Source organism: Brevibacterium spongiae (genome assembly GCF_026168515.1).
In the GTDB taxonomy this organism is placed as follows: Bacteria; Actinomycetota; Actinomycetes; order Actinomycetales; family Brevibacteriaceae; genus Brevibacterium; species Brevibacterium spongiae.
This window is the reverse complement of sequence record NZ_CP093443.1, coordinates 2,468,297-2,525,967: the sequence shown is the minus strand read 5'-3', so window position 1 is coordinate 2,525,967 and position 57,671 is coordinate 2,468,297. Positions and strand designations below refer to the sequence as shown.

The 57,671-nt window shown below is 62.5% G+C and carries 41 protein-coding genes and 3 rRNA genes (2 of these 44 running past the window's edge); 36 read left to right on the top strand and 8 right to left on the bottom strand.

Going from position 1 to position 57,671, the window contains the following annotated elements; all coding sequences use genetic code 11:
* Positions 1 to 285 carry the end of an Eco57I restriction-modification methylase domain-containing protein gene (locus tag L1F31_RS11360; RefSeq protein WP_265417405.1) on the top strand. Its footprint begins 2,691 nt before the window's first position, so only the last 285 of its 2,976 coding nucleotides appear in the window; its start codon lies beyond the left edge, outside the window; the stop codon is at positions 283 to 285.
* A gap of 86 nt (positions 286 to 371) precedes the next feature.
* Here L1F31_RS11360 and L1F31_RS11355 read toward each other — a convergent pair whose 3' ends face one another.
* A complete protein-coding gene (locus tag L1F31_RS11355; RefSeq protein ID WP_265417404.1) occupies positions 372 to 575 on the bottom strand; it encodes a hypothetical protein in 204 nt (67 codons plus the stop codon).
* Between L1F31_RS11355 and L1F31_RS11350 the strand changes: the two genes are divergently transcribed.
* From L1F31_RS11350 to L1F31_RS11335, 4 genes are all read left to right on the top strand, one after another.
* Positions 546 to 6,980, top strand: coding sequence for a DEAD/DEAH box helicase (locus tag L1F31_RS11350; RefSeq protein WP_346732461.1), 6,435 nt, complete (start codon positions 546 to 548; stop codon positions 6,978 to 6,980). The genes L1F31_RS11355 and L1F31_RS11350 overlap by 30 nt on opposite strands.
* Positions 6,977 to 9,505 carry a UvrD-helicase domain-containing protein gene (locus L1F31_RS11345; RefSeq protein ID WP_265417402.1) on the top strand — a complete coding sequence of 843 codons (2,529 nt, stop codon included), beginning with the start codon at positions 6,977 to 6,979 and terminating at the stop codon, positions 9,503 to 9,505. The genes L1F31_RS11350 and L1F31_RS11345 overlap by 4 nt, the downstream gene beginning before the upstream one ends.
* Positions 9,506 to 9,574: 69 nt before the next feature.
* Complete coding sequence (locus L1F31_RS11340) at positions 9,575 to 11,320, top strand: ATP-dependent nuclease (RefSeq protein WP_265417401.1); 1,746 nt, start codon at positions 9,575 to 9,577, stop codon at positions 11,318 to 11,320.
* Positions 11,321 to 11,829: 509 nt separating this feature from the next.
* Positions 11,830 to 13,140 (top strand): ISL3 family transposase, encoded by a 1,311-nt coding sequence (locus tag L1F31_RS11335; protein WP_265417400.1) that lies wholly within the window; start codon positions 11,830 to 11,832, stop codon positions 13,138 to 13,140.
* A 996-nt stretch (positions 13,141 to 14,136) separates the two neighbouring features.
* Here L1F31_RS11335 and L1F31_RS11330 read toward each other — a convergent pair.
* A complete protein-coding gene (locus tag L1F31_RS11330) occupies positions 14,137 to 15,111 on the bottom strand; it encodes a quinone oxidoreductase family protein (RefSeq protein WP_265417399.1) in 975 nt (324 codons plus the stop codon).
* A gap of 44 nt (positions 15,112 to 15,155) precedes the next feature.
* Here L1F31_RS11330 and argC point away from each other — a divergent pair, with 44 nt between their 5' ends.
* The 8 genes from argC to L1F31_RS11290 all read left to right on the top strand — a co-directional run bounded on the left by argC (position 15,156) and on the right by L1F31_RS11290 (position 23,210).
* A complete protein-coding gene (gene argC, locus L1F31_RS11325; protein WP_265417398.1) occupies positions 15,156 to 16,265 on the top strand; it encodes an N-acetyl-gamma-glutamyl-phosphate reductase in 1,110 nt (369 codons plus the stop codon).
* Complete coding sequence (gene argJ, locus L1F31_RS11320; protein ID WP_265417397.1) at positions 16,262 to 17,440, top strand: bifunctional glutamate N-acetyltransferase/amino-acid acetyltransferase ArgJ; 1,179 nt, start codon at positions 16,262 to 16,264, stop codon at positions 17,438 to 17,440. The genes argC and argJ overlap by 4 nt, the downstream gene beginning before the upstream one ends.
* A gap of 14 nt (positions 17,441 to 17,454) precedes the next feature.
* Positions 17,455 to 18,462 carry an acetylglutamate kinase gene (gene argB / locus L1F31_RS11315; RefSeq protein ID WP_265417396.1) on the top strand — a complete coding sequence of 336 codons (1,008 nt, stop codon included), beginning with the start codon at positions 17,455 to 17,457 and terminating at the stop codon, positions 18,460 to 18,462.
* Positions 18,455 to 19,714 (top strand): acetylornithine transaminase, encoded by a 1,260-nt coding sequence (locus L1F31_RS11310; protein WP_265417395.1) that lies wholly within the window; start codon positions 18,455 to 18,457, stop codon positions 19,712 to 19,714. Before argB ends, L1F31_RS11310 begins: the two co-directional genes overlap by 8 nt.
* 82 nt (positions 19,715 to 19,796) lie before the next feature.
* Positions 19,797 to 20,717: an ornithine carbamoyltransferase gene (argF, locus tag L1F31_RS11305; RefSeq protein WP_265417394.1), complete on the top strand. Its 921-nt coding sequence runs from the start codon at positions 19,797 to 19,799 to the stop codon at positions 20,715 to 20,717.
* A complete protein-coding gene (locus L1F31_RS11300; RefSeq protein WP_265417393.1) occupies positions 20,714 to 21,262 on the top strand; it encodes an arginine repressor in 549 nt (182 codons plus the stop codon). Before argF ends, L1F31_RS11300 begins: the two co-directional genes overlap by 4 nt.
* A gap of 147 nt (positions 21,263 to 21,409) precedes the next feature.
* The gene (gene argH, locus L1F31_RS11295) at positions 21,410 to 22,831 is read left to right on the top strand and encodes an argininosuccinate lyase (protein WP_265417392.1); all 1,422 of its coding nucleotides are present in this window, start codon (positions 21,410 to 21,412) and stop codon (positions 22,829 to 22,831) included.
* 145 nt (positions 22,832 to 22,976) lie between these two features.
* Positions 22,977 to 23,210: a hypothetical protein gene (locus L1F31_RS11290; RefSeq protein ID WP_265417391.1), complete on the top strand. Its 234-nt coding sequence runs from the start codon at positions 22,977 to 22,979 to the stop codon at positions 23,208 to 23,210.
* A 169-nt stretch (positions 23,211 to 23,379) separates the two neighbouring features.
* Here L1F31_RS11290 and L1F31_RS11285 read toward each other — a convergent pair whose 3' ends face one another.
* The gene (locus tag L1F31_RS11285) at positions 23,380 to 23,784 is read right to left on the bottom strand and encodes a hypothetical protein (RefSeq protein ID WP_265417390.1); all 405 of its coding nucleotides are present in this window, start codon (positions 23,782 to 23,784) and stop codon (positions 23,380 to 23,382) included.
* 345 nt (positions 23,785 to 24,129) lie between these two features.
* On the opposite strand from L1F31_RS11285, the gene L1F31_RS11280 reads away from it, so the two are divergent.
* The 3 genes from L1F31_RS11280 to L1F31_RS11270 all read left to right on the top strand — a co-directional run bounded on the left by L1F31_RS11280 (position 24,130) and on the right by L1F31_RS11270 (position 26,416).
* Entirely contained in the window at positions 24,130 to 24,297 is a 168-nt protein-coding gene (locus tag L1F31_RS11280; protein WP_265417389.1) for a hypothetical protein, read from the top strand.
* Positions 24,298 to 24,432: 135 nt separating this feature from the next.
* Positions 24,433 to 25,719: a tyrosine--tRNA ligase gene (gene tyrS, locus L1F31_RS11275; protein ID WP_265417388.1), complete on the top strand. Its 1,287-nt coding sequence runs from the start codon at positions 24,433 to 24,435 to the stop codon at positions 25,717 to 25,719.
* Positions 25,720 to 26,014: 295 nt separating this feature from the next.
* Entirely contained in the window at positions 26,015 to 26,416 is a 402-nt protein-coding gene (locus tag L1F31_RS11270; protein ID WP_265417387.1) for a YccF domain-containing protein, read from the top strand.
* A 25-nt stretch (positions 26,417 to 26,441) separates the two neighbouring features.
* Here the strand turns inward: L1F31_RS11270 and L1F31_RS11265 are convergent, their stop codons facing one another.
* Positions 26,442 to 27,284: a formate/nitrite transporter family protein gene (locus L1F31_RS11265; protein ID WP_265417386.1), complete on the bottom strand. Its 843-nt coding sequence runs from the start codon at positions 27,282 to 27,284 to the stop codon at positions 26,442 to 26,444.
* 613 nt (positions 27,285 to 27,897) lie between these two features.
* Here L1F31_RS11265 and L1F31_RS11260 point away from each other — a divergent pair.
* From L1F31_RS11260 to L1F31_RS11245, 4 genes are all read left to right on the top strand, one after another.
* Positions 27,898 to 29,425: ribosomal RNA gene (locus tag L1F31_RS11260) — 16S ribosomal RNA — on the top strand.
* A 432-nt stretch (positions 29,426 to 29,857) separates the two neighbouring features.
* Positions 29,858 to 32,975, top strand: a 23S ribosomal RNA gene (locus tag L1F31_RS11255).
* 201 nt (positions 32,976 to 33,176) lie between these two features.
* Positions 33,177 to 33,295: ribosomal RNA gene (gene rrf, locus L1F31_RS11250) — 5S ribosomal RNA — on the top strand.
* Together the 16S, 23S and 5S rRNA genes form the textbook arrangement of a ribosomal RNA operon.
* 112 nt (positions 33,296 to 33,407) lie before the next feature.
* A complete protein-coding gene (locus L1F31_RS11245; protein WP_265417385.1) occupies positions 33,408 to 33,791 on the top strand; it encodes a hypothetical protein in 384 nt (127 codons plus the stop codon).
* A 314-nt stretch (positions 33,792 to 34,105) separates the two neighbouring features.
* Here the strand turns inward: L1F31_RS11245 and L1F31_RS11240 are convergent, their stop codons facing one another.
* Positions 34,106 to 35,068, bottom strand: a complete 963-nt coding sequence (locus L1F31_RS11240; protein WP_265417384.1) for a hypothetical protein — start codon at positions 35,066 to 35,068, stop codon at positions 34,106 to 34,108.
* A 101-nt stretch (positions 35,069 to 35,169) separates the two neighbouring features.
* On the opposite strand from L1F31_RS11240, the gene L1F31_RS11235 reads away from it, so the two are divergent.
* Positions 35,170 to 36,960 (top strand): BCCT family transporter, encoded by a 1,791-nt coding sequence (locus tag L1F31_RS11235; protein ID WP_265417383.1) that lies wholly within the window; start codon positions 35,170 to 35,172, stop codon positions 36,958 to 36,960.
* A 162-nt stretch (positions 36,961 to 37,122) separates the two neighbouring features.
* Here the strand turns inward: L1F31_RS11235 and L1F31_RS11230 are convergent, their stop codons facing one another.
* From L1F31_RS11230 to L1F31_RS11220, 3 genes are all read right to left on the bottom strand, one after another.
* On the bottom strand, positions 37,123 to 38,685 hold the full coding sequence (locus L1F31_RS11230) for a GMC family oxidoreductase (RefSeq protein WP_265417382.1): 1,563 nt from the start codon (positions 38,683 to 38,685) through the stop codon (positions 37,123 to 37,125).
* Between the two features lie 47 nt (positions 38,686 to 38,732).
* The gene (locus L1F31_RS11225; RefSeq protein ID WP_265417381.1) at positions 38,733 to 40,211 is read right to left on the bottom strand and encodes an aldehyde dehydrogenase family protein; all 1,479 of its coding nucleotides are present in this window, start codon (positions 40,209 to 40,211) and stop codon (positions 38,733 to 38,735) included.
* A gap of 735 nt (positions 40,212 to 40,946) precedes the next feature.
* Positions 40,947 to 41,936: a hypothetical protein gene (locus L1F31_RS11220; protein ID WP_265417380.1), complete on the bottom strand. Its 990-nt coding sequence runs from the start codon at positions 41,934 to 41,936 to the stop codon at positions 40,947 to 40,949.
* On the opposite strand from L1F31_RS11220, the gene L1F31_RS11215 reads away from it, so the two are divergent.
* The 15 genes from L1F31_RS11215 to xerD all read left to right on the top strand — a co-directional run.
* Positions 41,868 to 42,788, top strand: a complete 921-nt coding sequence (locus L1F31_RS11215) for a hypothetical protein (RefSeq protein WP_265417379.1) — start codon at positions 41,868 to 41,870, stop codon at positions 42,786 to 42,788. The two genes, L1F31_RS11220 and L1F31_RS11215, sit on opposite strands and share 69 nt — an antisense overlap.
* Entirely contained in the window at positions 42,785 to 43,828 is a 1,044-nt protein-coding gene (locus tag L1F31_RS11210; protein ID WP_265417378.1) for an HAD-IIA family hydrolase, read from the top strand. The genes L1F31_RS11215 and L1F31_RS11210 overlap by 4 nt, the downstream gene beginning before the upstream one ends.
* The gene (locus L1F31_RS11205; RefSeq protein WP_265417377.1) at positions 43,825 to 44,046 is read left to right on the top strand and encodes a hypothetical protein; all 222 of its coding nucleotides are present in this window, start codon (positions 43,825 to 43,827) and stop codon (positions 44,044 to 44,046) included. Before L1F31_RS11210 ends, L1F31_RS11205 begins: the two co-directional genes overlap by 4 nt.
* Positions 44,043 to 44,912, top strand: a complete 870-nt coding sequence (locus L1F31_RS11200; RefSeq protein WP_265417376.1) for a TlyA family RNA methyltransferase — start codon at positions 44,043 to 44,045, stop codon at positions 44,910 to 44,912. The genes L1F31_RS11205 and L1F31_RS11200 overlap by 4 nt, the downstream gene beginning before the upstream one ends.
* Positions 44,909 to 45,865: an NAD kinase gene (locus L1F31_RS11195; protein WP_265417375.1), complete on the top strand. Its 957-nt coding sequence runs from the start codon at positions 44,909 to 44,911 to the stop codon at positions 45,863 to 45,865. The genes L1F31_RS11200 and L1F31_RS11195 overlap by 4 nt, the downstream gene beginning before the upstream one ends.
* Positions 45,866 to 47,569, top strand: a complete 1,704-nt coding sequence (gene recN, locus L1F31_RS11190) for a DNA repair protein RecN (protein WP_265417374.1) — start codon at positions 45,866 to 45,868, stop codon at positions 47,567 to 47,569.
* A gap of 15 nt (positions 47,570 to 47,584) precedes the next feature.
* Positions 47,585 to 48,820 (top strand): putative cytokinetic ring protein SteA, encoded by a 1,236-nt coding sequence (gene steA, locus L1F31_RS11185; protein WP_265417373.1) that lies wholly within the window; start codon positions 47,585 to 47,587, stop codon positions 48,818 to 48,820.
* Entirely contained in the window at positions 48,817 to 49,809 is a 993-nt protein-coding gene (locus tag L1F31_RS11180; protein ID WP_265417372.1) for a copper transporter, read from the top strand. Before steA ends, L1F31_RS11180 begins: the two co-directional genes overlap by 4 nt.
* Positions 49,806 to 50,675, top strand: a complete 870-nt coding sequence (locus L1F31_RS11175; RefSeq protein ID WP_265417371.1) for a hypothetical protein — start codon at positions 49,806 to 49,808, stop codon at positions 50,673 to 50,675. Before L1F31_RS11180 ends, L1F31_RS11175 begins: the two co-directional genes overlap by 4 nt.
* The gene (gene murJ / locus L1F31_RS11170) at positions 50,672 to 52,435 is read left to right on the top strand and encodes a murein biosynthesis integral membrane protein MurJ (protein ID WP_265417370.1); all 1,764 of its coding nucleotides are present in this window, start codon (positions 50,672 to 50,674) and stop codon (positions 52,433 to 52,435) included. Before L1F31_RS11175 ends, murJ begins: the two co-directional genes overlap by 4 nt.
* Complete coding sequence (locus L1F31_RS11165; protein ID WP_265417369.1) at positions 52,432 to 53,604, top strand: glycosyltransferase family 4 protein; 1,173 nt, start codon at positions 52,432 to 52,434, stop codon at positions 53,602 to 53,604. Before murJ ends, L1F31_RS11165 begins: the two co-directional genes overlap by 4 nt.
* A 33-nt stretch (positions 53,605 to 53,637) precedes the next feature.
* The gene (locus L1F31_RS11160) at positions 53,638 to 54,774 is read left to right on the top strand and encodes a glycosyltransferase (protein WP_265417368.1); all 1,137 of its coding nucleotides are present in this window, start codon (positions 53,638 to 53,640) and stop codon (positions 54,772 to 54,774) included.
* Between the two features lie 8 nt (positions 54,775 to 54,782).
* Positions 54,783 to 56,462: a CTP synthase gene (gene pyrG / locus L1F31_RS11155; RefSeq protein WP_429860925.1), complete on the top strand. Its 1,680-nt coding sequence runs from the start codon at positions 54,783 to 54,785 to the stop codon at positions 56,460 to 56,462.
* A gap of 92 nt (positions 56,463 to 56,554) precedes the next feature.
* Positions 56,555 to 57,322, top strand: coding sequence for an NUDIX domain-containing protein (locus L1F31_RS11150; protein WP_265417366.1), 768 nt, complete (start codon positions 56,555 to 56,557; stop codon positions 57,320 to 57,322).
* A 6-nt stretch (positions 57,323 to 57,328) separates the two neighbouring features.
* On the top strand, positions 57,329 to 57,671 hold the 5' portion of the coding sequence (gene xerD, locus L1F31_RS11145) for a site-specific tyrosine recombinase XerD (protein WP_265417365.1). It continues 608 nt past the right edge of the window; only the first 343 of its 951 coding nucleotides appear in the window; it begins with the start codon at positions 57,329 to 57,331; its stop codon lies off the right edge, out of view.

The window sequence follows — 57,671 nt, the reverse complement described above, 5'->3', positions numbered from 1 at the left end:
CAATTCCCCGTCCTCTATAAGTACGACACGCAACGGGACCACTACGACCAGAACGGCCGTTTGGTTCCCGCTGAAGTGGTCAAGACGTGGCAGAAACTCGGTAATGCGGCAACCGATGATGAGCTCTCCGCTACCAATGCGCAAGGGTTCACTTATACCTATGCGCCGCCGTTTGCGACGTTCGATCGTGAAGCAGATATGCGCACCGCATACGCCGAGTTCGAAGAGCGCCTCGCCGAACGGGAGAAGCTCTCTTCTCAAGAGACTGGAGGTTCTGAGTCGTGAGTCAGCTACTGCCGACAGCACAAGCTCGGCGAGCCCGCGAATCGCTCACCGAATACCTGCGGACCACCTTTGCGCTTGCAGATACTTCAGTGCAGACGGCGCTTGATCAGTTCCTCAGCGACCCGAACGACGGAATCTTCAAAGGCCCCTTCATTCGGACTCGCACGCCTTTCAAACCACAACCAGGTGGTGGCAGCGCGCTCGAGATCACACCAGGCAAATTCGAACCATACGGACATCAGGCGCGAGCGTTCGAACGCTTGACCAGCCGCCACCTCGGCGAAGGTCAACGTCCTCAACCGACCTTGGTGACAACGGGGACTGGCTCGGGAAAGACCGAATCATTCCTCTACCCGATCCTTGACCATGTCGTTCGCCACCGGAGACAGGGCGGATCCGGGGTCAGCGGACTCATCCTCTACCCGATGAATGCCCTCGCCACAGACCAAGCTCAACGCCTGGCGCGAATGATCACCGAGGATCCGCAACTCGGCGGAATCAGAGCAGCCATCTATACAGGTGACGACGGAGATACGAAGCGCTCGCGCGTCAGCTCGGAAGGTCTCATCAACGACCGTGAGGCGATTCAGTCGAATCCTCCCGACATTCTGCTGACCAACTACAAGATGCTCGACCAGATGCTTCTGAGAGTCGCCGACCAGAAGATCTGGTCAGAAAGCGCGCTCAGCCTGCGGTACCTCGTCCTCGACGAATTCCACACCTACGACGGCGCTCAAGGCACTGATGTCGCCATGCTTCTGCGACGACTCGGGTTGAAGCTGAAATCTCAATGGCCAGATACCCATCCTGCGATTACCGATGACGATCGGGCACGGCCGCTTGGGCTGATGACCCCCGTCGCGACGAGCGCGACCCTCGGTGACAGAAACGACCCCACAAGCATTCTCACCTTTGCCCACACGGTGTTCGGCGAAGAGTTCACCGAGGACGCTGTCGTCACCGAGTCCCGGTACTCAGTTGAGGAATGGGCAGCGCTCCCCGGAGCCACGCTCGACGGTGCACGCGCGAAACTCGAGCCGATCGACAACATTCGTACGATCGACCACACCGCAGCGCTGCAATGGATCGAAGGTGAAGCTCAGACAAGCGACCGGACGGCTGCACTGAGGTCACTGGCAACGATCTTCAGCCTTGACGAACATTCGGATGACGGTGGTTCGCCCGATCCTGCAGTGGGTTGGGAAAGCATTGGTGCGTGCCTTGGCGACGATACGGCACAAATACTTACCCTCCTCAAAGCACATCCGTGGGTAAAGTCGGTCTTCGCAGCGACAACCTCGGCGAAGGCACTGGACGATCTCGCCGAGGAGGCCCTCGGCAGCCGCAGCACTGTCGCGCAGAGCTACCTCAGCCACATCGTTGCCGGGCTCAGCCTCATCCGCGCAGAACAACGACTCCTCGCTCCGACGGTCGACGTTCACCTCTGGGTTCGTGCCCTGACGAGAATCGATCGAATCGCAGGTGGGGAGACCGAATTCTCCTGGTCGGACGATGGTCATCTCATTACAGCCGAAACCAGCGCTTGGGACGACAACTCAGCGAGAGAAAGTTTCCCCGCCATCTACTGCAGGAACTGTGGTCGTAATGGGTGGGGCATCATTAAATCCGCAGTGGGTGACCAACTCGCGGCCCCAGATGCAGACAAAGATATTCGACGTGAGTCGGTTGCCGGGAAATCTCGGTTCCGAGCACTCATCAGCGCCGGTGGAGAGGCCGACCGTTTCGAACTCTCCGGCGGAGACCCGGACGAGCTGCATGAAAACCTCGCCGCGTTCAACGCCCGCGACCGCGACTTCATCACTCCGAAGCGCGTCTACGGCACTCCGACAATTCCCGATGACCTGGCAGAAGCTCTGCGTGCCGGCGACATTCTCCCCGTTCTCGTCTTTCAGGGTCCCGACGCCGAAGAGAAGTCAAAGGGCGAATACTGCCCGGCCTGCGGTGATCGAGACTCCATCCGATTCCTCGGTTCTGCAGTGGCAACTCTGCTGTCCGTCAGTCTGTCGACACTCTTCGGCGACCAGAATCTCGACGATCACGAAAAGAAGTCGCTGGTCTTCACTGACTCCGTCCAGGACGCGGCTCACAGGGCAGGATTCGTCGAGTCTCGCTCTCACGTGCTCACGCTGAGGAATGTCATCGCCGAGGCGGTCGGAGATGTCAGCACCCTGGAAGCTGTCGCTGGGCAGATCATCTCCCAAGCCGGCGAGGACTCAGGCAGGCGATACCGAGCACTGCCGCCGGAATTCTCTACAGATCGATTCACAGACGTCCGAACCTGGTGGGAACAGCCTCAGAAGACGAACCGCAAAGCCGCGGAGAAAGTCATGAAGAGGTTGTCCTTTGACGCCGCCCTCGAGTTCGGCCTCCAGTCGAGATACGGCCGGACGTTGTCGACCACGGGTACCGTCTACGCCGAGGTCGTTCTGCCCGAAGTCGACGAGATCGGCGCAATCGCGACGGAGGTGCTCGAAGAAGCGGGGGCCCAATCCGGACTGCTCGACATCGACGTCAACGAGGGGGCCGCCTCGACGGATAAGCGCGTGGCATGGGTCCGGGCGGTCGTCGAACGTCTCAGAACTCAGGGTGCTATCCACCACTCCTGGCTGGACGCCTATGTTGCCAGCGGTGGAGAACGAATCTGGATCTGGGGCAAGCGCAAACGCGACCAGGGGATGCCCGCGTTCCCCACCGGCCGGAGCGCCCCGGCCTTCGCGGTCACCGGTTTGTCTCGTAAGTCGATCAGGGGGCGCAGCGGCCCCCTCTTCGACATGGTCGAATCCAACCAAGGCTGGTACGCCCGATACGCTGCCCGGACGTTCGGCATCACAGCGAACCATGGGGCCGGGCTGACCAAACTCCTCTTACAGCGCCTGGCTGCGGCCGGAATCCTGCGTGCCGTACCGGTCAAGGAATCCGAAGCGGTCGCCTATGGGCTCGAACCGTTGCGAATCCGACTCGAGCGAGCTTTCGACGGCGCAGAAGAGCAGTCGAAGAACCTCGAGTGCACTGTCTGCGGTACCACGTTCCCCGCTGCGACACGGACGCTTGACGACCTCAACGGGGCACAGTGCTTGCTCGTTGGCTGTGCCGGCACCCTGAAAGTGGGAACTGTCGCCCGGAACTTCTATCGCGACCTCTACACGAGTGCTCAGATGACACGAATCGTCGCGCGTGAACACTCGAGCGTGCTTGGCACAGAGGAACGCAAAGCCTATGAAGACGGGTTCAAACGCGGTTCCGATGATCCATCTGCCCCGAATGTCCTCGTGGCAACACCGACGCTCGAGATGGGCATCGACATCGGCGATCTCTCAACGGTCATGCTCGGCTCACTGCCGGAAACTGTCGCATCATATGTTCAGCGAGTCGGACGAGCCGGCCGACTGACCGGCAATGCACTCAACCTCGCGGTCGTCGGCAGCACCAGCACAGAACTGCGCACAATCCACGACCCATTGTCGCTCATCAACGGATCAGTCCAACCGCCGGCAACGTACCTCGACGCCGTCGAGATCATCAAACGGCAATATCTCGCCTTCCTCATGGACCGTTTGGCGCAGGCCCCCGGGGCGGTTCCCACGAGAGGCGTCGGCGATGTCTTCGGCGCCGAACTCGGTCAGTCCGAATTCCTCAACGCCGTGATCGACCTCAATGACGCTTCGCATGAAGAGCTGCTCGCCGAATTCTTCACCGGCTTCGGTGACCTCATCGACCAGGCGAAGACAGAGCTCACCGAGTGGGCAACGGTCGGTGACGACGGAACCTCAGGTCTGAAAACTGCGGTGTGGAAAGCACATCAGGCCTATCGCTACGAAGTCGAGACTCTGCAACACCAGTTGGCGGAAATCAACTTGTCGCTCAACGAACTTCAGGCGGCTGCAGCTCACGAGGCCACGGCTACGGAAGACGATAAGGATGCTTATCGACAGGCCGTGTCTGCGCACAAGGCCACCGACGGCCGATTGAAGAACGAACGTCGCCGGTATTGGATTGAGGCTCTCGAGACCTATCAGCTGCTGCCGAACTACACGCTCCTCGACGACACGACTCAGCTCGATGTGTCTCTGCGGTGGCGCAATGAGGAGACACAGTCTTATGAGAATGAGCGCATCGAGTTCGAGCGTGGAGCAAAACAGGCATTGCGAGACTTTGCTCCGGGTTCGACGTTCTACGGACGGTCGTTGGCCACACAGATTGACGCCGTTGAGCTCGGCCCCAACCAGCGCGAGACCTACGAACTGAGATTCTGCGCAGCGTGCGGCTACTCTCACGACCGGCGCACGGGTACGATACCGCCTGCGCAGTGCCCGCGGTGTGGAGACGCGTCGATCGCTGACGTCGGCCAGCGGCTCAAGGCGGTACAGCTGCGCAAGGTCAGCGCCATGGTCAACCGGGACGAGGCGAGGATCAGCGACGCCGATGACGAACGCCGACATAAGTCCTTCACCATCGCACCGACTGCGGATATTGACCCGGCTTCGGTCAGCTCCCGCTGGTTCGTCGACGGATTCGGATTCGGAGTCAGCTACCTCGACTCAGTGACGGTGACAACGACCAATTTCGGACCGCGGGGACAAGGCCAAGAAATCCTTGCCAGCGGTGAGACGATCGTCAACTCCGGATTCGTCGTTTGCGACCACTGCGGTAAGCTCGACAGCTCCACCAACGGCAATCAGCCTACTGACCATCGCCCGTGGTGCCCCAAGCGCAACGACCATGAGGAATCGAACCTCAGCCTCGTTCTCACCCACCAGCTGACAACGCAAGGTGCGCTTATGCGCCTACCGGAGAGCCTCCTCGTCGGCGAGCACAACGGACTGACGACGTTGCAAGCGGCGATTCGGCTGGGACTGGCGAAGCACCTCGGCGGGGATCCGGATCATATCGATATTATTCCTGCCAAGGAACCGTTGGAAGCCGGCGGCGTCGTGGACGCTCTCCTGCTCCACGACATCGTGCCCGGCGGTACCGGATACCTCGCTGACCTCCGTGATCCCGAGACCATGTGGAAGGTCCTTTACGAAGCGTGGAGGCATCTGAGCGAATGCGAATGCAAAGACGCGAACCAATGGGCGTGCGCGAAGTGCCTGCTGCCCTATGTGCCGCGATCAAGCGCATCGACTGTCAGCCGGGCCATTGCTGCACAGAAGCTCGCCGAGCTGCTGCAGGCGGGCCGAAACGACGTCACGCTTTCGGGGGAAGCCGCCAGCGATGCCTCCCACCGATGGACAGTGACAGAGGAGGCTCCCCAGGCGCAGGACCCTGAGTCGTATCTCGAGCGGCGGTTCCGGCAGGTGTTCCGCGCGCGTTTGGAACGAGCGAACATCAACGTTCAGGACAAGCCAGCCCCAACCGGCACCGTGCTCTCGATTCACCGGTCGGGGTCTCGCGTCGGCTGGAGTCTGACGCCGCAGGTGCCAATGGGGAATACGAAGCCGGACTTCCTCCTCACTTGCGATGTCACGAACATCCCGGATATTGCCATCTACACCGATGGCAGAGCGTTCCACGCCTCGAGTGCGGTCAACCGTCTAGCCGATGATGCACAGAAGCGTTCTGGTCTGCGCGGCCAAGGGCTTTTCGTCATCGCAATCACCAACGCGGATGTTGAATCTGCGTCGGCGGATAAGCATGGTGCGGATCCGGGATCGGCCGTTTGCCTGCCTGAATGGTATTCACGGCAAGTTGTTTCCACCGTTCTCAATCGTCCAGAATTCGGGTGGACGAATCAGGCTGAGGAGGCGCTTGGGAACCCGATCGATGTTCTCATCGGTCTGATTCAGGCAGTCACCAGCTCTGAACCCGACCTCCCGAAGTCGATGCTTGCTGCCGGCGATGGTGCGCCGCTGTTCTTTGCTATGCAGACACATAGTCGAAGAGTGGTCATGGTTCCTGCCGTCGGTGAACTGGCCGAAGCAGCAGTTTCCGACATCACCGGCCAGAGTTCGTTGATCGACCATCCAGAGGGAGTGTCGCCTGAAGGCTATCGGCGCGGGTTCTTGGTGCGACGAAGCGCAGTGACTGTGCTGATTGCGCCCGTTGGATCATCGCTGACTCGTTTCGACACTGCCGTCATCCTCGACGACCGGCCTGAGGCGATGGCGGACTCCGGGCAGTTCGCATCGTCGTGGCGGGAATGGCTGCATATCTCCAACGTCATGCCTATTCGATCGCCTGGAACATTCGTCCAATCGGCGACAGTGATGTCTGTACTTGCCGACATCGGTCAGGTCTCCGAGGCACCTGTCAACAGTGGTGAGGTTCAGGGGGGAACTGCTGGCCGCGTCGATGTTGTGCCGGTTTTGGACGGTGGAATTCCGGTTTCATCTGAATGGACGGAAATCCTCTCTGAACCGGATCTGTCGCCTCAAGAAGCGGAGTTCGCGAACGACTTGGTCGCCTCGGGGCTGGAAAGCGTGCCTGAGTGGGGATTCGAGACCGACGAAGGAATCTCGCTCGACTTTGCATGGCCACAAGAGAAGATCGCGGTACTAGTTGAACCTGACGATGAAGACTCAGTCGAACTCGAACGAAACGGGTGGACGCTCGCGTCAGCCGATGTCGATAGTGTGAGAACAGCGCTGGGGGAGTGGAAACCCGATGAGTCCACCACCTCCAGCGAGGGCGACAACGATGCTGGCTACGGTGACGGGAAAGGCACTCACGAATGAACATCACCATGCACAAGAACATGTCCAAGCTGGAGAAATCCATCAAGGGCAAGGCACTGGAATTCCTCGTTAAGCTCGGCGCTGACGACACATCGCCAGGTCTTCATATCGAGCCGATCCACAACTCCGCCGATCGCCGTTTCCGAACGGGACGGGTCGATAAGTTCTGGCGAGCGGTCCTCTTCAAACTCACCGGCAAGACCGGAACCAACTGGGTCATCTACGGCGTATATCCGCATGACGATGCCATCAAACTCGCTGCGAGCCTCAAACTCGATGTCAACCCGACGAACGGGGTCACTGAGATCACTCTGGTCGACAAGGTTGATCCCGACGAGCTTGAGGCCCGACTTGCCGAACCTGCAGACGGGACGGAGTCCGAGACACAGGCCGTTGCTGAATCTGATGTTGTTGTACCGGATACGGCAGACCCGTCTATGTCCCGTCCTCGAATTCCAGAGGCGGACGGTGCTGCACAAGCCAGCCAAAGTGGCGCCAGTTCAAACGTTGAAGAGCCGCAGATTCCAGCCACATTTCAACGTGTACCAGCGGATCCGGTATTCGCCGATAAGCCCCTGGCCGAGACGCTCGGAACCATTCCAGATGCGCGGCTCATCTCCGAACTGGGAATGTGGAAGTCAGTTGTTTCCGCAGCCAGGTCTTGCCAGACGGTCGATGAGCTTCTTGATCGCCTCAACCGTATGGAAATACCCGATTGGCAGTCCGACGCATTGCTCGATCTGGCGTCCGGAACGAGCTATGACGATGTAACCGAGAAGCTCTTCGGCCAGGCTGACAACGGCACCGACGAGTCTGCCGATAGTTCCTCGACTGAGTCGCCTTCGGACGTAGAGGGCCTGACGAGGAAGCCTGCGGGCGAAGGTCTCGAAGGGCGAAACGAAGATGATGCCCTCATCGCAGGCCTGCGGACCTCGGCGGCGCAACTCAGTTTTGCCGAAATCGAGGACGAAGACGAGCTCAAACGGGTTGCCGAGAGCGGTGACTTCGAAGCATGGAGAGTCTTTCTCCATCCCGAGCAAAGGCGTTGGGCACAGCGAAGCTACAACGGGCCGTTCCGACTGTCAGGTGGCGCTGGCACAGGGAAGACAGTTGTCCTCGTGCATCGCGCAGCTCGACTGGCCAAAACTCCGGCGCCCGATGACGGGATCCCGCCTCGTGTCGTGTTGACGACTTTCACGAGAAACCTTGCGAGTGAGCTCGAATCCCAGGTCTCGACTCTCGACAGTTCAGCTCCGCGCGCGGGGAAACTGGGAAACTCCGGTCTTTATGTCAGCGGAGTCGATCAGCTTGCGTATGAAGTGCTCAGCTCTGCGACCAGCGAAGAGCTGGCTCAGGCGACCGCCCACCTCCTCGGCCGGACTCACATTGCTATCAACAACCGGAGCAATGATTCGGACTGGGACCGGGCACTCGAGACAGCTTCTGCCGATCTGCCAGAACGAGCGCGTAGCCGAGTCTTCCTCGAAGACGAGTATGAGCAGATCGTCCTCCCAAACCGGCTGACTTCAAAGAGCGATTATCAGCGGATCAAACGACCTGCTCGCGGTGTTCGACTTTCTCGTCAGCAGCGAGCACCAGTCTGGGAAGTCTTTGAAGCGTACAGGGTGAGAACTGCAACCAATGACTCTCTGAGTTATGTGGAGGTCAATCATCTCGCCGCGCTCATCCTGGAGTCTCGGGCGAAAGCTGTAGATCGGCCAACCGAATCCGAAGCTGATCGGCGGGCTGCCTATCCAGTTGACCACCTTTTGGTGGATGAAGGACAGGACCTCAACTCGGGTCACTGGATGTTTCTGCGTGCGCTTGTGCGGCCCAGTCGGAACGATATGTTCATAGGTGAGGATTCGCATCAGCGCATCTATGGAAACAAGGTGGTGTTGTCGAGATTCGGCATCAACATCGTCGGACGTTCGCGTCGACTGACCCTCAACTATCGCACCACAGAGCAGAATCTGGCATTCGGATTGAACATCCTTGCGGGTGGTTCCTTCTCTGACTTGGAAGATGCGGCAGAGTCGGTAGCAGGTTATCGTTCGCTTCGTACCGGTATAGCGCCCGAGGTCAAAGGCTTTGACACTCTCGATGCGGAGCTCGAATACGTTTCCTCGAAGCTCAAAGACTGGCTTGCTGATTGCAAAAACAATCCCACGCTCAAGCCCGAGCAGATCGCTGTGCTCGTTCGAAGTGACCCCGGGAAAGCAGCTCGCAGACTGGGTGACTACGGAGTCAGCGTGCAGTCGGTCGGAAAAGGACTCATTAAAGAGGGAACACCAGTCGTCATGACCATGCACCGGGCGAAGGGCACGGAGTTCCGCAACGTCGTCATCATGCATGCAGGAAGTGAAGACATACCATCGCCTCTTAACGCCCGGTTCCAGCCGGACGAATATTCCGCAGACTTCAATTTACGGGAGAGATCATTGTTGTACGTTGCCGTTACTCGTGCGAGAGATTGTCTTGTCCTGACCTATCCAAACAGGCCGAGTGAATATCTGATATTTTAAATTGCTGATGTTTCTATAATTGCACAGCCGCAAATCGATGAAATCACAAAGTCAGGAATTTAGTGCGAGATGAACAAGCCAACGAGTGATAGAAGTCTGGAATTGGTAGTGGACGATTCGCAAACCGAAGACAAGTACCGTGAACGACCGGTTATTGAAACCATAAGGGTTAAGAATTTTAAAAGAATTGAAGATACGCGAATCGAGTTGGCTCCGATTACGTATCTGGTCGGAGGAAACAATTCCGGCAAGAGTAGTCTACTGCAGGCTATACATACAGCTGTAAGTTGCGCACAGGATTCTGTAGAACAAAATACGAAGGTCGTAGCCGAATCAGAACTAAGGTATTCGCCCATAGGAAACTTTGAACTACTTGGACACAATGATAACTACAGGAATTCGGGTGAAAAGAGCAGAGGTTCAGTAACGTTAGAGGGTATCACGGCCGAGGGGGACCTTGCCGAGTATAATATTTCACTCTATAAAGCACGAAATCATGGGAACGTCGGCGTGGAAAGAAGCGGCAGGTATCAAGGTTTTGGCCGTATAATCTGTGACACGAGTACCGATACTCTGTTCAGCATTTATGTCCCCGGAATCTCTGGAATACCACACAGAGAGGAAATGACTGGCTATGCATCAGTCTTTCGTAAAGCGGCAGGCGGGGAGGCGAATATTGTATTCCGGAACATTATTCGTCTAATACATGAGCGGGGCCTGATTGAAGATTTACAGCGGATGCTTGAGCCGATGCTCGGGGGAGAAGTCGAGTTTGAAGTCGATTTTGATCCTGAAAAAGACCGTCACATTGATGTCCAGCTTGCGATCATTGGAAAGAATGATTACTATCTACCGATAGACCTGTGGGGCACTGGAGTGCTGCAGATCGTGCAGATTTGTGCCTACGTCGTTCTATTTAACCCCTACATGCTATTGGTCGATGAGCCTGACAACCACTTGCATCCTTCTTTGCAAAAGGTGCTGGCTGTTGCTTTCGAGAATATAGCGGATGAGTACGGGTGCAATATTATAGTTTCGACTCATAGTAGTCACCTTCTTACTGCGGCATCCAGTCAAGCCAGAATCGTGTGGATGAACGACGGAAAAGTTGAATCGGATGCCGAGCGGGATCTCGCGACTATGCTCATGGATCTGGGTGCCCTGGACAAGATCGACACTGGCACCAAAACTATTATTTGTACTGAAGACGCAATTCCAACAATTCTGAAAAAGGCGGTCGAGGTGATCGATCGTGATGGTTCAGTTGCGGTCATATCTTTATCGGGGCTAAACAACCTGTCCACAGCGGAGGCTGTGAAAGAGATGTCGCTTCTAATGGGCAGCGACACCAAAGTTGTTGTTCACCGGGACCGAGATTTCTTGTCTGAAGAAGAGCTGAATAAGTGGGCGACACTGTACACCGACCGTGGGATATCCCTGTTCTCTCCGCCTTTGTGTGATACTGAAGCATACGTATGCATTCCGGAACATATATCCAAGTCGCTGGGTATCGAGATTGAATCTGCTCAAGAGCTGAGGGATACGATTATCGAGAATCGGCGTGATTCGTTCCGATCGAAGTTCGTCAATAAACGACAGTATGCTAATGGAGAAATTTGGAAAGATGGTGGTGCTCCAAAGACAGACGATCTGTGGCCTGTGGGCACCACGCCTAAGGATGAGCATGTCTATGGGAAGGATCTCCTTAAACTCATCAAAAGTACGCTGAGGAAACGCCGGGGCCTGGATGCCAACAAGCTTGAGTTGACTCCTTGTGACATGCTTGCCTCACTGTTGCGTGATGTTATTGCGTGATAAAGAGTCCCTTCCCGATTTTATCGCGGAGTTTGATCCAACCAGTTTCGTCTTACTCTTTCGTGGCGCATTACCTTCGTTTTGGATTGGCCTGACGAGAACTATTTAGAGCTGATGCGACTTCTTTAGCGAAGGCTCGAACGTCTTCGTCCCGCTGTTGCTTCGTGAGGTGTTCTCTGTGTTGAGTCCATGCTTCGCGAGCAAGAGCGTACCCGATTGCAGCGAGTGCTGAGGAGATTAGGAAGAGGATAAGTATCCCTTCAAGTTCCGGCCTCATTTTTCCATCTGGGTCGAGCGCGATCGGTGCCCCGATCGCTGCAGCGGCAGCAGCGATAGCGATCTGCCATTTCATTAATTCCATGAAGGCGTCAAAGTCGGATTCTTTAGTGGCTCTTCGTAATTGAGGGTGTACACCGGTGATTTCAGGACACGGCGTGGCGTAGCCCGGATAGACATCGAGGTCTTCCGATGATGGAAGTTCTCACACAGTCCATCCGAAAGACCTCGACGTGGCCAAGCCTACTTTCTCGACCCCTGACCTCACGACATTCTGCCGACTCGACTCCCTCGACCTGACCTGTATCGGCCAACACATCACCAGGCACAAAACCATCCTGGAATGTCAGCCCAACACTGCCGATGACTGGTGCCGTCGGTGTGGTGGCCACGGGTTCGTTCGCGATACCGTCGTCCGCCGTCTGGCACACGAACCCTTCGGCCACCGACCGACCACGCTTCATATTCGCCTCCGCCGGTACAAATGCGTCGAGTGCGGCCACGTATGGCGTCAAGACACCACTGCTGCGGCACCACCACGAGCGAAGGTCTCGCGAACCGGCCTTGACTGGGCGCTGCGTGCCCTCGTCATCGACCACGACACCGTGTCCGTGATCGCTGCGAAACTCGCCGTGTCCTGGCATACCGCGAACTCTGCAATCCTCTCTGAAGGCCACAGGCTGTTGATCAACGACCCGAACCGTTTCGACGGGGTCAGCGTCATCGGTGTCGACGAGCATGTATGGCGGCACACGCGTCGTGGTGACAAGTACGTCACCGTCATCATCGACCTCACCCCCATCAGTGCAGGAACGGGACCGGCACGCCTGCTCGATATGGTGCCCGGCCGGTCGAAGCAGGTGTTCAAGGAGTGGTTGAAAGCCCGACCCAAGGTTTGGCGTGATGGCATCGACGTCGTCGCGATGGACGGGTTCTCCGGCTTCAAAACAGCCTCGGTCGAGGAACTGCCAGAAGCCATCGAAGTCATGGACCCCTTCCACGTCGTCAAGCTCGCCGGTGATGCACTCGACGAGGTACGCCGCCGTGTTCAACAGGAGACAACTGGCCACCGTGGCCGAGCGAAAGACCCCTTGTATCGGGCGAGGAGGACTCTGCACACCGGGGCTGATCTGCTCACGACCAAGCAGCAGGAGAGGATCGTGGGCCTCTTCGCTGACCCGAACTTCACCGCGGTTGAAGTGACCTGGGCCGTCTACCAAGACATTGTGACCGCCTACCGAACCGCCGACGGCAACGAGGGTAAGAAACTCTTGCAGAGGGTCATCGATGCCCTGACAACGAACCTGCCTTCTGAGCTAATTGAACTCAAACGGTTGGGACGGACTCTGAAGCGTCGCGCTGATGATGTGCTGGCGTTCTTCACTCGACCGGGAACGTCGAACGGGCCGACGGAAGCGATCAACGGCAGGCTCGAGCATCTGCGGGGGTCTGCTCTGGGGTTCCGAAACCTCACCCACTACATCGCCAGGTGTCTGCTCGAGTCCGGTGGCTTCAGACCGGTTCTACACTCTCAATTACGATGAGCCTCTTTAGTAGTTACCACTACTCGTGATATTACGATTACGAGCCAAAGCGCTGGCAGTCCTATGGTTACAAGGACGTTTCCTCCGGGCCCAAGGGAGACGAAGATTGCAAGAATTAATGTTCCTAATATAAATAGGAAGAATCCTATTATGGCCATCCATTTGGCTCCAGTCGTTGTGCCAGAGAATAGACCGTGGTGGTCTTTTGTGTGTGCATTTTTCACCAAATCACTATTTCCTATCCGATTATTGCGATTGCTGGTCGGTGTTGTCGATTTCGAAGCGATATGTGGATGTGCAGTCGGCTAAATGCATATTTCGGTGACGCAATATTGAAATGTCATTCAATTTTGATAGTTGACCGATCGAGTCGGCTCTTTCGAAGCTCCATGTGTAATGGATCCTGGTTTTACCGGAGCGGTGAGCATCGACACGTAGGTAATCAACCTTGTTTTAAATATACTGCCATCGGGTGCCCTAGTCTCTCAAGTGTTGACGTGGTTTTGTGGTTTGGTGTTGTCGGGCGCTCACGTGGCTATCACTGATTGGTCCGTCGGTTGCCGACCGCCAGGTGCGCAGCGTGTTTTTGTTGGCAGCTCATGGGCGAAATGTAACTATCCGCTTCGAGCTTGTTCCGGCCGCGTGTGTCGCTGTTTGGGACGGAGGGGTGTCTCTTTGTGCTAAGTCAAGGCGCGCGGACGTGAATTTTCAAGCTCATCTAGCGTCAATTGAGGGGCTGGGAAGATCGGTCCATGGGTGGTTTCCCAGATTGTTCAGGCGCTTCGCGTCGACGCTTTTCAGATGACCGTCGGCGGCTCGGTTGCATCGAAGAAAGGACCGTCCCGCAACATCGGTTACAACACGTTGCAACGACGTCGGGCCAGAGCGAAGATTCGGGCTGCTATTAACCTATCGATTGACGGTGAAGCTTGATTGGTAGTGGGTCGGGCTCTCCGAAAGTGGAGAACCCGACCTCTTTCAGGCTGAGGGTTTGAATCAGACCGTCAGCACAACCTTCCCCGTCGTCTTCCGACCCTCAAGTGCCCGATGTGCGTCCGCAGCATCGGCGAGCGGGAACGTAGCACCCACGCGGAAGTTCAGCCAGCCGTGTTCGACGCCGTTGAAGAGCATGGCCGAACGCTTTGCCAGCTCCTCCGAGGTCCGGGTAAACCACTTCACGGACGGACGCGACAGGAAGATTCCGCCCGAAGAGTTCAGACGCTGAATGTCGAACGGCGGCACCTGGCCCGATGCTCCGCCGAAGAGCACCATCGACCCCAGCGGCTTGATAGAGGCCAACGACGCATCGAACGTGTCCTTGCCGACACCGTCATAAGCGACATCAACGCCCTCACCGTCGGTGAGCTCCTTGACCTTCGCCGTGATGTCAACGCCCTCACCGTAGAGGAACACGTCATCGGCGCCCGCCTTGCGCGCCAGTTCGGCCTTCTCATCTGTGCTCACCGTCGAGATGACGTTGCCGCCCAAGTGCTTGATGATCTGGGTCAGCAGCAGGCCGACGCCGCCAGCACCGGCGTGGACCAGTGCGGTCTGTCCGGGCTTGATCTCATGCGAACCCGTTGCCAGGTACTGTGCCGTCAGGCCCTGCATCGGCATCGCCGCAGCCACCTCGGGGGACACACCCTCCGGCACCCGCAGGAGGAAATCAGACTTCACGACGACCTGCGTTGCATAGGAACCCGGGCCTTCGTGCCAGGCGACACGGTTACCGACGGACCAGCTCTCAATGCCCTCGCCCACCTCGGCGATGTGCCCCGTGCCCTCGACGCCGACGACATGCGGGTACTCCATCGGGTACACACCCGAACGACGGTACGTGTCGATGAAGTTCACGCCGGCCGCCTCGACGTTGACGAGCACCTCACCAGGGCCGGGCTTCGGAGTCTCGATCTCACCGAACTCAAGGACCTCGGGTCCACCGGCCTGCATTGCACGAACTGCCTGGGTCATGACGCCTCCTGCATATAAATTAATTGCCTGGTATGGTTATACATATGAACGATCTTACGGTTGCCGTCTCCGGTGCCACCGGATACGCCGGGGGAGAGGTCCTCCGGCTGCTGAGCGCTCACCCCCACTTGAACGTCACCACGGTGTGCGGACATTCCACCGCGGGTGAGAAGCTCGGCCGACATCAACCCCATCTTCCCCGATTCTCTGATCTTGTGGTCCAGGAGTCCACCGCCGAGGTGCTCGCCGGCCACGATGTCGTCATCCTTGCCCTGCCGCACGGTCAGTCCGGAAAGATCTCCGCCGAACTCGAGCACACGAGCCCGGACACCCTCATCGTCGACCTCGCCGCCGACCACCGGCTCATCAGCGCGGCCGCCTGGGAGAAGTTCTACGGCTCTGAGCACCAGGGCACCTGGACCTACGGACTGCCCGAACTGCTCACCGCCGATGGAACCAAACAGCGCGAGACGCTGAAATCCGCGACGCGCATCGCCGTGCCCGGCTGCAATGTCACTGCCGTGACCCTCGGCCTGTCACCGCTTATCCAAGCCGGACTCGCCGCGCCGGCTGGGCTCAACGCAGTGCTGGCCAATGGTGTCTCCGGGGCAGGGAAGGCACTCAAACCGCATCTCAGCGCCGCCGAGATCCTCGGCAATGCCTCCCCGTACGGCACGGGCGGTACTCACCGGCACGTGCCCGAGATCGAACAGAACCTCAACGGGGCGCTCGGCGCCGATGCCGCCGACGGACCGACCCGGATCTCCTTCACCCCGACACTCGTGCCCATGGCTCGCGGGATCCTCGCGACCATCACCGCCGATGCCGGCGAAGCCGCACCGCGCACCGCTGAAGGCCTCCTCGACGCCGCCGCGCTCAAAGACCAGCTGGCCGCCGCCTTCGATCAGGCCTATGGCGACGAGCCGTTCGTTCGCGTCCTGCCCGAGGGCCAATGGCCGCAGACCGCCGCGACCACCGGGTCGAACGTCGCACAGATCCAGTTCACCATCGACGAACGCGCAGGCAAGATCCTCGTCGTCGTGGCACTGGACAACCTTGTGCGCGGCACCGCCGGACACGCCATCCAATCCATTCACTTAGCACTCGGCCTCGACGAGACCACCGCTCTTCCCCTCGAAGGAGTCGCCCCATGAGCGTGACCGCACCACTCGGCTTCACCGCCGCAGGACTCACCGCCGGGCTCAAACCCTCCGGCACCAAAGACCTCTCACTCGTCGTCAACACTGGGCCCACGAACGCCGTCGCCGCCGTGTACACATCGAACCGGTGCAAGGCCAACCCCGTGCTCTGGTCCCAGAAGGCCTCGGCCAATGGGCAGGCCCGCGCCGTCGTACTCAACTCCGGGGGAGCGAACTGCTACACCGGTGACTTCGGGTATGAGACAACAACGCTGACCGCGCAGACCACCGCCGACCTCCTCACCGACGCCGGAACTGACACCCAGGCTGAGGACGTGCTCGTGTGCTCGACCGGACTCATCGGCGTCGGCGGCCAGGACTTCCGCGACTCGATCGTCAACAACCTGGCCCCGCTCGTCGCCGCCGCCGAAGATTCCGTCGAAGCCGGTCAGTCCGCCGCCGAAGCGATCATGACCACCGACACCGTCGCGAAGACCGCCACCTGCACCGGCTCCACCGGGTTCACCATCGGCGGCATGGCCAAGGGCGCGGGAATGCTCGCTCCCGGGCTGGCGACGATGCTCGTCGTCATCACCACCGACGCCAAGCTCGAGCAGGCTGTGCTCGATGACGCGTTGCGCGCCTCGACGAGCCAGTCCTTCGACCGCCTCGACACCGACGGGTGCATGTCGACGAACGACACAGTCATCCTCATGTCCTCCGGCGCCCACGACGCTGATGTCGACACAGACGAGTTCACCACCTTGCTGCGCGAACTCTGCCTCGACCTCATGCACCAACTCCACGTCGACGCCGAAGGCGCCCACCACGACATCGCCATCACCACCCGCGGGGCCGCCAGCGAAGCCGATGCCGTCGAGGTCTCCCGGTCTGTGGCACGCTCGGCCCTGTTCAAGGCCGCGATCTTCGGGGAGGACCCGAACTGGGGGCGCGTCGTCGCCCAGGTCGGAACCACCTCGGCGGATTTCGATCCCACCCTCATCGACGTCGCCATCAACGGCGTCCAAGTGTGCACGGCCTCCGGTCCCGACGAAGACCCCGCGAACGTCAAGTTCGAGCGCACCGTCGACGTTGTCATCGACCTGCACGCAGGAGATGACACCGCCACCGTGTGGACCTCGGACCTCACCCACGATTACGTCGAAGAGAACAGCGCCTACTCCTCATGAACAGCCCCCACGACATGTCCACGAAATCCACGGCCGCCCGGCTCGCCGCCGCCCAGGTCAAGGCCGAGGCCCTGACCGAAGCGCTGCCGTGGATCAAGACCTTCGCCGGCGCCACGATCGTCATCAAATACGGCGGCAACGCGATGATCTCCCCGGAGCTGCAGCAGTCGTTCGCCGATGACATCGCGTTCCTCCGCTTCGCCGGCATCCGCCCCGTCGTCGTCCACGGCGGCGGCCCCCAGATCTCAACCATGCTGGCTCGCTTGGGCATCGAATCCGAGTTCAAGGCCGGACAGCGGGTGACCACCGAAGAAGCCGCCGAAGTCATCCGCATGGTCCTCTCCGGTCAGGTCAACCGCGACATCGTCTCCCGCATCAACCAAAACGGCAACGCCGCGATCGGGCTGTCCGGGGAAGACGCGGACCTCCTGCTGGCGAACAAGACCACCGCCGAGGTGGACGGCCAGACAATCGACCTCGGCCGAGTGGGCGAGATCGCCCAGGTCAACACGACCGTACTCACCGAACTCCTCGACGCCGGACGGGTGCCCGTCATCTGCTCCATCGCCTCGGAGATCGGGGGAGAAGCGGGAAAGCCGCTCAACATCAACGCCGACCTGGCCGCCTCGGCAGTGGCGAAAGCCTTGCGTGCACACAAACTCATCATGCTCACCGATGTGCCCGGCCTCTACGCGAACTGGCCGGACACGTCCTCGCTCATCTCCCGCATCGGCCCGGACAAACTGCGCGAACTCCTGCCGAAACTCGACGCGGGGATGATCCCGAAGATGACCGCGGCCCTCGAGGCGATCGAGCACGGGGTGCAGCAGGCCCACATCATCGACGGCCGGATGGCGCATTCCCTCCTGCTCGAGGTCTTCACCTCCGAGGGCATCGGCACCATGGTCGAAGACACCGTCGTCGAACCCGCACCATTAGGCGATGGGCACCGAGCCGGCACGGAACAGCAGGACACGGACGGGGACGCAGACACAGCGAAGAAGGGCACAGCCGATGACTGACACAGACACGACACCAGCAACCACGGATCGGGCGCAGTCGACGGATCAGGCACAGACCTGGCGCGACGACTTCTCCCGCGTCCTCTCACCCGTCTTCGGCTCACCTCAGCTCGACCTCGTCCGCGGGGAGGGCTCGTACGTCTGGGACGCTGCGGGCACGAAGTACCTCGACCTGCTCGCCGGCATCGCCGTCAACGCTTTGGGTCACTGCCACCCCGCATGGGTCAACGCCATCACCGAGCAGGCAGCGACGCTCGGTCACATTTCGAACTTCTTCACCTCTCCGGCCCAGATCGGCCTGGCGGAGAAGCTGCATGAGATCCTCGACCTGCCGGCCGGGTCGGCCGTGTTCTTCTCGAACTCGGGAACCGAAGCCAACGAGGCGGCCTTCAAGATGGCCCGCCGAGCCGCCGGTGGGGGACGGCCCTTCATCATCGCCATCGACGGCGCCTTCCACGGCCGGACCATGGGAGCGCTGGCGCTGACGGCGAAGGAAGCGTACCGTGCGCCCTTCGCGCCCGGGGTCCCCGGAGTTGTCCACGTGCCCTATGGGGATGTCGAGGCCCTTGAGGCAGCGATCAACGAGAACACCGCAGCCGTGTTCATCGAGCCCGTCCAGGGAGAGGTCGGGGTGCGGACGCACCCGGCGGGGTACCTCACGGCGGTGCGGGAACTGACGACTAAGGTCGGGGCGCTCATGATCCTCGACGAGGTGCAGTCGGGCATCGGCCGCACCGGATCGTGGTTTGCCCACCAGGATCCCGAGATCGGTGAAGGCATCACACCGGACATCATCACCTTGGCGAAGGGGCTCGGCGGCGGCATGCCGATCGGCGCGACCATCACCGTCGGGGATGCGAACACCAAGCTGCTCGAGGCCGGTCAGCACGGCACGACCTTCGGCGGCAACCCGATCGCCTGCGCTGCGGGACTCGCCGTGCTTGAGACCATCGAGAAGGATGGGCTGCTCGACCACGCCCTCGACGTCAACGACTGGCTGACACCGCGACTCACGGCCATCGACGGCATCGGCGAGATCACCGGACAGGGACTGCTCATCGGCATCGAACTGCTGCCCGATGCCGACGGTCAGGTGCCAGATTCGAAGGCCGTGGCCGCACGTGCGCTCGACGCCGGGTTCATCATCAACCCCGTCGCCCCCGGACGCCTGCGCCTGGCCCCGCCGCTGACCATCACCACCGACGAGCTCACCCCATTCGTCGAGGCCCTGCCCGGCCTCATCACCGGCTGAGCCGCCCCGCGAACTCCGCGTTCGCACGGATCGACGGGCCACCTCGGCCCCGGCATCACCCACCACTTTCGAAGGACACCTCATGACACGCCACTTCCTCAAAGACACGGACCTCAGCCCCGCTGAGCAGGCTGAGGTCCTCGACCTCGCCGTCGAACTCAAGGCCGCACCCTACTCGCGGACCCCGCTGGCTGGCCCGCAGACCGCGGCCGTGATCTTCGACAAGACCTCGACGAGGACCCGCGTGTCCTTCGCCGCCGGCATCGCCGCACTCGGCGGGCAGCCGCTCATCATCAACCCCGGTGAGGCGCAGCTCGGGCACAAGGAATCCATCGCCGACACCGCCCAGGTGATGTCGCGGATGGTCTCGACGATCATCTGGCGCACCTTCGCCCAGGCGGGCCTCGAAGAGATGGCCGAACACTCGACTGTGCCCGTCATCAACTCCCTGTCCGATGACTTCCACCCCTGCCAGATCCTGGCCGACCTGCTCACCATCCGCGAACACCGCGGAGACGTGAAGGGCCAGACCATGACGTACTACGGCGACGGGGCGAACAACATGGCCAACTCGTACGCCTTGGGCGGAGTGACCGCCGGCATGCACGTGCGCATCGCGGCCCCAGCCGACTACCAGCCCGAGGCCGCGATCGTCGCCGAAGCCGAGGCGCTTGCCGCCCAGACCGGGGGATCGCTCACCGTCACGGACGATCCGGTTGCCGCAGCCCACGGCGCCGATGTCCTCGTCACCGACACGTGGGTGTCCATGGGCCAGGATGCGGCCGGACGCGACGACGAGGCCTCACCGTTCACGAAGTTCCAGGTCAGCCAGGAACTCATGAACCTCGGCAATGACGCGATCTTCCTCCACTGCCTGCCCGCCTACCGCGGCAAAGAGGTCACGGCCGAAGTCATCGACGGCCCCGCCTCGGTGGTCTTCGACGAAGCCGAGAACCGTCTGCACGCGCAGAAGGCACTCATGACCTTCCTCCTGGAGCGATGATGACGGACACGAATTCGGGGTCGAACAATGCCGGTTCGAACAGTGCACCGCTGACGAAGACGGCCCGGCAGCAGAAGATCATCGACCTCATCACCCGCCAGTCCGTGCGGTCCCAGATCGAACTCGCCGAGGCGCTCGCCACCCAGGGCATCACCGTCACCCAGGCGACCCTGTCGCGCGACCTCGCCGAGGTGGGGGCCGTGAAGATCCGATCGACCGCGGGATCGGTCTACGCCGTTCCCGGTGAGGGCGGGGACCGGTCCCTGCAGCAGTCGACGGGGGAGACGCTTGATGCGAAGCTGCCGCGGATCCTCGAGGAGCTGCTCGTCTCCGCGGTGTCCCAGGACAACACTGTCGTGCTGCGCACCCCGCCCGGGGCCGCCCAGTATCTGGCCTCGGCGATCGACCGGTCGTCGATGGTCGGGATCTTCGGGACCCTCGCCGGCGACGACACTGTCCTGGTCATCGCCGACGCCGCCGTCGGGGGAGCGGCCGTGGCCGAGACCTTCCTCGAATATGCGGCGGGCGGGCTGGCCGAGGGGTGACCCGGCGCGAACGGAACCGGTCGCCTCGGTGGGGATTCCACGGATCGGACGGCCACCTCGGCGAGGGAAAACTGGAACAATGACAACTGAGTTTCTTCATTTCAATGAATGGGCCAGCGCATCCGTGCTGGTGGGAAAGGACGATCTGTGAGCGAACGACTGAGCCTGTGGGGCGGACGATTCTCCGACGGTCCGGCCGATGCACTGGCCGCTCTGAGCAAGTCCACGGACTTCGACTGGCGCCTGGCGAAGTACGACATCGCAGGCTCCAAGGCCCACGCGAAGGTCCTCCACCACGCGGGTCTGCTCACCGACGACGAACTGACCGGGATGACCTCGGCGCTCGACGAGCTGCTGCGCCGCGTCGAGACCGGCGAATATGTGGCCGCCGAATCCGATGAGGATGTGCACTCGTCGCTGGAGCGCGGACTCATCGAGATTGCGGGACCCGAGCTCGGTGGGAAGCTGCGGGCGGGACGCTCACGCAACGATCAGATTGCGACGATGGGGCGGATGTATCTGCGCGATCATGCCCGTGAGGTCGCCGGCCTCGTCCTCGACACTGTTGAGGTGCTCATCGCTCAGGCTGAAGAACACCCCGAGGCGCCGATGCCCGGGCGCACCCATCTCCAGCACGCTCAGCCCGTGCTGCTGGCCCACCATCTGCTCGCACACGCCTGGCCGCTGCTGCGCGACGTCGCCCGCTTCGCCGACTTCGATTCGCGCGCCGGTGTCTCTGCTTACGGTTCGGGTGCACTGGCCGGATCGTCGTTGGGCCTCGACCCGCAGGCCGTGGCCGCGGATCTCGGGTTCAACGATTCGGTGGAGAACTCCATCGATGGCACCGCCTCGCGCGATGTCTTCGCCGAATACCTGTTCATCACGACGATGATCGGCATCGACCTCTCCCGCCTGTCCGAGGAGGTCATTGCGTGGGCGACGAAGGAGTTCTCGTTCGTCACCCTCCACGATGCGTACTCGACGGGGTCGTCGATCATGCCGCAGAAGAAGAACCCCGACGTCGCCGAGCTCACGCGTGGAAAGTCCGGTCGTCTCATCGGCGATCTCACCGGGCTGCTGTCGACGCTCAAGGCGCTGCCGCTGGCGTACAACCGGGATCTGCAGGAGGACAAGGAACCGGTCTTCGACGCTACCGACACCCTGGAGCTGCTGCTGCCGGCGTTCACGGGGATGATCGCGACGCTGAAGTTCGATACCGAACGCATGGCGTACCTGGCCCCGCGCGGATTCGCGCTGGCCACGGACATCGCCGAATGGCTCGTGCGCGAAGGTGTGCCGTTCCGTGTCGCCCATGAGCTCTCCGGTGCGTGCGTGCAGCTGGCCGAATCACGGGACGTCGAACTGTGGGACCTCAGCGATGAGGACTTCGCTGGGATCTCTTCGCATCTGACACCTGCGGTGCGTGAGGTGTTGACTACGCTCGGGTCGATCGATTCGCGCAACGCGAAGGGCGGCACGGCTCGCTCGGCTGTGGAAGCGCAGCTTGCCAACGCGAAGGCCGAGGTTGCTCGCCTGCGGGAGTTCGCCGGGTCCGCGCGCAGCGTGTGAGAGGCTGACCTTGGTGGTGCTCTGCCATTAAGGGAAGAGTCCTTGTGCTAATATGCGAACCGGTGCCCATGGGCAGTTGAACTTGTTCTCAGCTGATCCTGTGGCACCGTTTCGGCACATCGACGGTTTTTCGGGAGGTCCCGACATGCGAAAGTTTCTTCTCACCAGCGGCGTCACCCTGATCGTCGTCGGTGCGGTGATGTACGCCCTGGGACTCTACGAAAATACAAAACCGACCGGGGGCGGTGCCAACATCGGAGCAGGAATCTTGGCGGTTCTCGGTGAGGCCCTCGGAATCATCGGCCTCTGCGCCGTCGTCGCCTCAGCTGTCACGGCCCTGATCGTCTGGCTGCGGAAGCGCTCCTCTGCGCGCGGATGAGTCGGGCACGGACTCAGCTGAGAGGTGATACCACCGTGACGTCGAGATCCTCGAGCAGCTCGTCAAATACGATGCGTCCGGCTCTTTCGCCGATCGACCCGACCGCCGTCAGCGACAGGATGGCGGTCGGGCGCCGGACAACCGAGATCCTCGAGCCCAAAGACCAGACTCATGCGCCGACGGGAAACGAGAGGTTTGCGACCTGACGTTCGACCGCCCGAAGCACACGTTTCCGATCACTGACGACTGCCTCGGCGGGGATCTCTCCGCTGAGCAGCCCCGTGGGGCTGGTCAGCCACGACCACAACGCCCAGGACTCCATACCTGCAGACAGCAGCGGCTTGACGAGGTGTTCGCTGACGAGTTCGTTGAGCTGCCCATCCGCGGAGAGCTGGATGGTGGGGACGAGAGTCTTTCCTCTGACCTCAACGGTGAACAGCAGATTGTCTCTACGGAGTCGATTGACCCACGACCGTGCACCGCCTTCTTTGGTTCTGCGGAGCTCTGCGAGAGTCTGATAGGTGGCCACACCTTCGTCCTGGACGAGTCGGGCCCGGGCATCTGTGGTTCGCATTGTCTGCTTCTGAGTGGCCCCAGACACCAGTGGTAGGTCTTTGACGTATGCGCGATCAACCGTCGCGCGGAGGTCTGCTCGTGCCTGAACACGAAGTCGGACGTGCTTGGCGTAGGCATTGATCGCATCCTGTGCCTCAGCGTGGGTCAGTCCGTGCAGTTCGAGCTCGGATGACTTTGCCGAATCGTATGCGTGAGCAGTCATTGTTGCCTCCTCGAATAGCCTCATTCTAAGAACTGCAACATGCCGCAATCTAGTGTTTCTTCAGTTGTTCGGCCGAAGAAATTTCCGAAGACAGCTGGCGGAACGTGGCCGTGTTCGGACATAAGGGCAGACAATAGATCCATGTCTCGTGAGAACCCGCCCAATCCTTTCGACAGACGTCGCAGTGTGCTCGAAGATGAAGAGGATGTTCGCGCTGCGGCTGCTGCTCGCCAGGAAACCGGGCGAGTGAGCCAGGAAGAATTGGAGCGTGAACTCGGTCTGAATAACCCACGCGACAGAGAAGCCTGATCGGACACGATTCCGACGATGCTTCCTGTCGCAGGAGCTCAGATGGCAGGCAAGGGAAGTGCCGCCTCGGCGAGCACGTAGAATTGAACCTGTCGGCTCCGCGCCGGCACAGACCACAGATTCGAAAGGACCGAAGTGACCGACATCTTCAGCGAACTCAAGGCCCGCGGGCTCGTCGCAGTTTCCACCGACGAGGCCGCCCTGCAGAAAGCCCTGGCCGAGGAGTCGCTGACCTATTACGTCGGTTTCGATCCGACGGCGCCGAGCCTGCACATGGGCAACCTCGTCCAGCTGCTCACCGCCGCTCGCCTCCAGCAGGCCGGGCACAACCCGCTGGCCCTCGTCGGCGGTGCCACCGGCCTCATCGGCGACCCGCGCATGTCGGGGGAGCGGACGCTCAACCCGCGTGAGGTCGTCGAGGAATGGGTGGCGAAGATCCGCGCCCAGGTCGAGAAGTTCCTCGATTTCGACGGCCCCCATGCCGCGCAGATCGTCAACAACCTCGACTGGACCTCGCAGCTGTCGGCCATCGACTTCCTCCGCGACGTCGGCAAGCACTTCCCGGTCAATCGGATGCTTGCGAAGGAATCCGTCTCCGCCCGTCTCAACAGCGAAGCCGGCATCTCCTTCACCGAGTTCTCCTACCAGATCCTCCAAGGCAACGACTACCTCGAGCTCAACCGCCGCTACGGCTGCTCCCTGCAGACCGGCGGATCCGACCAGTGGGGCAACCTCACCTCCGGCGTCGACCTCATCCGCCGCGTCGAGCAGAAGACCGTCCACGCCCTGGCCACCCCGCTGATCACGAAGGCCGACGGCACGAAGTTCGGCAAGACCGAATCCGGCACCGTGTGGCTCGATTCGTCGCTGACGAGCCCGTACGCGTTCAGCCAGTTCTGGCTCAACGCGGACGACCGTGACGTGGTCAAGTACCTCAAGGTGTTCTCGCTGCGTTCGCTGGACGAGATCGAGGCCATCGAAGCCGAGTTCACTGCGGCCCCGCACACCCGTGTGGCGCAGAAGGCCCTCGCCGAGGATGTCACCACCCTCGTCCACGGACGCCAGGCCTACGAGCAGGCGATCGCCGCGGCTTCCGCCCTCTTCGGCGGAGGTGAGCTGGCCGGTCTCGACGCCTCCACCCTGGGTGCCGCGACGTCCGAGCTGCCGCGCGGTGAGGTCAGCGCGACCCAGCTCTCCGAAGGCCTGCCCGTCGCCGATGCGTTCGTCGCCGCCGGCATCGTGAAGTCCAAGGGCGAGGCCCGCCGCGCCATCAAGGACGGCGGGGCGTACGTCAACAACGTCAAGGTCAGCGGCGAGGACCAGACGCTCACCTCCGCCGAGGTGCTCCCCACCGAAGCAGGAGGAGTGATCCTCGTGCGCAGGGGTAAGAAGACCCTCGGCGCGGTTGATATCGTCAGCTGAGCAGCCGCAGACTCCGACAGTGCCGCGTCCTCCCGCCCAGGAGGACGCGGCACTGTCGTATTCACGACGACCGATTCACCCGACAACATCGCTCCGGGCAAATTCGCCTGACAATGGAAAACCTTGTCATCGGTGAATACAAATGATTGCGTTGTAGCCGGCCAACGGTCGGCACCGTGCGGCCAACCGGACCAGCAACATAGGGCCATCACCATGGAAAAGTGGTCTGCGATCGACCAGACTGACACCGGACAGCCAGCCGAAGACAACCGAACGACGAACGCAAGAGGAGATCATGCGCACCCTGCTCAACATCATCTGGTTCATCTTCAGCGGACTCTGGCTCGCTCTCGGCTATTGGGCAGCCGGCATCATCGCCTGCATCTTCATCGTGACGATCCCCTGGGGAATCGCATCTTTCCGCATCGGCAACTATGCGCTCTGGCCCTTCGGCCGCGAAGTCGTCGAAACCAGGCCGGCAGGAGTGGCGACGACACTGGGCAACATCATCTGGCTCATCGTCGCCGGTGTGTGGCTGGTCATCGGACACGTCGTCACGTCGATTCCGCTGTTCGTCTCGATCATCGGCATCCCGCTCGGCTGGGCGAACCTCAAGCTCATCCCCGTCTCGCTCATGCCGCTGGGCAAGCAGATCGTCGACAGCGACCGGCTGATGCCCGGCTACCGGGGAGCCTGAGTCACAGCTCGCTGAGCCGACCGGTTCAAGAACTCTGTTCTTGGAGCTCTTCGAGGGAGAGGTCGCCTTTGCGCACTGCCCAAAGGACGCGGTGAGTGCGCACGATTCGCGGCAGGGTGATGATCAGCAGTCCGCCGAGCATGTTGAACGGAATGACGATTCCAAACCACTGCAGGAAGTCGAGGACTGAGATATCTGCACCTGCCATCATTGCGGCGAAGATGACGATCGCGTTGATCGCTCCGTGCAGCATGCTGGCTCCGATCACCAAGAGGCCGGTGATCATGCAGACGATCGCTTTGACGACATCATTCGATGTTCCCTGCTGCATCCGTGTCGACAACGTGATCGTCGCGCCGGCCAGAAGCGAGAGCGCGAGCATCACGATGATCGACGACTGGTTGATATAGCCGAGCGCCATATCCGCAAGAGTTTTGTGATGGGTCGGAAGGGCAAGGACGATCAGCCAGGCGAAGGCCGCGCCGCCGACCAGATTGGTCACGAGTGTGACCGACCAGAGCCGAAAGACCTGGACCCAGTTCGCCTGACCCGCAATGACGGCATTGATCGGAACCAGGAACTCCTCGGTGAAGAGTTCCGAATGGGCCAACTTCAAAGCCAGCAGGCCAATGCCGAACGCCATGCCGGCGAGGATCTCCGATCCCGTCACCTGCTTGACGAGCACCATGGCCAAGATGCCGAGACCGACATCGATGCCGCCGAAGAGACCGGTGACGATGAGCTCCGGCCATTTTCGGTTCAGCCGCTTGGCACCCTCTGTGACCGTATTCGCAGCCTCGTCGATCAAGGCGTCTTCGAGATCGAGATCGTTGCGGCCCAGCCGTTCTCGCTGCTCCTTCTGAGTCATTTCGCCAGTGTAGGGGCCGAACCACCTTCATTCGCTGGGAGTCACCTGCACGATGAAGGACAAAACCCCGGTCGCCAGGACGGGACACGTGGAGGGTTCGATCCAGGGGCATGCGAGCCTGCGCAAAGGGCTGCAGGATCGGGCTCCGATGCTCGGTGACGGGTGTCACAGCCAAAAGTCCGGTTCCGAGTTGCACGGTTCGGTTGGAGTGGTCTAGAGTTATATCTCGTTGCCCCGCCGGAAACACGGTCTGAAAGACATGGTTTCCACCGGGCCTGACCAGGACAAACACGGTTTGTTCGAGGGGTTGGGGATCGGGTGGGTGACACACAATGAAACTGGCGCCCCCAGTGAACACGCCCAAAATGGTGGGTTGTGGTGATGGGTGAGTGTTTGTGGTTTGAGAATCCAATAGCGTGTTTGTTTGAACAATAAGTGATGCCAGATATTTATATTTTCTGGTAAGACAACCGACAGGTTCGAACACTCGGGTGGCAGCCCTCGCCGGCTGACACCCAGATTGTGTGTTCGGGTCTGTTATTTATTTGGTCAACCTTCTTCACCCCGTGAAGTGGGTTGACTGTCTTGCTGGGATTCATTCGTAACATAATTTTTTATGGAGAGTTTGATCCTGGCTCAGGACGAACGCTGGCTGCGTGCTTAACACATGCAAGTCGAACGCTGAAGCCCGCAGCTTGCTGTGGGTGGATGAGTGGCGAACGGGTGAGTAACACGTGAGTAACCTGCCCCTGATTTCGGGATAAGCCTGGGAAACTGGGTCTAATACCGGATACGACCAGTACAGGCATCTGTTCTGGTGGAAAGTTTTTCGATCGGGGATGGGCTCGCGGCCTATCAGCTTGTTGGTGGGGTAATGGCCTACCAAGGCGACGACGGGTAGCCGGCCTGAGAGGGCGACCGGCCACACTGGGACTGAGACACGGCCCAGACTCCTACGGGAGGCAGCAGTGGGGAATATTGCACAATGGGGGAAACCCTGATGCAGCGACGCAGCGTGCGGGATGACGGCCTTCGGGTTGTAAACCGCTTTCAGCAGGGAAGAAGCGAAAGTGACGGTACCTGCAGAAGAAGTACCGGCTAACTACGTGCCAGCAGCCGCGGTAATACGTAGGGTACGAGCGTTGTCCGGAATTATTGGGCGTAAAGAGCTCGTAGGTGGTTGGTCACGTCTGCTGTGGAAACGCAACGCTTAACGTTGCGCGGGCAGTGGGTACGGGCTGACTAGAGTGCAGTAGGGGAGTCTGGAATTCCTGGTGTAGCGGTGAAATGCGCAGATATCAGGAGGAACACCGGTGGCGAAGGCGGGACTCTGGGCTGTAACTGACACTGAGGAGCGAAAGCATGGGGAGCGAACAGGATTAGATACCCTGGTAGTCCATGCCGTAAACGTTGGGCACTAGGTGTGGGGGACATTCCACGTTCTCCGCGCCGTAGCTAACGCATTAAGTGCCCCGCCTGGGGAGTACGGTCGCAAGGCTAAAACTCAAAGGAATTGACGGGGGCCCGCACAAGCGGCGGAGCATGCGGATTAATTCGATGCAACGCGAAGAACCTTACCAAGGCTTGACATACACTGGACCGTTCTGGAAACAGTTCTTCTCTTTGGAGCTGGTGTACAGGTGGTGCATGGTTGTCGTCAGCTCGTGTCGTGAGATGTTGGGTTAAGTCCCGCAACGAGCGCAACCCTCGTTCTATGTTGCCAGCACGTGATGGTGGGAACTCATAGGAGACTGCCGGGGTCAACTCGGAGGAAGGTGGGGATGACGTCAAATCATCATGCCCTTTATGTCTTGGGCTTCACGCATGCTACAATGGCTGGTACAGAGAGAGGCGAGCCCGTGAGGGTAAGCGAATCCCTTAAAGCCAGTCTCAGTTCGGATCGTAGTCTGCAATTCGACTACGTGAAGTCGGAGTCGCTAGTAATCGCAGATCAGCAACGCTGCGGTGAATACGTTCCCGGGCCTTGTACACACCGCCCGTCAAGTCACGAAAGTCGGTAACACCCGAAGCCGGTGGCCCAACCCCTTATGGGGAGGGGGCCGTCTAAGGTGGGACTGGTGATTGGGACTAAGTCGTAACAAGGTAGCCGTACCGGAAGGTGCGGCTGGATCACCTCCTTTCTAAGGAGCACACATCAGAACCCCAACAGCGGAAGCCGAACGTGTTTCCGGTTGGGAGCTCAAGGGTGGAACATCACTTTTCTTCGCTCGCCCACACAGCCTGGCTGGGGTCAATGCCCCGGGTGCGGTTGTGGTTTTCGGGTGGGCTAGAACGAACACGTTATTGGGTCCTGGAATCACAAACCCCAACACATATGTGTTGGGTGTGGTTTCAACCAACAGGACCAACCCCAGGATCCGTGCAGCAGGTATGCTGGCGCGGGTGGTGGGTGTTTGGTAGTGGTTTGAGAATCGTATAGTGGACGCGAGCATCAATGCTGCAACCCAATGGGTTGTGGTGTTATGTAATGTGATTTTTCTTGTCATCATCTTGTGTGATTGAAAGACAATTGTTTCGCGCACGCCCATCAACCCGACCTTTGTGTAGGGGTGTGGTGAGTGTGTAAGAGCGCATGGTGGATGCCTTGGCATCAGGAGCCGATGAAGGACGTGGAAATCTGCGATAAGCCTCGGGGAGCCGATAAACAGGCGTTGATCCGAGGGTGTCCGAATGGGGGAACCCCGCCACTCGTGAGGGTGGTGACCCGTGTCTGAATATATAGGGCATGTGGGGGGAACGCGGGGAAGTGAAACATCTCAGTACCCGCAGGAAGAGAAAATAACAATGATTCCGGGAGTAGTGGCGAGCGAAACTGGATGAGCCTAAACCGTGTGCGTGTCAAGCGTGCTGGTGTTGCGTACACGGTGTTGTGGGGTTCGCATGGTCTGGTCCAGCATGGCCAGTCTGTCAGTGTGTGGGTGTAGTCGAACCTGGTGGGAAACAGGACCGGAGTGGGTGAGAGTCCCGTAGACGAAACATCGATCGACTGTCAGTGTGCGTGTGCCCGAGTAGCACGGAACTCGTGGAATTTCGTGTGAATCTGCCAGGACCACCTGGTAAGGCTAAATACTTCCTGATGACCGATAGCGGAATAGTACCGTGAGGGAATGGTGAAAAGTACCCCGGGAGGGGAGTGAAAGAGTACCTGAAACCATGTGCTTACAATCCGTCAGAGCAGTATCTAGATGACTGTGATGGCGTGCCTTTTGAAGAATGAGCCTGCGAGTTAGCGGTGCGTGGCGAGGTTAACCCGTGTGGGGTAGCCGTAGCGAAAGCGAGTCCGAATAGGGCGTATGAGTCGCGTGTCCTAGACCCGAAGCGGAGTGATCTAGCCATGGGCAGGGTGAAGCGTGTGTAAGAGCGCGTGGAGGCCCGCACCCACTTCAGTTGAAAATGGAGGGGATGACCTGTGGTTAGGGGTGAAAGGCCAATCAAACTCTGTGATAGCTGGTTCTCCCCGAAATGCATTTAGGTGCAGCGTTGCGTGGTTCTTGCTGGAGGTAGAGCTACTGGATGGCTGATGGGCCCCACCGGGTTACTGACGTCAACTAAACTCCGAATGCCAGTCAAGGTTCAGCGTGGCAGTGAGACAGTGGGGGATAAGCTTCATTGTCGAGAGGGAAACAGCCCAGACCATCAACTAAGGCCCCTAAGCGTGTGCTCAGTGGGAAAGGATGTTCAGTTGCGAAGACAACCAGGAGGTTGGCTTAGAAGCAGCCACCCTTGAAAGAGTGCGTAATAGCTCACTGGTCAAGTGATTGAGCGCCGATAATGTAGCGGGGCTAAGTACACCGCCGAAGTTGTGGCAGCACCACGAATAGCCGTAATGGTGTGGTGTTGGGTAGGGGAGCGTCGAGTTGCCGGTGAAGCTGCAGTGTGAACTAGTGGTGGAGGCGATTCGAGTGAGAATGCAGGCATGAGTAGCGAAAGACGGGTGAGAAACCCGTCCACCGGATGACCAAGGGTTCCAGGGCTAGGCTAATCCGCCCTGGGTAAGTCGGGACCTAAGGCGAGGCCGACAGGCGTAGTCGATGGACAACCAGTTGATATTCTGGTACCGACACACAACCGACAGTACCAAAACACACGATACTAACCCTGTGATGTCCCCGTCAGACCTTCGGGTCTGTGGTTGGGACTGAGTGGGGGACCTGAGTGTGGAGTCGGTAAGCGTGAGGTGTGACGCAGAAAGGTAGCCAGGCCGTGCGATGGTAGTCACGGTCTAAGGTTGTAGCACGTGGGGGTAGGCAAATCCGTCCCCACAAGTGTGTGAGAGCTGATGGGCGCCCCACATTGGTGGGGTGATCTGGTGATCCTCTGCTGCCGAGAAAAGCATCGACGTGAGGGTGTGTGTTGCCCGTACCCTATAACCGACACAGGTGGTCGAGTAGAGAATACTAAGGTGATCGAGAGAATCGTGGTTAAGGAACTCGGCAAAATGCCCCCGTAACTTCGGGAGAAGGGGGACCATCCCGGTGAACCCAACTTGCTTGGGGATGTGCTGGTGGTGGTCGCAGAGGCCAGAGAGAAGCGACTGTTTATTAAAAACACAGGTCCGTGCGAAGATGTAAGTCGATGTATACGGACTGACGCCTGCCCGGTGCTGGAAGGTTAAGAGGACCTGTTAACCCACTTGTGGGTGAAGCGGAGAATTTAAGCCCCAGTAAACGGCGGTGGTAACTATAACCATCCTAAGGTAGCGAAATTCCTTGTCGGGTAAGTTCCGACCTGCACGAATGGCGTAACGACTTCTCTGCTGTCTCAACCACGAACTCGGCGAAATTGCATTACGAGTAAAGATGCTCGTTACGCGCAGCAGGACGGAAAGACCCCGAGACCTTCACTATAGTTTGGTATTGGTGTTCGGTGTGGTTTGTGTAGGATAGGTGGGAGACGTTGAAGCGTGGTCGCTAGATCATGTGGAGTCGATCGGTGAAATACCACTCTGACCATAGTGGATTCCTTAACTTCGGACCCTGATCGGGTTCAGGGACAGTGCCTGATGGGTAGTTTAACTGGGGCGGTTGCCTCCTAAAGAGTAACGGAGGCGCCCAAAGGTTCCCTCAGCCTGGTTGGCAATCAGGTGTCGAGTGTAAGTGCACAAGGGAGCTTGACTGTGAGACGGACGTGTCGAGCAGGAGCGAAAGCTGGGACTAGTGACCCGGCCATGGCTTGTGGAAGCGTGGTCGCTCAACGGATAAAAGGTACCTCGGGGATAACAGGCTGATCTTGCCCAAGAGTCCATATCGACGGCATGGTTTGGCACCTCGATGTCGGCTCGTCGCATCCTGGGGCTGGAGTCGGTCCCAAGGGTTGGGCTGTTCGCCCATTAAAGCGGTACGCGAGCTGGGTTTAGAACGTCGTGAGACAGTTCGGTCCCTATCCGCTGCGTGCGTAGGAAATTTGTGGAGGTCTGTCCTTAGTACGAGAGGACCGGGACGGACGAACCTCTGGTGTGCCAGTTGTTCCGCCAGGAGCATGGCTGGTTGGCTACGTTCGGGATGGATAACCGCTGAAAGCATCTAAGCGGGAAGCCTGCTCCGAGATGAGATTTCCATCCGTGTTTTGCACGGGAGAGGTGTCCTATAGATGATGGGGTTGATAGGCCGGGTATGGAAGCACTGTGAGGTGTGGAGTTGACTGGTACTAATACACCGATCACTCACTCACTCTAACTATTTGGTTGGGGTGGTGTGCGTGGAGTTTGTTTGTGGTCACACATATAAGAGAGTGTTGACAAGATTGTTTCACCCCTGACGGGGTGCGTGTTATGTAGCCTTTTGTTTGGTGTTCGCGTTCGCTGTGCGGTTCTTGGACCATTACCGCCCATAACCCCTCTTGTGGGGTGTGTGGTGGTGGTCTGTGTGGTTTTGCGGTGGTGATAGTGGTGGGGAAACGCCCGGTTAACCGTTCCGATCCCGGTAGCTAAGCCCATGCGCGCTGATGGTACTGCAACTTGGTGGTTGTGGGAGAGTAAGTGACTGCCGCAATATTCTTTGACGGAAGGCCTCGTTCGACCTGTAAAGGGTTGGGCGGGGCCCTTCCCTTATTCATGCTCGGATAACCTATTGATACGCCCTTGGCCCGCGAAGGAGGATCGATGTGAACACATTTGAAGCCTTGCGAGGCGAGCTCGCAGAAGCCGGCCGAGTCGAGCTGCACTATACCTCCGGGGCACGGCTGCTCCGTGGCCTTGGCCGATTCAACTTCTCGGAACAGCGCAGTGCCCAGGTTGTCGTCACCACGGAGGGCGTGTGGGCCGCGGTTCACGAGTGCCCGCCCGATGGTTGGCTCTGGTCAAGGATTCGCGACGTCCACATCCTCAAGAAGGGCCCGGCATCCTCGGTAGAGCTCACGATCGATGGCACGGGAGCTGCCGACGGCAGCCGCTCTCGTATTCGTCTGCCCCGAGGTCTCGCTGTCGGCGCCCAGGATCTGGCTATGTGGTTGGCCTCTGAACTGGCCGCACGCGGCACTCCGCTCTGAACTCTCTGACCTCGCAACGATCCTTCGCCGCTTCGCGGTACACATGATTCTCTCAGGCTTTGTGCATGTTGGATGTTCAACGGCGTGCGACGATGAAACTGTCCGCTGTGTCGGATGCAACTGAACGGTGACATCCGAATAGACAGTAAAGGAGAAATCGCATGAACGCGTCAACAATCATCTGGATCGTCGTCGCCATCGTCGTCGTCCTGATCATCGTCGGGATCATTATCGCAGTCAGTCGGAAGGCGGCCGCGAAGAAGCGTGAGCGCCAGCGCGAGGAGGCCGCGCAGCTGCGGCAGCAGGCCGCTGAGTCAGAGCACGATGTTCGCGCCCGGGAGGCCGAAGTCGAGAAGCAGCGGGCCGAGGCAAAGCGCGCGAAAGCTGAAGCTGACGCTCGCGCCGCGGATGCCGATCGTCAGGCCGCCGAGGCCGAACAGCTCGACTCGGAGGCTGCGAAGCGCGAAGAACGCGTGCGCGAGGAACGACTCGAACACGATCGTCGGCTGCAGCGCGCCGACGAGCTTGATCCGGACACTCCTGATGCTGACCGCAATGGACGTCGTTCGGACGGGAACTTCGGTGCAGCCACACCCGGAGCTCGTCCCGAAGGACATCACGGCGACCAGGTCAACACCGGTGATCAGGTCAATCGCGGCGAGCAGGTCAACGCAGCTGATCGCCGCCCAGTCGACGACCGTCCTCAGCCAGACGCAGAGCGCGTCCATCGCGACGAGGACTACCGTACCGATGGGCAGGTCCCACCTGCCGACGACCGTCGCCTGAACGATGAGCGCCAGCCGCTTCGCGATGAGCGTCGTCCTGAGGGCGATCAGTTCCACGGCGATGCACCTGTCCGCGATGATCGCGGTGGGGCACCTCTGTCTGACGGTGCGGGAGAACGACCTGTCCGCGATGATCGCGGTGGCGCACCTCTGTCCGATGGCGCCGGCGAACGCCCTGTCCGCGACGTTCGCGGCGAGGAACCCTATGTCGACGATCGCGGAGCGTCCGCGCCGCGCGACGGACGCGGCGCCGGCTATGGCGAACCTGTCGTGGACGGACGCGGCGACACCCCTGTGCGTGATGGCGGCGATGCCCGCTATGACGAGCAGGCGGCCGATGACTACCGCCTTCGCCGAGACCGCGGGCATACAGGCGAGCCGGGTCGTCGTCTTGGTGACGACCTCGACCCCCTCGACGAGCATGGTCAGGACGGGCCACCGAAGCACTGACCCACAGCCAGTCTTCGACCCTTCGAGCGGAGCCCCGATCACATCGATCGGGGCTCCGCTCTGTACTTCCCGAGCATGGGCCGACTTCTGTAGTGTTGGCCACACGGTTCCTCTGCTACACAGCACTCAGGAAGGATGCACCCATGCTCAACAAGCTTCACGATGCATTGAGACTCCGTACGAATCCGGCCATCTTCTTCTCCTCCGCGGCCGTGATCATCATCTTCGTCCTCGGGACGATCTTCTTCACCGAACAGCTCGACGCGGGCGTCTCCGTCGCATCCGACTGGCTGCTGACGAATCTCGGATGGTTCTACATCCTCGGCGTGACCGTGTTCCTCGGCTTCCTCATCTACATCGCCGCCTCACGGTACGGCAGGGCGAAGCTCGGCCCTGACGACGAACCACCGGAACACTCGAACGGCGCCTGGTTCGCCATGCTCTTCGCCGCCGGCATCGGTTCGATCCTCATGTTCTGGGGAGTCGCCGAACCGGTGAGCCACTTCGGTGCACCACCACGTGAATCGACGGGCATCGAACCCGGCACGGCGGCTGCCGCGGCCGATGCCATGAACTTCACCTATTACCACTTCACCCTGCACACGTGGACGATCTTCACCCTTCCCGCACTGTGCTTCGCCTACTTCATCCACAAGCGGAACCTGCCACCGCGCGTGAGCTCGATCTTCCAGCCCATCCTCGGCGAGAAGATCCACGGGCCGATCGGCAAGACCATCGACGTCGTCGCCATCATCGGCACCGTCTTCGGCATCGCCGTATCGATCGGTCTCGGCACCCTGCAGATCAACGGCGGCCTCGCCCAGGTCCTCGGCATTCCCGAGAACGCGCTGTGGCAGCTGATCATCATCGGCGTCGTCTGCGGTCTGGCGACGATCTCTGTCTCGCTCGGTCTCGACAAGGGCATCAAGGTGCTGTCGAACATCAACATCGTCATGGCGGTGCTGCTGCTCGTCTTCATCGTCGTCTTCGGCCCGACCCTGTTCATGGCCAAGGGCGTCTTCGAATCCCTCGGCTCCTATGTCCACCAGCTGCCGGAATTGGCGCTGTGGAACGACACGTTCGCGAACACCGGATGGCAGAACACCTGGACGGTCTTCTACTGGGCGTGGACGATCACCTGGTCGTCGTTCGTCGGCATCTTCATCGCCCGCATCTCCCGCGGTCGCACGATCCGACAGTTTGTCATCGGCGTGCTCGCCGTTCCTTCGGCCTTCTCGATCCTGTGGTTCGGCATCTTCGGATACGCCTCCTTCGACATCGAGCTCAACCAGGGCGGGGGACTCGTCGACCGGGTCGTCGACCAGGGCGACATCCCGGGGGCGCTCTTCGCGTTCCTCGACCACTACCCGCTTGCAGGACCGGTCTCGGTGATCGCGATCGTCCTCGTCATCATCTTCTTCGTCACCTCGGTCGACTCGGCGGCACTCGTCGTCGACACGATGAATAACGGGCATGAGGACTTCAACCCGCTGCCGCAGAGGATCTTCTGGGCCCTGTCCGTCGCCGTCGTCACGGCCACCCTGCTCGTCTTCTCCGGCAGCGGCGGTCTCGAGGCGCTGCAGTCGACGATCATCCTCGTCGGCCTGCCGTTCTTCATCATCGCCTACTTCCAGATCTACGCCCTCATGCGAGCCCTCCGCGAGGACGCCGGAGTGCTGCCCAGAGTGCGGATGCGCAGGTGGAAGAAGGTGCTGCCGCCCGAGGAGGTCGAACGTCGGGTCGGCGGCGATGACGAATTCGGTCATGAGTACGACGACGAAGAGGATGTCGTCACCAAACCCGAAGCCGTCGAACCGGCACCGGAATTCCGGGATCCCTACATCGAGGCGCACGGACACAAGGGACGTCGTGAAGGTACCCTGGCCAGTCGCACGGGCAGCCGACGAAACGAGGGCAAGGACGACGCCGGGTAGGTTCCGGGACCCGGATCGACAATTCCAGGCATGATGGACTCGGTCCGGGCATGACGAAGGGGCAGCTGCGAAACGCAGCTGCCCCTTCGTCGTCGTGATCGGTTCGGCTCAGGCCGCCTCGGCGATTCTCACCTCACCGAGGCGGAGCTGAGCTCAAGATGCTCACTGACCGTTCTTGATCATCTCCGCGCACTTCTCGCCCATCATCATCACGGTGATGTTCGGGTTGACCGTGGTGATCTCCGGCATCGCCGAGGCGTCGACGACGCGCAGACGGTTCACGCCCTTGACCCGCAGCTGCGGATCCAGCGGCGACATCTCGTCATCGGTCGCACCCATGCGGGTCGTGCCGACCGGGTGGTAGACGGTGTTGTGAGTCTTCTTGACGTAAGCGGCGATGTCCTCGTCCGTCTGCACGTCCTTGCCCGGGAACAGCTCTTCGCCGGCCCACTCGGACATTGCGTCCTGCGAGACGATCTCACGGGCCTTCTTGATGCCGGCGACCATGACGCGGATGTCGTGGCCCTCCGGATCGGTGAAGTAGCGAGGATCGACCTTCGGCTTGTCACGGAAGTCCTTCGAACGCAGACGCACGGTTCCGCGTGACTTCGCATGCGTGACGTTCGGGGTCAGGCAGAAGGAGTTCTCCGAGGTCTTGTAGCCCTGACGCAGGGTGTGCATATCGAACGGCACCGAACCGTAGTGCATCATCAGGTCCGGACGATCGAGTCCCTCCTCGGTGGGGGAGAAGATGCCGATCTCCCACCACTGGGTCGAATCCTCGACCATGGGCTTCTTGGCTTCCCAGCTGATGACAGCCTCGGGATGGTCGCCGAGGTGGGATCCGACTCCCGGCGAATCCACGCGAGCCTCGATCCCCACCTCGGCGAGGTGGTCCTTCGGACCGATGCCAGAGAGCATGAGCAGCTGCGGGGTGTTGATGGCACCGGCGGAGACGATGACTTCCTTCTTCGCCTCGATGCGGTTGGTCTTGCCGAAGGCGTTGTTGACCACGTGCACGGCCGTGCAGTTGTCGTTCTCATCGAACTCGAGCTCCTTGGCCTGAGTGTCGGTGAGGATCGTGAGGTTCTCACGGTCGAGGATCGGGTGCAGGTAGGACACCGAGGAGGACGAACGGGTGCCGTCTTCCTTGCGGTTGACCTGGAAGAAGTTCGCGCCGTTGATGATGGTTTCGCCGTCGTTGAACTGCACGCGGGGGATGCCCGCCTGTTCGCAGGCGTCGAGGAGAGCCACACCGCACGGGTCGACCGGGGGCACGTTCATCAGCGACACAGGACCGTCGTGGCCGTGGTGGTCGCCGGGCAGCTCATTGTTCTCGAGCTTCTTGTACAGACCGAAGGTGTCCTTCGAACCCCAACCGGCCGCACCGTGCTTGTTCTCCCACTCGTCGAGGTCCTCCCGCGGGGCCCAGAAGGCGATGCAGGAGTTATGGGACGAGCAGCCGCCGAGGACCTTCGCCCGAGCGTGGCGCATGAACGAGTTGCCGTTCTCCTGCTCCTCGATGGGGTAGTCCCAGTCGAAACCGGATTCGAGGAGCTCCATCCACCGGTTGAGTCGCAGGATGACGTCCTGGTCGACATCGGTCGGGCCGGCCTCGAGCAGTCCGACGCTGACCTCGGGATCCTCGCTGAGGCGAGCTGCCACGGCGGCACCCGCCGAGCCGCCGCCCACGACAACATAGTCAAAGCTGTGAGTGGTCTTCACTGTCTATTCTCCTTGGTTCTCGATATGCGTCTGCGAAGTGCTGGGTGTCACTTGGTGTGGTCGGGGAACCATCCGGTGACGGCCGGCTCGAGGTTCTGGTAGATGTGCTTGGCTTCCTGGTACTCGGCCAGACCCGTGGGCCCGAGTTCGCGACCGAAGCCCGACTGCTTGTAGCCGCCCCACTCGGCCTGCGGCAGGTAGGGGTGGAAGTCGTTGATCCAGATGGTGCCGTGGCGCAGACGCTGGGCGACAAGCTGGGTCTTGCCCGCGTCCTGGCTCCACACGGCGCCGGCGAGCCCGTAGTAGGTGTCGTTGGCGATCTCGACCGCCTCGTCGACGGTGGAGAAGGTCTCAACGGTGACAACGGGACCGAATGCCTCGTCGGAGACCACGGACATTCCGCGCTTGACCTGGTCGAGGATTGTCGGCAGGTAGTAGAAGCCGTTCTCCAGCTCTCCTTCGCCGAACTTGCCGCCGCAGCGCAGGCGTGCACCTTCGGCCACACCCTTCTCAACATAGGCATGCACCTTGTCGCGGTGTGCGGCGGAGATCAGCGGACCGGTCTCGGCGTTCTCATCGAAGGGACCACCGAGGCGGATCTGCTCGGCACGCTCGACGAGGCGGTTGACGAACTCCTCGGCGATGGATTCCTCGACGATGAGTCGGGCACCGGCCGAGCACACCTGACCGGAGTGGACGAAGGCGGCGTTGAGCGCGTTGTCGACGGCAGCCTCGAAGTCGGCATCGGCGAAGACGACGTTCGGGTTCTTCCCGCCGAGCTCGAGGGCGATCTTCTTCACCGTCGCCGCAGCGTTCTTCGCGAGCAGACGACCGGTGACGAGGCCGCCGGTGAAGGAGACCATGTCGATGTCCTCATGCGTGGACAGCGGAGCACCCGCATCGGCACCGGCACCGAGGATGAGGTTGCCGACACCGGCCGGCAGTCCGAGCTCCTCGAGCACCTGCATGGTCAGTATCGCGGTGTGCGGGGTGAGTTCGGCGGGCTTGAGGATGAACGTGTTGCCGGCGGCAATGGCCGGGGCGATCTTCCACGCGGCCTGCAGCAGCGGGTAGTTCCATGGGGTGATGAGAGCGCAGACGCCCACCGGCTCGTGCACGATCTTCGAAGCGACGGTGTCGGTTCCGGCGTCGACGACGCGGCCGGCATCGTTTCCGGCGAGCTTGCCGAAGTAGTCGAAGCAGTTCGCGATGTCATCCATGTCGATCTGCGACTCGACGAAGCGCTTGCCGGTGTCCAGGGACTCGGCACGTGCGAATTCGTCCTTGCGTTCACGCAGAACGGCAGCGAACTTCAGCAGCAGGTCGCCGCGTTCGCTGGTCGGCACGGAGGACCAGACACCGGAGTCGAAGGCGCGGCGGGCGGCCCTGATCGCCAGCTCGGTGTCGGCTGGGCTGGCTTCGTCCACCTCGGCGACGAAGCTGCCGTCGGCCGGATTGTGGATCTTGCGGGTTCCACCGTTGACGGCTGAAACCCACTGTCCGTCGATGAAGAGTGTGTTTGGCACGATTTCTCCTTTTCCTAGCGGGTGAACGACTGTGTGATCTGAGGGGTCGAAGGCGCGACCGCGGCAGTGGAGCAGGTGGCGTCACCGGGTTGTCCGAGCGCCCTGAAACTGTTGTCTGAGCTGCCGCTTGACCTGCTGCCTGACCTGGGATGCGAGGCGTTTCGGCCGCGTCGATTCTCATGCTTCCGGGGAACACAATATGCGAAGACGGTGGCCGAATGCTCAATCCGATGATGCTGGTCACAAAGGCAGGTGAGATTGCTCATTGTCTGTGCGCGATGGGAGCAGGTCGGCGGACCGAAAGGCACTGGGGTTGACGCTGCGACGAAGGAGGCATTCGGTGGGGGATCGGGAACGGTGTTCGGAGTGGATTCTCTGCTCGTGGAAGCACGCAGAAAGGTGTCGTCCGCGCACTGGTCTTCCACGTCCGCTGTCATTGATCCCCTGGTGCCGAGGCGACGCGTGGTGCCGCTGCCGCCGAACCGATTCGATTTCTGCTGGCCGTTCGACTGGATTCGCCTTGATTCTAACAGAGGCCTAAGGCGGTGACCTGGGCGTCGATCCGCCGATAGAGGCCCCTGCGGGGGAGTCTGACGTGTCCCCGCACACAGGGCGACTCGGCGGTGAGTGCACTAGAATGGAGCGGAACATTCAAAAGACTTCATAGGGAGAATCGTGGCCCAAGGGGATTCGCGAGACAGCCAGGACAACCGCCGCGCAGATGGCGGTCGCCGCTCAGATCGCGACAATAATCGCAACCGTCGACCGGACAACCGGGACGGCCGCGGGCCACGCCATTCCGATCACCGGGACGATCGCCGAGGCGGTTACCAGGGCAATCGCCGTGACGATGACCGTCGCGGTGGTTATCAGGGGAACCGACGGGATGACGATCGTCGCGGTGGCTATCAGGGGAACCGTCGCAACGACGATGATCGCCGAGGCGGTTACCAGGGGAACCGTCGCGATGACGACGGTCGCGGTGGGTATGGCCAGAACCGCCGCAACGACGGTGACCGTCGCGGCGGCTTCAACCGCGACCGTCGCGATAATGATCGTCGTGGTGGGTACCAGGGCAACCGTCGCAACGATGATGATCATCGTGGTGGTTTCAACCGTGATCGCCGGGACGATGATCGTCGTGGCGGCTACCAAGGGAACCGCCGCAACGACGACGATCGCCGAGGCGGCTTCAACCGTGAACGCCGCGATGATGATCGCCGTGGTGGCTACGAAGGCAACCGTCGTGACGATGATCGCCGTGGCGGCTACCAAGGGAATCGTCGCAACGACGATGACCGCCGTGGTGGTTTCAACCGTGATCGTCGCGATGATGATCGCCGTGGCGGCTACCAGGGCAACCGCCGTGACGACGACCGCCGAGGCGGCTTTAACCGCGATCGTCGCGACGACGACCGTCGCGGTGGATTCCGCGGCCACGGTCGGGACGACAACCGAGGCGGTCGAGGAGGACGCGGTCGCAACGACAATGATCGTCGCGCCCCGCGCAAGACGGACACCGGCGAATACGCACGCGAGCAGCGTGCCCGCCGCCCACGCATCCAGGAACCTGAGATTCCCGAAGGCGTCACCGGCCGCGAGCTCGACAAAGAGATCTTCAGCCAGCTGCGTTCCCTCGACAAAGAGAACGCGGCTATGGTCGCCAAGCACCTCGTCGCAGCAGGTGGGCTGCTCGATCTCGATCCCGAACGCGCCCATGAACACGCGAAGGCCGCCATGGCACGCGCCGGTCGCGTCGCCGTCGTCCGCGAAGCCCTTGGTATCGCTGCGTACTACGTGGAGAACTACGACGAAGCTGTGCGCGAGTTGCGCACCCACCGCCGCATCTCCGGATCGAACGACAACATTGCGCTCATTGCCGATGCTGAACGTGGACGCGGCAAGCCGGAGAAGGCCATCGAGCTGCTGAAGCAGTCCGAAGAGCTCGACCTCGACAACGACGCCCACACCGAACTCGTCATCGTCGCCGCCGGAGCGAAGTCCGACCTCGAAGACATCGCCGGAGCACGCCGACTCATCGAAGCCGAAGACTTCACCCAGAAGCCCAGCGGCGCCCTGGTCCGCCTCATGGCCGCCTACTCCGAGGTGCTTCGCATCGACGGTGAAGGCGAACTCGCCGACAAGTACGAAGAGCTCTCCCGTCGCACCGCCAAGGCGACCGGAACGCTGTTCGGTGACGAGGAACCGGACCTCAACGCCGGCGTCGAGATCGAAACCGTCGAAGAGGTCGAAGACGAGCCCGAGGATTCAGTCGACGCAGCGGCCGCCGATGATTCCGCGGACGACGTTTCCGCAGACGAAACCGACCAGGTCGCCGCAGACGAAACCAAGCACGCCGAGGCGGCGGAGACCACGGAGACCACGGAGGCCACCGATGCTGATTCCACGGCCGAGCCTGCAGCTCCGACTGCTGCGTCGAAGACGCACATCTCGGCGAAGGAACTGAAGTCCGTCAAGGTCACCGATGACGAGATCGAAGCCGAACTCGACGAGATCCTCGCCGACGCAGAGACCGACACCGCTTCCGAGACCACTGAGGTCGACGGCGACAAGTGACTTCCTCCGTCGAACAGGCACACACGTCGAACGGCTCCGCGCCCGAAACCCCGGGCGTGCCCATCGACTGTGTCCTGTTCGACCTGGACGGAGTCGTCTACCACGGCACCCACGCGATCGACGGAGCCGCCGACGGCATCAACTGGCTCCACTCGCAGCAGATCCCCGTCAACTATGTGACGAACAATGCCACCCGCACCGCTGAGGCGACCGCACAGAAGATCACCGGGCTGGGCATCAACGCCACCGCTGATGAAGTGACCACCTCGGCGCAGGTGCTCGCTGAACGCCTCGCCGAGCGATTCGGGACCGGCGCCCGCGTCCACCTCGTCGGCACCACCGGGCTGCGAATCGCCCTCGAAGACGCCGGACTCGAGATCACGGACTCCCCGGACGCCGAACCGGTGGCCATCGCCCAAGGACTCGACCCGCACATCGACTACGAGACGATCGTGCGCGCCTGCACCATCATCCGCTCCGGCGCCGAATGGTGGGCGAGCAACCCCGACTTCTCACTCATCACCGAAACCGGCAAGGTCCCCGGCAACGGCGCATTCGTCGAACTCATGGCCCGACTCACCGACACCCAGCCGGTCATCGTCGGCAAACCCGCACCGCACATGATGGAATTCGCTACCGACCGCCTCGGCGCACGGCGGCCGCTCATGGTCGGCGACCGCCTGAACACTGACATCGAAGGCGGACGCGCCGCCGGGTACGAGACCGCACTCGTGCTCACCGGCATCCATGACATCCACGATGCTCTCCGCGCCGAACCCCAGCGCCGGCCGACGTACATCCTGCCGAACCTGCGCGGCCTCACAGCCCTCATCACCGGCGGTGACCGCAGTGAGGCCGAACGCGTCGAGACCGCACTGCACGAGGCGTGGGCCGCCATCGACGCAGGTGACACCGACGCCGAGGCGGTGCTGGCCGAAGGGACGCTGCCCCGCACGATCGATGACTGGGCCGAAACCGGAGCCCGTACCGAAACCGGAGCCCGTGCCGACATCGGAGCCCGAACCGAGGAGGAGCAGTGACCGAAACACCGCGACCGACCCCTCCGGCTCAGTCGGACTTAACACAGCCGACTCCGACTCCGACGCCGACTCCGACGCCGGCTTCGGTGAGCGGGGACGTGCCCGTCGACTCCTGGCGGACCCACCTCGCCGAGACCAAAGACGCTCCCGCGGCGCAGCGGCATGAGCGCCTCGGTGCCCTGCTCGACGAACTCGACTCCCAGGTGGGCTCCTTGTGAGCAGGCTCGACCGAGCACTCGTCGACCGCGGCCTGGTGAACTCCCGCTCCCGCGCCGCCCGCGAAATCGCCGCCGGACGCGTCAGCGTCAACGGCCGCACCGCCGCCAAGGCCTCACACGACGTCGCCGAATCCGACGAACTCAGCGTCACCGAACCCGATCCTTGGGTCGCCCGCAGCGCCCACAAGCTCCTCGGCGCGCTCGACGCCTTCAACCTCAGCGGCTCCGACGTCAGCCGGTCCGACCTCAACCAGTCCGACCTCAGCAGCCCTGCCCTCACCCGCCCAGCCCTCGACGGTCTCACCGCCCTCGACGCAGGTGCCTCGACCGGCGGCTTCACTCAGGTCCTCCTCCACCACGGAGTCAGAGAAGTCTGGGCCGTCGACGTCGGTCACGACCAGCTCGCGACCCTGCTGCGCGAGGACCCTCGCGTCCACGTCCGTGAAGGACTCAACCTGCGCGAACTCGGGAACTCCGATGTGCCCGTCGTCGACCTCGTCGTCGCCGATGTCTCCTTCATCTCCCTGCGTCTGCTCATCGAACCCCTGCTGGCCGCCACGGCAGCGACCGGTGAGCTTCTGCTCATGGTCAAACCCCAATTCGAGCTCTCCCGATCCTCCCTCGACAAACACGGAGTCGTCACGTCAGGCAGCAACCGTCGCCGCGCGCTCGAGTCCGTCCTCTCCGCCGTCAGCGAACACTCGGCCCGTGTCACCGACATCGCGCCCTCGCCGTTGCCGGGACCCAGCGGAAACCGGGAGTACTTCCTGCGTGTTCGCCCAGGCCGAACACCCGACGAGTCCGATAGGCTCGACGAAGCATCCCTGCCCATCCACCTGGAGACGATTATGAGAGGAGAGTCGTGACCAGACACATCATGGTGCTGCTGCACCCCCAACGTGAAGAGTCGGCCGTGGCAGCCGTCAGCGTGTTCAAGGCTCTCCTCGACGACGGCATCACCCCCGTCGTCCTCGACGACGAGATCGTCGGCATCCGCGCCCGACAGGCCGGCGCCACAGGCAGCGAAACCGTCGCCGACGCCGACATCCTCCGCCACTGCATCGTCATCGACTCCTCCGAGCTGGGGGAGTGGAAGAACGCCTGCGAACTCGTCATCGTCCTCGGCGGCGACGGCACCATCCTCCGCGCCGCCGAACGCTTCCACGGTTCCGGGGCTCCGCTCATGGGCGTCAACCTCGGCCACGTCGGATTCCTCGCCGAAAGCGAAAGGGAAGACCTCGCCGAGGCGGTCCACCGCGTCTCCCAACGCGACTACCTCGTCGAGGAGCGACTCGCCCTCGACGTGTCCGTATGGCACGAAGGCGAGAACATCTTCAACGCCTGGGCACTCAACGAGGCAACCATCGAGAAGACCTCGAAGTCGCGGATGATCGACGTCGTCCTCGGCGTCGACGCCCGCCCAGTGTCCTCCTTCGGCTGCGACGGCGTCATCCTCGCCACCCCCACCGGCTCCACCGCCTACTCCTTCTCCGCCGGCGGTCCCATCGTCTGGCCCGAGGTCGAGGCCCTCCTCCTCGTGCCCATCTCCGCCCACGCCCTGTTCGCCGAACCGCTCGTGGTCAGCCCGAACTCCCGCCTCGGTGTCGAGATCTCCACGAACAATCCCGACCACTCCGCCGTCCTGTGGTGCGATGGCCGCCGCGCCCTCGAACTGCCCGCCGGCGCCCGGGTCGAAGCCACCCGCTCGGCCTCGCCGATCCGTCTCGCCCGCCTGCACACAGGACCCTTCACCGACCGACTCGTCGCGAAGTTCCGCCTGCCCGTCTCCGGCTGGCGGGGCCCGATCAAGGAGGCCTGAATGATCTCCGAACTGCGCATCTCCCACCTCGGCGTGATCGCCGAAGCCGAGGTCGAACTCGATACCGGCTTCACCGTCGTCACCGGTGAGACCGGTGCCGGCAAGACGATGTTCGTCTCCGCCCTGTCCCTGCTCATGGGCCGCAAAGTCGGGTCCGGGGTCGTCCGCAAGGGCGCAGAGAAAGCCGAAGTCGAAGGCATCTTCACCGATGTCGCCGATCCCGTGCGCGAACGCATCATCGATGCCGGCGGCAGCGCCGAGGACGAAGCGATCATCTCCCGCACCGTCGCACTCAAGGGCCGAGCCCGCGCCACCGCCGGCGGGCGCACCGTGCCGATCTCCGTGCTCACAGACATCTCCTCGGACCTCATCACCCTCCACGGCCAGTCCGAACAGCTGCGCCTCAAAGGCACCGCCCAGCAGCGGCAGCTCCTCGACGCCGCCGGAGGGCAGGAACTCGCCGAGGTGGCCGACCGCTACCGTGCCGCGTTCGACACCTGGAAGGAGACCGAGACCCGCGTCGCGCGGATCAAGGACTCCACCGCCGCCCGCCGCGAACGCATCCTGTGGCTGCGCGGCTGCCTCGAGGCCATCGACAAGGTCCGGCCCGAATCCGGCGAAGACGAGACGCTGACCGCGCAGGCCGCGAAGCTCGGCGCCGCCGCCGAGATCACCCGCGCCGTCGGTGCCGCCCACGACTTGCTGCTGGGCTCCGAGATCGACGATGCCGGGGCCGCCGTTGACCTCGTCCACCAGGCCATCAGCACCATCAGCGATGTCGAATCCTCCGACAGGGAACTCGTCACCATTCGCGAGGCCCTGGGCGATGCGGTGCTCAGGCTCTCCGACTCCGCCGCAGAACTCTCCTCCTACCTCTCCGGCTTCGACGAACTCGGCGAGACCTCGCTGGAGGAGACCGAAGCCCGCCGCGCGGAACTCGGCACGCTGGCCCCCTACGGTCAGGACGTCGCCGAAGTCCTCGATTTCGAAACCCGGTCCGCGGCCGAACTCACCGAACTCGAAGCCGAGGATCGTGACCTAGACGGACTCGACGCCGAACTCGACGAGGCACGCTCCGCCATGGAGGAAGCCGCCTCGGCGCTCACAGAGATCCGCACCGCCACCGCCACGGAATTCTCCGCGGCCGTGAGCGAAGAGCTCACCGCACTGTCGATGCCGAAGGCGACCGTGGCCTTCGAACTCACACCCCGCGAACCCGCGACGCACGGTGCCGACGAGGTGCGGCTGACCTTCGCCGCCCACGAATCCTCGACACCCGACGACATCGGCAAGATCGCCAGCGGCGGTGAGCTCTCCCGCGTCATGCTCGCCATCGAAGTCGTCCGCGCGGCCAGCGAATCCATCCCCACCTACGTCTTCGACGAGGTCGACGCCGGCGTTGGAGGCAAAGCGGCCGTGGAGATCGGCCGCCGCCTGGCCAAACTCGCCCGCAACGCCCAAGTCATCGTCGTCACGCACCTGCCGCAGGTCGCCGCCTGGGCCGACACCCACGTGACCATCGTCAAAGACGATGACGCCGAAACCGTGCGCTCGGGAGTGCAGGAGCTCACCGACGAAGAACGCGTCGTCGAGCTCTCCCGCATGCTGGCGGGAATGGATGACTCCGCCTCGGCGAAGGCCCACGCCGCCGAACTCCTTGACAATGCTCGGCAGGTCAAGGACGTCGGCGTTGGCAGCACATGAGAGAATGGGCGGACCATGAAAGTGCGTAGACATCGCGACAATCCCACCGCACCGACCCGGTCCGGTCCCGCCCCTGCCCGCCTGGACCGACGCACGAAGAACCTGACGAAACGCCTCCAAGCAGGCGATATCGCGGTCATCAAACACTCCGACATCGACCGCATCTCCGCCGAAGCCCTCGTCGCCTGCCGACCGGCTGCGGTGATCAACGCCGACAAATCGATCTCCGGCCGCTACCCGAACCTCGGCCCGAGCATCATCGTCGACGCCGGCATCCCCCTCATCGACGCCGTCGGCGCAGAGATCTTCGATGCCGTCGACGAGAACGCGGAGATCTCCATCGACGGGGCCACCGTCTTCCTCGGCGAGGACGAAGTGGCCACGGGAGTCCTGCAGACGGCCGAGACGATCGCCGATGATATGCACGCGGCCGAAGCCGGAATGAACTCCGTGCTCGTGGACTTCATCGACAATACGATCGAATACATCCGCAAGGACTCCGATCTGCTCTCCGCCGAACTCGTCGTGCCGGACGTGAAGACGACGTTCACCGACCGACATGTGCTCATCGTCGTCCGCGGGTACCACTACAAGGAGGATCTGGCGATGCTGGCCTCCTATATCCGCGAATACCGGCCGCTGCTCATCGGCGTCGACGGCGGCGCCGATGCGATCATCGAAGCCGGCTACCGACCCGACATGATCGTCGGCGATATGGACTCCGTGTCCGACACCGCCCTGACCTCCGGAGCCGAGATCGTCGTCCACGCCTACAGGGACGGCAACGCACCGGGCACCGAGAGGGTCAGAGCCCTCGGCGTCGACTGTGTGGCCTTCGCCGCCTCGGGCACCAGCGAGGACATCGCCATGCTGCTCGCCGATGACAAAGGAGCCGAACTCATCGTCGCCGTGGGCACCCATGACACGGTCATGGAATTCCTCGACAAGGGCCGCAAGGGAATGGCCTCGACCTTCATCACCCGCCTGCGCGTGGGCTCGAAGCTCATCGACGCCAAGGGCGTATCCCTGCTCTACCGGCAGCGCATCTCCAGCCTGCAGCTGGCCGTGCTCATCATCGCCGGCCTCGTCGCCCTCGGCGTGGCACTGACCGCGACCTCGGCCGGGCAGACCTTCCTCGGCCTCATCGGCGCACAACTCGACGGCCTCTTCGGCTGGATCGGCTCCCTCTTCGGCGGGGACCCCGCGGCCGCCACCGAATCCGCCGGCCTCATCCAAGGACTGAATCCGTGATTGACTTCCGCTACCACCTCGTCTCCCTCGTCTCGGTGTTCCTCGCCCTGGCCGTGGGCATCGTCCTCGGCGCCGGACCGCTGAAGGAGCCGATCGGAGAATCCCTGCAGAGCCAGGTCGACGCTCTGCGCAGCGACCGCGACACTCTGCGGACGAACCTTGACGCCGCCAAGGGCAATATCGACAAGCAGAACGAGTTCGTCACCGCTGCCGCCCCGGAACTCATCGACGGCATACTCAAAGACCGAGAAGTGAGCATCATCGCCGGACCCGAAGCCGACCCGGAGCAGGTCGAAGAGGTGAGCAACCGGGTCAAGGAAGCCGACGGCACGATCGCCGGGGACGTCTCCTTCGTCCCGAACACGCTGACCGTCGACAACTCCTCGTCCTTCCTCAAACAGCTGCGCACGATCGTGCCGGGCCTGCCGAAGGACGACTCCACAGCGGTCCGCGCCGCCCTGGTCATCGCGCTCACCGGTGAAGCCTCGATGCTCGAAGACGAGGCCGACCGCGAGGCCGCAACGAAGAAGTCCTCGAAACTCTACGATGCATTCGTCGACGCCGACCGTCTGCGCACCGACACCGACCACAAGACGACATCGCTGTTCATCGTCGTCGACGACGAGAACTCGACCTTGGCCGAGGAGACGAAGCCGAGCCCGCAGGCCACCGACGACAAAGCCACCCGGACCCTAGTGACCGACTTCGTCACCACACTGACCTCCGAAGCCGACTCGGTGGTCGTCGCCGGTGACGCGGGATCGGCGCAGAACGGACTCGTCAACGTGCTGCGGACGGAGAAATCGCGTGCCAGCACCGTCGACGGACTCGGCCTCGGCGCCGGCCCCGTCATCACCGTGCGCGCTCTGGCCGCCGGCGAATCCGGCACCCACGGACATTACGGGTTTGCCGACGACGCGGAGGGGATCCTGCCCGCGAAGACCGATGAGAAGAAGACCGACGAGTCGAAGAAGGAGGAGCCGCAATGATCCGCTCCATCGTCAGCACAGCCGTGGCCGGACTTCTCGGATTCACTGCCACGAAGGCCGTGCTCGCCTCCCGACTGCGCACCCAGCAGAACGTGGTGCGCACCAACCACGCAGGCCGCGAGGTCTCCCTCATCGAAGGACCGGCAGTGACCGCCGGACTCCTGGCCGGGGGAGCGCTCATCGAAGATCCCCGGCAGCGGACAGCGACCCTGCTGGCCACGGCCACGGCAGGCGGCCTCGGCGCAGTGGACGACTTCTGCGAATCCGGGTCCTCCAAGGGACTGCGCGGGCACCTGTCCGCACTCGCCCGCGGAGAGATCACGACCGGGGCGATCAAGGTCACCGGCATTCCGCTGGCCTCGATCGCGGCCGCCGCGATCCTGCGCGGCCGCCCCCGCCCGACCGGGCTCTTCGGACACGACCGGACCGAGGCTGGACGCGCCTGGTATGCGACAGCCACGGACATCGTCGTCACCGGGGGAGTCATCGCCGGATCGGCGAACCTCTTCAACCTCCTCGACCTGCGGCCTGGTCGCGCCCTCAAAGCAGGGACGCTCACCCTGGCCTTCACCGACCACGAACGGCGCGTGTCCTGGGCACAGTCCGGTGCGATCGCCGGGGCCACCGCCGCGGCCTGGCCCGATGACCTCGCCGGAGAGGTCATGCTCGGAGACACCGGCGCGAACGCCCTGGGCGCGGCAATCGGCGTGATCCTGTCCGAGACCGCGAGTCCTGCACAGAGACGCCTCATCCTCGCCGTGCTCGCCGGGCTCACCCTGGCCAGCGAGAAGGTGTCCTTCACCTCCGTCATCGAGTCGACCCCGGGCCTGCGGGAGATCGACTCCTTCGGCCGCGAGGGCGTGTGAGCAAGCTCGTTCGAGTCCTCGCCTCCACGGCGCTGCTCGTCTCGATCATCACCCTCATCACCCGACTCGTCGGTTTCCTCCGCTGGTTGGTGTTCTCACCGACCGTCGGCGCCGGCACTGTCGGCACCGCCTACCAGAGTGCGAACCAGGTCCCGAACATCCTCTTCGAGGTCGTCGCCGGCGGAGCCCTGGCCGGGGCCGTCATCCCGCTGCTCGCGATCCCACTGGCCCGCTCGGACCGGGAGACGGCGGGGAGGATCGCTTCCGGGCTGCTGACCTGGGCCATCAGCGTCACCCTGCCTCTGTCGATCCTGCTCGCCGTGTTCGCCGAACCCATCGCGAACCTCCTCGTCGACGCGAAGACCACCGATTCCGAGATCCACGCGACCGCGCAGCTGCTGCTCATGTTCTCCCCGCAGCTCGTCCTCTACGGCATCGGCGCAGTGCTCACCGGCGTGCTCCAGGCGCACCGGAAGTTCCTCTGGCCGGCGTTCGCACCGCTGCTGTCCAGCCTCGTCGTCATCGGCTGCTACATCGCCTACGCAGGCGTCGGCGGCAACGACGACACCTGGCAGTCGCACCTCGGCTGGCTCGGTTGGGGCACGACCCTCGGCGTCGCGGCACTCGCCCTGCCCTTGGCTCTGCCGATGTCGTCGACGGGACTGAAGCTGCGCCCCACCTACTCGTTCCCACCCGGAGTCGCCCACCGTGCGCTGCGTCTGGCCGGCGCCGGAATGGCGGCTCTGCTCGCACAGCAGGCGGCGGTGCTCGCGACCCTGACTCTGTCGAACCACTCGGGCGGCAAGGGCACGTTCGTCCTCTTCAGCTACATCAACGCCGTCTATCTCCTGCCCTATGCGGTGCTGGCCGTGCCGGTTGCCACCGTGATGTTCCCCGCCCTGTCGACCTGGGTGGGACGATCCACCGACACCGAGGCGACCGAGACCGACCGTGCCCAGGCCGGGGTTCGCCTGCGGGCAGTGACGTCGACGACGACCGCGCTCATCCTCACCATCGGCGGACTCGGGGCCGTCATCCTGCTCTCGGCCGCAAGCCCTCTGCAGACCTTCTTCACCGCGATCGATGCGGCCAAGGACGTCGCCTCGGTGCCCTTCGACTCGATGGCCCGCGCGATCATGGTCATGGCCCTCGCGGTTCCCGGCTGGTCGTTCGTCGCCTGGGGCACCCGCGTGTTCTACGCCGTGGAGCGTTCCCGCCATTCGGCGGTGGCCACGACGACCGGGTGGCTCCTCGTCATCGTCGGCATGATCGTCGCCATCGTCGCAACGGACGCGAACGGGGACCCGGGTCTGACTCTGGTCGCCATCTGCTGCGGATACGTGCTCGGTATGAGTGTGGCCGGCGGCTTCCTCCTCGTATCCATCCGCCGCGTCCTCGGACCCACAGGCATCGCGCTGGTCGGTCGTCGCGCCCTCCTCGCCCTCGGTGCCGCCGTCGTCGCCGGTGCTGCCGGCATCGTCACCTCACAGTGGCTCGGGGGACTGCTCGACAACTCGGCGAGCTCGGCAGTGCTCGCAGGCATCGCCGCCGCGCTGCTGGGCTGTGTGATCTTCGCACTCATCGTGCTCGTCATCGACCGCGGCTTCCTCGGCGAGATCCGCAGTCTGCTCGCCGACCGCAACCGCGGCGACGGCGGTGAGGTCCCCGTCACGGAACACGGGGGAGACATCGCCCCGACGAACCGAGTCGACACCGCCCACACCCCGAACACCCGAGACGACAGGGAGGAAGACTCATGAGGATCGTCTTCACCATCGGCACCTCCACCGGGGGAGTCGGCACCCATGTCAGGGCGCTGGCCCGCGACCTCGCCGCCGCCGGTCATGAGATCGGCGTCATCGGCCCCGCCGCCACCGACGAGCACTTCGGGTTCTCCCTGCTGCCGGGAGTCCGCTTCGCCGTGCTCGAACTCGGCACCGGCATCGGAGCCACCGACGCCGCCCTGGTCCGACGGCAGCGGAGCCTGCTGCGCAGCTTCGACCCCGAGATCGTCCACGCCCACGGGTTCCGCGCCGGACTCATCACCCAGCTGACGCTGCGCACCCTGCGCAACCGTCCGCTCTTCGTCCTCAGCCTCCACAACCAGGCCACCGGCCAGGGACTGCGCGGAAAGGTCGAAACCCGAGTGGAGACGATGCTCGCCCGCGGCGCCGACCTCGTCCTCGGCGCCAGCACCGACCTCGTCGCCCGTGCCCGGGACCTCGGCGCGCGTGATGCCCGGTTCCTGCCTGCCGCAGCACCGGAGGTCACCCCGGTGAGCACCGAGGCGGCCGCCGCCACCCGTGCTCGCCTCGCTCAGACCTACGGCTTCGACGAGGGCGCAGTCATCGTGCTCGCCGTCGGACGGATCGCTCCGCAGAAGAACTACCCGATGCTCGTGCGCGCGCTCGGCCGCCTCGGCGAGGAGAAGAACCGCCTCGGTGACTCCAACGCTCACGACCCGTCACTGGTCGTGCTCATCGCCGGTGCCGCCGATGAGGCGGTGCTCGGCGAGATCCGCGCTCAATACGATGAGCTGCGGGCCGCCTCGGCGATCGCTCCTCTGCATTTCCTCGGCGCCCGCAGCGATATCGCCGAACTCGCGGCAGCCGCGGACATCTACGTGCTCACGAGCGTGTGGGAGGCCCGCGCGCTCGTCCTCCAGGAGGCGCTGATCTCGGGTCAGGCGATCGTGTCGACCGCGACCGGCGGCACCCCCGAACTCGTCGGCGAGGCAGGCATCCTCGTGCCCGATGACGACGACCGGGCCCTCGCCGAAGCAGTCGCCGAACTCGCCGGTGACCCCGCCCGCCGGGCCGAACTCGCAGCCCTGGCCAAGGCACGCGGAGCGACGCTTCCCGGAGAGAGGGAAGTCGCTGAAGAACTCGCAGGCATTTACACGGAACTCGTGTCTGCCCAGGTAGGCTAGAAGCAGCGTCGAACGAAAGTAGAGGATGAGGAAATGAGCGAATCCGGCGAGGTCAACCCACTGAGCGCAGACACGAGGATTCTGCACGTGCTCGCCGACACCACCGGCCCTGTCGTCGAAGTGGCGAAGCTCGCCGTGCTCGGTCACCTCCGCGCCGGCTTCAAGGTCGCCGTCGCCGCACACCGGTCGCTGCTGGGCACCTTCGGAGTCCCCGAAGAGCTGTCAGGCGAATTCCGCGAGATCGAACTCGCGGCCCGCAGACGCTTCAGCATGGCCGACCCCAACACCGCCTTCACTCTGCACAAGTACTACCAGCACGTGGACATCGTCCACGCGCACGGACTGCACGCGGCGACGCTGTCCGGGCTGGCCTTCACCGGTCTGCCCGCCCGCATGCACCCGAAGGTCGTCGCCACGATCGAGTCCTTCGACTCCGCCAACGTCATCGAGAAGACCGGTGCCGAGATCGTCGGGCGCACCGCCACCGCGGTCCTCGGCACGACCGAACCCGTCGTCGACTACTTCAGCGGGCGGGTCCCGGTCGTCGAACGCGCCGAACTCGTCCACCCGGACATCGACGTCGACCTCACGGTGCGCACCCCGCGGGCCGAAGTCCGCCGCGAACTCGGCATCGGAGAAGGCACCTGGATGGTCGCCAGCCCCATCGCCCTGCGCGACCACACTGCCCTGGCGACGGTGCTCGACGCCGCCGACCAGATCAACAGCCGACGTCGCGACCGCAACGTCGTCTTCGCGCTCACCGGCACCGGCAAGGACCGATCGACAGTGGCCCGCGAGTTCGCCGACCGCGGCGTCCTCGTCGCCCCCGCCGGCGACCTCGTCGATGTGGCCGCGGCCGCCGATGTCGTCATCGCCAGCGAGACGATGACCGGACTGTCCCACGAAGACCTCATGCAGCTGTCGAAGCCCGCAGTGTTCATCGGCAGCGAACGCCGCGGAGGCATCTGGGGAGAGGCCGCGAAGACCGTCGAAGCCGACGACACCGAGGGTCTGCTGCGTGAGATCAATCATCTTCTCGACGACCCCGCCGGCCGCGGCACCTCCGCCGTAGCGGCGAAGAAGCGGGTCATCGACGTCAGCAACGGGGCCGCGATCTCCGAAACGCTGCTCGACCTGTACGCCGAGGTCGAAGCCGGCACGGATTCGTGAGCCGGACTTTGATAGAATCAAATCCCGTGGTGAATCGAACTGGCCCTGGTGGCACACATACGGCAAAGCACATCTTCGTCACGGGAGGCGTCGCCTCCTCGTTGGGCAAGGGGCTGACGGCCTCGAGCCTCGGTCATCTGCTCACTCAGCGCGGCCTCACCGTGGCCATGCAGAAGCTGGATCCCTACCTCAATGTGGATCCGGGCACGATGAATCCCTTTCAGCACGGTGAGGTCTTCGTCACCGAGGACGGTGCCGAGACCGATCTCGACATCGGCCACTACGAACGCTTCCTCGACAACGACCTCGACGGCGCCGCGAACGTCACGACCGGGCAGGTCTACTCCTCGGTCATCGCGAAAGAACGCCGCGGCGCGTACCTCGGCGACACCGTCCAGGTCATCCCGCACATCACCGATGAGATCAAGGCGCGCATGCGTGCGCAGGCCGAACGCCCCGAGGCGGACCGGCCCGACGTCATCATCACCGAGATCGGCGGCACCGTCGGCGATATCGAATCCCAGCCCTTCCTCGAGGCGGCCCGTCAGGTCCGCCACGACATCGGCCGGGACAACGTGTTCTTCATCCACGTCTCCCTCGTGCCCTACCTCGGGCCCTCGGGAGAGCTGAAGACGAAGCCGACCCAGCACTCGGTGGCGACCCTGCGCTCCATCGGCATCCAGCCCGATGCGATCGTGCTGCGCTCCGACCGTGAGCTGCCGGATTCGATCCGGGCGAAGATCGCCGGCGCCTGCGACGTCGAAACCGATGCCGTGGTCTCCTGCGTCGACGCCCCGAGCATCTACGACATCCCGAAGGTCCTCCACGACGGGGGCCTCGACGTCTTCGTCATCCGCAGCCTCAACCTGCCCTTCCGCGACGTCGACTGGACGAAGTGGGACTGGGTACTCGAACGCGTGCACAACCCGTCGACCGAGGTCACGATCGGCATCGTCGGCAAGTACATCGACCTGCCCGACGCGTACCTGTCGGTCACCGAGGCGCTGCGCCACGGCGGATTCGCCAACGACGCGAAGGTCAAGGTCCGCTGGATCCAGTCCGACGAGTGCGAGACCGAAGCCGGAGCCGCGAAGGCGCTGGCCGGCCTCGACGCGATCTGCGTGCCCGGCGGCTTCGGCATCCGCGGCATCGAAGGCAAGCTCGGCGCCCTCGAATACACCCGCACCAACGGCATCCCGACCCTGGGCCTGTGCCTGGGTCTGCAGTGCATGGTCATCGAATATGCACGCAATGTCGCCGGCATCGAGGCGGCTTCCTCCTCCGAATTCGACCCGGAGACCACGGTCCCGGTCATCGCGACCATGGCCGAGCAGCTCTCCATCGTCGAAGGCGAAGGCGACCTGGGCGGAACCATGCGCCTGGGCACCTACGAGGCGAAGCTCACCGAGGGCAGCGTCGTCGCCGGAGTCTACGGTGCGACGTCGATCAGCGAACGTCACCGTCACCGCTACGAGGTCAACAACACCTACCGGGATCAGCTCGCCGAGGCGGGGCTGGAGTTCTCCGGCACCTCACCGAACGGTGAGCTCGTGGAGTTCGTCGAACTGCCCGCCGAGACCCACCCGTTCTACGTCTCGACGCAGGCTCACCCCGAGCTGAAGTCGCGTCCGACCTCACCGCACCCGCTGTTCGCCGGCCTCGTGGCCGCCGCACTGGCGCGTCAGTGAGAAACGCAGCCCAAATCTGTGAGCGAATGCCGTCGGTGTCCATGCCGGCGGCATTCGCCGTTGCATACCGTCGATGATCAGGAAGGCAGCCCATGAGCTCTCTGCACGATGAGACGTTTACCCCGAACATCACGTCCTCCGAAATCGTCTACAACGGGGCGGTGTGGGACATCCGCAAGGAGACGTTCGACCTGCCCGAGGCCTCGGGTCTCGTGCGCGACCTCATGGCCCACACGGGTGCCGTCGGCGTCGCCGTCGTCGATGACCAGCAGCGCATTCTGCTCGCCCAGCAGTACCGGCACCCCGTCCGCGCCCGCCTGTGGGAGGTCCCTGCCGGTCTGCTCGACGTTCCGGGTGAAGATCCGCTCGACGCGGCCAAGCGGGAACTCGCTGAGGAGGCCGACCTCACGGCCGAACGCTGGGAGCTGCTCAGCGACTCCTGCCTGACTCCCGGCGGCAGTTCGGAGACGATGCGCCTCTACCTTGCACGCGGACTCTCATACGTGCCCGAAGCCGACCGCCATGAACGCGGGGAAGAAGAAGCCGGGTTCCAATACAGGTGGGTCGGCATCGACGAAGCGCTCGAGGCCGTGACCGACGGCCGGGTCACGAACGCGATCGCCCAGCTGGCGATCTTCCACGTCGACCGGGTGCTGCGCGCCGAGGCCGCAGGATCCTCGTTGGCGCTGCGTCCGGTCGATGCGCCGAGGCGACTCGTCGACGGACGCCCCGACTTCGGCCGCGGCGCTGCGGTCGAGACGAACAGCGCGACAGGCGGGACGGGCGACACGACGGGCGGTGCGGCCGGCCAGACGAACGGCAGCGCAGACCCCGAGTCGGCCCGCACGAGCGAGGACTGAGAACCCGTGGCTCGGCATGGTGCCGAACTGCTGCCCGACGAACTGACCGCCGAGCTGCGTCGCGGTTTCGAGTCCTACCTCAACTCGCTGCGCTTCGAACGCGGACTGTCGATGAACTCCATCGACGCCTATGCCCGCGACCTCGCGCGGTACGGAACCTGGCTTACAGGTGAGGGGATCGGCCGCCTCGGCGAGGTGGAACGCTCATCCGTCGAAGCCTATGGTCTGCACCTGCTCGATTCGGGGCTCGCACCGCGGTCGCGGGCGCGTGCCCTCGTCGCGGTGCGCCGCTTCCATACCTTCGCATTGTCTGAGAATCTTGCGCCCACGGACCCGGCCTCCGAGGTCA

Coding starts and splice junctions, on each gene's coding strand:
- L1F31_RS11345 (WP_265417402.1), top strand. CDS start 6,977: ATGAACATCACCATGCACAAGAACATGTCCAAGCTGGAGAAATCCATC.
- L1F31_RS11340 (WP_265417401.1), top strand. CDS start 9,575: ATGAACAAGCCAACGAGTGATAGAAGTCTGGAATTGGTAGTGGACGAT.
- L1F31_RS11330 (WP_265417399.1), bottom strand. CDS start 15,111: ATGACCCAGGCAGTTCGTGCAATGCAGGCCGGTGGACCCGAGGTCCTT.
- argC (WP_265417398.1), top strand. CDS start 15,156: ATGAACGATCTTACGGTTGCCGTCTCCGGTGCCACCGGATACGCCGGG.
- argJ (WP_265417397.1), top strand. CDS start 16,262: ATGAGCGTGACCGCACCACTCGGCTTCACCGCCGCAGGACTCACCGCC.
- argB (WP_265417396.1), top strand. CDS start 17,455: ATGTCCACGAAATCCACGGCCGCCCGGCTCGCCGCCGCCCAGGTCAAG.
- L1F31_RS11310 (WP_265417395.1), top strand. CDS start 18,455: ATGACTGACACAGACACGACACCAGCAACCACGGATCGGGCGCAGTCG.
- argF (WP_265417394.1), top strand. CDS start 19,797: ATGACACGCCACTTCCTCAAAGACACGGACCTCAGCCCCGCTGAGCAG.
- L1F31_RS11300 (WP_265417393.1), top strand. CDS start 20,714: ATGATGACGGACACGAATTCGGGGTCGAACAATGCCGGTTCGAACAGT.
- L1F31_RS11290 (WP_265417391.1), top strand. CDS start 22,977: ATGCGAAAGTTTCTTCTCACCAGCGGCGTCACCCTGATCGTCGTCGGT.
- L1F31_RS11285 (WP_265417390.1), bottom strand. CDS start 23,784: ATGCGAACCACAGATGCCCGGGCCCGACTCGTCCAGGACGAAGGTGTG.
- L1F31_RS11280 (WP_265417389.1), top strand. CDS start 24,130: ATGTCTCGTGAGAACCCGCCCAATCCTTTCGACAGACGTCGCAGTGTG.
- L1F31_RS11270 (WP_265417387.1), top strand. CDS start 26,015: ATGCGCACCCTGCTCAACATCATCTGGTTCATCTTCAGCGGACTCTGG.
- L1F31_RS11265 (WP_265417386.1), bottom strand. CDS start 27,284: ATGACTCAGAAGGAGCAGCGAGAACGGCTGGGCCGCAACGATCTCGAT.
- L1F31_RS11235 (WP_265417383.1), top strand. CDS start 35,170: ATGCTCAACAAGCTTCACGATGCATTGAGACTCCGTACGAATCCGGCC.
- L1F31_RS11215 (WP_265417379.1), top strand. CDS start 41,868: ATGGTCGCCAAGCACCTCGTCGCAGCAGGTGGGCTGCTCGATCTCGAT.
- recN (WP_265417374.1), top strand. CDS start 45,866: ATGATCTCCGAACTGCGCATCTCCCACCTCGGCGTGATCGCCGAAGCC.
- steA (WP_265417373.1), top strand. CDS start 47,585: ATGAAAGTGCGTAGACATCGCGACAATCCCACCGCACCGACCCGGTCC.
- L1F31_RS11175 (WP_265417371.1), top strand. CDS start 49,806: ATGATCCGCTCCATCGTCAGCACAGCCGTGGCCGGACTTCTCGGATTC.
- L1F31_RS11165 (WP_265417369.1), top strand. CDS start 52,432: ATGAGGATCGTCTTCACCATCGGCACCTCCACCGGGGGAGTCGGCACC.
- L1F31_RS11160 (WP_265417368.1), top strand. CDS start 53,638: ATGAGCGAATCCGGCGAGGTCAACCCACTGAGCGCAGACACGAGGATT.
- L1F31_RS11150 (WP_265417366.1), top strand. CDS start 56,555: ATGAGCTCTCTGCACGATGAGACGTTTACCCCGAACATCACGTCCTCC.